General features: G+C 65.3%; 41 protein-coding genes (1 of these 41 running past the window's edge). 13 read left to right on the top strand and 28 right to left on the bottom strand.

Features of this window, described 5'->3' with window-relative positions; genetic code table 11:
• Positions 1-189, top strand: the end of a protein-coding gene (locus EMO90_RS07475) for a GTP pyrophosphokinase (RefSeq protein ID WP_150353674.1). 546 nt of this gene lie to the left of the window's left edge; 189 of the gene's 735 nt are visible here — the last part of the coding sequence; its start codon lies beyond the left edge, outside the window; its stop codon occupies positions 187-189.
• 422 nt (positions 190-611) lie between these two features.
• On the opposite strand, the gene EMO90_RS07470 is transcribed toward EMO90_RS07475, so the two are convergent.
• Positions 612-1,439, bottom strand: coding sequence for an aldo/keto reductase (locus tag EMO90_RS07470; RefSeq protein WP_150353675.1), 828 nt, complete (start codon positions 1,437-1,439; stop codon positions 612-614).
• 215 nt (positions 1,440-1,654) lie between these two features.
• Here EMO90_RS07470 and EMO90_RS07465 point away from each other — a divergent pair, with 215 nt between their 5' ends.
• A complete protein-coding gene (locus EMO90_RS07465; RefSeq protein WP_150353676.1) occupies positions 1,655-2,521 on the top strand; it encodes a Bax inhibitor-1/YccA family protein in 867 nt (288 codons plus the stop codon).
• A 222-nt stretch (positions 2,522-2,743) separates the two neighbouring features.
• Positions 2,744-3,685: a DMT family transporter gene (locus EMO90_RS07455; protein ID WP_190971970.1), complete on the top strand. Its 942-nt coding sequence runs from the start codon at positions 2,744-2,746 to the stop codon at positions 3,683-3,685.
• 458 nt (positions 3,686-4,143) lie between these two features.
• Here EMO90_RS07455 and EMO90_RS12605 read toward each other — a convergent pair whose 3' ends face one another.
• From EMO90_RS12605 to EMO90_RS07440, 3 genes are all read right to left on the bottom strand, one after another.
• Positions 4,144-6,384 carry a mannosyltransferase YkcB-related protein gene (locus EMO90_RS12605; RefSeq protein ID WP_150353678.1) on the bottom strand — a complete coding sequence of 747 codons (2,241 nt, stop codon included), beginning with the start codon at positions 6,382-6,384 and terminating at the stop codon, positions 4,144-4,146.
• 11 nt (positions 6,385-6,395) lie between these two features.
• Positions 6,396-7,394, bottom strand: a complete 999-nt coding sequence (locus EMO90_RS07445; RefSeq protein WP_150353679.1) for a dolichyl-phosphate beta-glucosyltransferase — start codon at positions 7,392-7,394, stop codon at positions 6,396-6,398.
• 233 nt (positions 7,395-7,627) lie between these two features.
• Positions 7,628-8,203 carry an Ltp family lipoprotein gene (locus EMO90_RS07440; RefSeq protein ID WP_150353680.1) on the bottom strand — a complete coding sequence of 192 codons (576 nt, stop codon included), beginning with the start codon at positions 8,201-8,203 and terminating at the stop codon, positions 7,628-7,630.
• Between the two features lie 345 nt (positions 8,204-8,548).
• On the opposite strand from EMO90_RS07440, the gene EMO90_RS07435 reads away from it, so the two are divergent.
• From EMO90_RS07435 to EMO90_RS07420, 4 genes are all read left to right on the top strand, one after another.
• Positions 8,549-9,775 carry a sensor histidine kinase gene (locus tag EMO90_RS07435; protein WP_150353750.1) on the top strand — a complete coding sequence of 409 codons (1,227 nt, stop codon included), beginning with the start codon at positions 8,549-8,551 and terminating at the stop codon, positions 9,773-9,775.
• A 10-nt stretch (positions 9,776-9,785) separates the two neighbouring features.
• Positions 9,786-10,490 carry a response regulator transcription factor gene (locus tag EMO90_RS07430; RefSeq protein ID WP_395953041.1) on the top strand — a complete coding sequence of 235 codons (705 nt, stop codon included), beginning with the start codon at positions 9,786-9,788 and terminating at the stop codon, positions 10,488-10,490.
• A gap of 238 nt (positions 10,491-10,728) precedes the next feature.
• The gene (locus EMO90_RS07425; protein ID WP_150353682.1) at positions 10,729-11,562 is read left to right on the top strand and encodes a hypothetical protein; all 834 of its coding nucleotides are present in this window, start codon (positions 10,729-10,731) and stop codon (positions 11,560-11,562) included.
• A 539-nt stretch (positions 11,563-12,101) separates the two neighbouring features.
• Positions 12,102-14,210 carry a GmrSD restriction endonuclease domain-containing protein gene (locus tag EMO90_RS07420; protein WP_150353683.1) on the top strand — a complete coding sequence of 703 codons (2,109 nt, stop codon included), beginning with the start codon at positions 12,102-12,104 and terminating at the stop codon, positions 14,208-14,210.
• A gap of 402 nt (positions 14,211-14,612) precedes the next feature.
• Here the strand turns inward: EMO90_RS07420 and acnA are convergent, their stop codons facing one another.
• The 8 genes from acnA to EMO90_RS07380 all read right to left on the bottom strand — a co-directional run bounded on the left by acnA (position 14,613) and on the right by EMO90_RS07380 (position 26,442).
• Positions 14,613-17,327 carry an aconitate hydratase AcnA gene (gene acnA / locus EMO90_RS07415; RefSeq protein ID WP_150353684.1) on the bottom strand — a complete coding sequence of 905 codons (2,715 nt, stop codon included), beginning with the start codon at positions 17,325-17,327 and terminating at the stop codon, positions 14,613-14,615.
• 86 nt (positions 17,328-17,413) lie between these two features.
• Complete coding sequence (locus EMO90_RS07410; RefSeq protein ID WP_150353685.1) at positions 17,414-19,933, bottom strand: cation-translocating P-type ATPase; 2,520 nt, start codon at positions 19,931-19,933, stop codon at positions 17,414-17,416.
• A 125-nt stretch (positions 19,934-20,058) separates the two neighbouring features.
• Positions 20,059-20,619, bottom strand: coding sequence for a sugar ABC transporter substrate-binding protein (locus EMO90_RS07405; protein WP_150353686.1), 561 nt, complete (start codon positions 20,617-20,619; stop codon positions 20,059-20,061).
• An 87-nt stretch (positions 20,620-20,706) separates the two neighbouring features.
• Positions 20,707-22,035, bottom strand: a complete 1,329-nt coding sequence (locus tag EMO90_RS07400) for a class I SAM-dependent RNA methyltransferase (protein WP_150353687.1) — start codon at positions 22,033-22,035, stop codon at positions 20,707-20,709.
• Positions 22,036-22,069: 34 nt separating this feature from the next.
• A complete protein-coding gene (locus tag EMO90_RS07395) occupies positions 22,070-22,801 on the bottom strand; it encodes a DUF3159 domain-containing protein (protein ID WP_150353688.1) in 732 nt (243 codons plus the stop codon).
• 3 nt (positions 22,802-22,804) lie between these two features.
• Positions 22,805-23,626: a DUF3710 domain-containing protein gene (locus tag EMO90_RS07390; protein ID WP_150353689.1), complete on the bottom strand. Its 822-nt coding sequence runs from the start codon at positions 23,624-23,626 to the stop codon at positions 22,805-22,807.
• Between the two features lie 81 nt (positions 23,627-23,707).
• Positions 23,708-24,565 carry an exodeoxyribonuclease III gene (locus EMO90_RS07385; RefSeq protein ID WP_150353690.1) on the bottom strand — a complete coding sequence of 286 codons (858 nt, stop codon included), beginning with the start codon at positions 24,563-24,565 and terminating at the stop codon, positions 23,708-23,710.
• Complete coding sequence (locus EMO90_RS07380; protein ID WP_150353691.1) at positions 24,562-26,442, bottom strand: CocE/NonD family hydrolase; 1,881 nt, start codon at positions 26,440-26,442, stop codon at positions 24,562-24,564. Before EMO90_RS07380 ends, EMO90_RS07385 begins: the two co-directional genes overlap by 4 nt.
• A gap of 281 nt (positions 26,443-26,723) precedes the next feature.
• Here EMO90_RS07380 and EMO90_RS07375 point away from each other — a divergent pair, with 281 nt between their 5' ends.
• The gene (locus EMO90_RS07375; RefSeq protein ID WP_190971965.1) at positions 26,724-28,181 is read left to right on the top strand and encodes a C1 family peptidase; all 1,458 of its coding nucleotides are present in this window, start codon (positions 26,724-26,726) and stop codon (positions 28,179-28,181) included.
• Positions 28,182-29,195: 1,014 nt separating this feature from the next.
• Here the strand turns inward: EMO90_RS07375 and EMO90_RS07370 are convergent.
• The 6 genes from EMO90_RS07370 to EMO90_RS07345 form a co-directional block, all read right to left on the bottom strand.
• Positions 29,196-30,983, bottom strand: coding sequence for an ABC transporter family substrate-binding protein (locus EMO90_RS07370; protein ID WP_150353692.1), 1,788 nt, complete (start codon positions 30,981-30,983; stop codon positions 29,196-29,198).
• A 304-nt stretch (positions 30,984-31,287) separates the two neighbouring features.
• Positions 31,288-33,057 (bottom strand): ABC transporter family substrate-binding protein, encoded by a 1,770-nt coding sequence (locus EMO90_RS07365; protein ID WP_223849708.1) that lies wholly within the window; start codon positions 33,055-33,057, stop codon positions 31,288-31,290.
• 570 nt (positions 33,058-33,627) lie between these two features.
• Positions 33,628-35,697 carry a dipeptide ABC transporter ATP-binding protein gene (locus EMO90_RS07360; RefSeq protein WP_223849713.1) on the bottom strand — a complete coding sequence of 690 codons (2,070 nt, stop codon included), beginning with the start codon at positions 35,695-35,697 and terminating at the stop codon, positions 33,628-33,630.
• Positions 35,698-35,840: 143 nt separating this feature from the next.
• A complete protein-coding gene (locus tag EMO90_RS07355; RefSeq protein ID WP_150353693.1) occupies positions 35,841-36,788 on the bottom strand; it encodes an ABC transporter permease in 948 nt (315 codons plus the stop codon).
• A 24-nt stretch (positions 36,789-36,812) separates the two neighbouring features.
• A complete protein-coding gene (locus tag EMO90_RS07350; protein ID WP_150353694.1) occupies positions 36,813-37,796 on the bottom strand; it encodes an ABC transporter permease in 984 nt (327 codons plus the stop codon).
• A gap of 1,313 nt (positions 37,797-39,109) precedes the next feature.
• Complete coding sequence (locus EMO90_RS07345) at positions 39,110-40,099, bottom strand: tyrosine recombinase XerC (protein WP_395953034.1); 990 nt, start codon at positions 40,097-40,099, stop codon at positions 39,110-39,112.
• A 115-nt stretch (positions 40,100-40,214) separates the two neighbouring features.
• Here EMO90_RS07345 and EMO90_RS07340 point away from each other — a divergent pair, with 115 nt between their 5' ends.
• From EMO90_RS07340 to EMO90_RS07330, 3 genes are all read left to right on the top strand, one after another.
• Positions 40,215-41,054: an ABC transporter ATP-binding protein gene (locus EMO90_RS07340; RefSeq protein WP_150353696.1), complete on the top strand. Its 840-nt coding sequence runs from the start codon at positions 40,215-40,217 to the stop codon at positions 41,052-41,054.
• Entirely contained in the window at positions 41,051-43,933 is a 2,883-nt protein-coding gene (locus EMO90_RS07335; protein WP_150353697.1) for an ABC transporter permease, read from the top strand. Before EMO90_RS07340 ends, EMO90_RS07335 begins: the two co-directional genes overlap by 4 nt.
• 68 nt (positions 43,934-44,001) lie before the next feature.
• A complete protein-coding gene (locus tag EMO90_RS07330; RefSeq protein ID WP_150353753.1) occupies positions 44,002-44,262 on the top strand; it encodes a DUF6725 family protein in 261 nt (86 codons plus the stop codon).
• 266 nt (positions 44,263-44,528) lie between these two features.
• Here EMO90_RS07330 and EMO90_RS07325 read toward each other — a convergent pair whose 3' ends face one another.
• The 10 genes from EMO90_RS07325 to xerD all read right to left on the bottom strand — a co-directional run bounded on the left by EMO90_RS07325 (position 44,529) and on the right by xerD (position 55,821).
• Entirely contained in the window at positions 44,529-45,581 is a 1,053-nt protein-coding gene (locus EMO90_RS07325) for a prephenate dehydrogenase (RefSeq protein ID WP_150353754.1), read from the bottom strand.
• A gap of 26 nt (positions 45,582-45,607) precedes the next feature.
• Positions 45,608-46,618 carry a prephenate dehydratase gene (locus EMO90_RS07320; protein WP_150353698.1) on the bottom strand — a complete coding sequence of 337 codons (1,011 nt, stop codon included), beginning with the start codon at positions 46,616-46,618 and terminating at the stop codon, positions 45,608-45,610.
• Positions 46,615-47,088, bottom strand: coding sequence for an alcohol dehydrogenase (locus EMO90_RS07315; protein ID WP_190971966.1), 474 nt, complete (start codon positions 47,086-47,088; stop codon positions 46,615-46,617). Before EMO90_RS07315 ends, EMO90_RS07320 begins: the two co-directional genes overlap by 4 nt.
• A 299-nt stretch (positions 47,089-47,387) precedes the next feature.
• Positions 47,388-49,316: a translational GTPase TypA gene (typA, locus tag EMO90_RS07310; protein ID WP_150353699.1), complete on the bottom strand. Its 1,929-nt coding sequence runs from the start codon at positions 49,314-49,316 to the stop codon at positions 47,388-47,390.
• A gap of 148 nt (positions 49,317-49,464) precedes the next feature.
• Positions 49,465-50,838, bottom strand: a complete 1,374-nt coding sequence (locus EMO90_RS07305) for an MFS transporter (RefSeq protein ID WP_150353700.1) — start codon at positions 50,836-50,838, stop codon at positions 49,465-49,467.
• 94 nt (positions 50,839-50,932) lie between these two features.
• Positions 50,933-51,751, bottom strand: a complete 819-nt coding sequence (locus EMO90_RS07300) for an NUDIX hydrolase (protein WP_150353755.1) — start codon at positions 51,749-51,751, stop codon at positions 50,933-50,935.
• A 457-nt stretch (positions 51,752-52,208) separates the two neighbouring features.
• Positions 52,209-52,790: an SMC-Scp complex subunit ScpB gene (gene scpB, locus EMO90_RS07295; RefSeq protein ID WP_150353701.1), complete on the bottom strand. Its 582-nt coding sequence runs from the start codon at positions 52,788-52,790 to the stop codon at positions 52,209-52,211.
• Entirely contained in the window at positions 52,787-53,656 is an 870-nt protein-coding gene (locus EMO90_RS07290) for a segregation and condensation protein A (RefSeq protein WP_150353756.1), read from the bottom strand. Before EMO90_RS07290 ends, scpB begins: the two co-directional genes overlap by 4 nt.
• Positions 53,657-53,690: 34 nt before the next feature.
• Positions 53,691-54,530, bottom strand: a complete 840-nt coding sequence (locus EMO90_RS07285) for a ParA family protein (RefSeq protein WP_150353702.1) — start codon at positions 54,528-54,530, stop codon at positions 53,691-53,693.
• 322 nt (positions 54,531-54,852) lie between these two features.
• Entirely contained in the window at positions 54,853-55,821 is a 969-nt protein-coding gene (xerD, locus tag EMO90_RS07280) for a site-specific tyrosine recombinase XerD (protein ID WP_150353757.1), read from the bottom strand.
• 83 nt (positions 55,822-55,904) lie between these two features.
• On the opposite strand from xerD, the gene EMO90_RS07275 reads away from it, so the two are divergent.
• Both EMO90_RS07275 and EMO90_RS07270 read left to right on the top strand, forming a co-directional pair.
• A complete protein-coding gene (locus tag EMO90_RS07275; protein ID WP_150353703.1) occupies positions 55,905-56,666 on the top strand; it encodes an ABC transporter ATP-binding protein in 762 nt (253 codons plus the stop codon).
• A gap of 11 nt (positions 56,667-56,677) precedes the next feature.
• Positions 56,678-57,457 (top strand): ABC transporter permease, encoded by a 780-nt coding sequence (locus EMO90_RS07270; RefSeq protein WP_150353704.1) that lies wholly within the window; start codon positions 56,678-56,680, stop codon positions 57,455-57,457.
• The last annotated feature ends 214 nt before the right edge of the window (positions 57,458-57,671 follow it).

Below are 57,671 nucleotides of genomic sequence, written 5' to 3'. Positions count from 1 at the left end.
TGGGCCAGCCTGGAGCATGCGCTGCGCTACAAGACCGAGCTGCCGGACGCCAAGCTCAGCGAGCATTCCCAGACGCTGCTGGACTGCGCGCGCAGCCTGCAGAACATCGAGGTGCAGATGCAGAACATCCACCGCGACATCAACGGCGCCCCGCGCATGGAGGGCCAGTCGCCGTCGGTGTCCGACTGACCGTCGTCCTGACCGTCATCCTGAGCGGAGCGTAGCGGAGTCGAAGGATCCTTAACCATCTGCACTATGACTTTGTGCGTATGTGACTATGTGCGCAGTGGCCAAGGATCCTTCAACTTCGCTCAGGATGACGGGAGCACCCCTACCGGTGTCCGGCTGCGCCGGACCGTCGTCGCCTTGGCGGCGGCTCGACCGCAATCACGGACGGCCTACGGCCGCAACATTATTTGCTCACTGTCGTTCGCCTTCGCCTACAAACGCCACTGGCGTTTGCTTAACGGCTCAGCCTGCCTACGGACAGCCCACCGGGCTGTCCGCTTCACGGCTCAGTGCTCAGGATGACGGAGGGCGTCCCCTACCGGGCTTCGCTCAGGGTCATGGGAAACGATCCCAACAGATTCTTCCCGGGATGACGGAGAGGATCAGAAGTCGAAGTTGTCCGGATCGGAGCCTTGGCGGCGGTTGATGCCGAGGTTGGACAGGGCGTCCATATCCTCGCTGGTGAGGGCGAAATCGAACACGTCGAAGTTCTGGCGGATGCGTTCGGCATGCACGGACTTGGGGATCACCACGACGCCGCGCTGCAGGTGCCAGCGGATGATCGTCTGGGCCGGTGACTTGCCGTACTTCTCGGCGATCCGAGCCACGGTGGGGTTCTCCAGCAGGCTGCCGCCGGTGCCGCCCAGCGGGCTCCATGCCTCCACGGCGATGCCCTGCGCATGGTCCCAATCGATGAGCTCCTGGTTGGGGAACTGCGGGCTGGACTCGATCTGGTCGGCCGCCGGGGTGAGGTCGGAGAAGGAGCGCAGCTCCTCGATGTGGTGCTGGTGGAAGTTGCTCACGCCGATCGCGCGGATGCGACGGTCGTTGTACAGCTCCTCCATCTGCTCCCACGCCTTCTGCCAGCCGTCCGCGGGCCAGTGGATCAGGTAGAGGTCCACGTAGTCGGTGCCCAGACGATCCAGGCTCTCGAAGAACGCCTCGCGCGCACGGCCCTGGCGAATGTCCTCGTTCCACAGCTTGGTGGTCAGGAAGATGTCGCGGCGCTTGACGCCCGATTCGCGGATGCCCCGGCCCACGGACTCCTCGTTGTTGTAGGCGCGCGCGGTGTCGATGTGGCGGTATCCCGCCTCAACCGCCCAGCGCACCGCGTCCACGGTCTCCTGACCGCCCTTGGTCCTGAAGACGCCCAGACCCAGCTGCGGGATCGAGATGCCATTGTTCAGCGTGATGGTGGGTTGATCGGACATGCTGCCTCCTTTGACGGATGTCGTGCTCGTATCGCCGTAATCGTACGGACTCCCCCAATCCTATCCGCCCACATCGCCGAGCCGTCGAAGCCACGCGCGAACCCGTGCGGAAGAACGACGCATGTGCGCCGTGGGCGTATTCATCAGCCGGCGTTCATCATTTTGTAAGGTTTGTTTTCTACGATTTCCAGTGCAATTACCGAGAAGGAGCCAACATGTCGTTCGGTCGCATTCCCGAAAACAACAATCGTAATCAGGCCCCGTACGGACAGCCGTACGCCGGGCCGCAGTTCCAGCAGAACGCCAACCAGCAGCCGCAGTACGGCCAGCCCTACGCGAACCCGCAGTACGCCCAGCCGGGCATGAACGCCGGCACCGCCACCATGGACGCGAATCTCGCCTATTCCTACGAAAAGGCGCAGCGCGTCTCCATCACCAAGGCCTACGCCGAGATGGCCGTGGGTCTGCTCGTCACCGCCGCCGTGGCCGTGTTCGCCAACGCAAGCGGCGCGCTGATCGCCTTCCTGTCCGTCGCGGGCATGTTCGGATGGATCGGCATCGCCCTGGTGCAGGTGGCCCTGGCCATCTATCTGGGCGCCCGCGTCATGTCGATGAGCCCGGGCAAGGCGCGTGCGATGTTCTACGTCTACGCCGCGCTCATGGGCTTCACGCTCAGTTCGATCTTCCTGGTGTACGATCTGGGCAGCATCGCTCTGGTCCTGCTGCTGTGCGCCGGATTCTTCTTCGCGCTGACCATGCTGGGCCTCACCACCAAGTTCGACATGCTCAAGGCCGCCCCGATCCTGTTCGTGGGCCTGATCGTGCTGATCATCGGCCAGCTGCTGGTCTCCTGGCTGTTCCCGTCCGACGGCATGATGCAGCTCATGGCCGCGATCGGCGTGGTCCTGTTCGCCGGCATGACCGTGTACGACGCCCAGTCCACGCGCGCGATCTTCCGCCAGTACCAGAACCAGGGCCCGGAGATGATCCAGCGCGTCTCCATCCTCTGCGCCCTGAGCCTGTACCTCGACTTCGTGAACATGTTCCTGTACCTGCTGCAGCTGTTCGGCGACCGCGAGTAGTCGCGCGCACTGCACCCGCCAACGCACTGCACCCGTCGACGCAAAGCGGAACGTTCGGTTCGTTTTAGGCCCCCAAATGGGCTGGAAAACGGACCGAATGTTCCGCTTTTTGTTTGGTGCGCCGAGTTTGGTGCGCCGAGTTCGCCGAGTGGCGTGCCGCGTTTGTTCGCGTCACATGAATGGGCTACGGTTGGCCGAATGAAAAGCAAGGAACTGGGCGGCATGCTGTGCCTGCTGTTGACCGCATTGATCTGGGGCTTCGCGTTCGTGTCCCAGGTGCAGGGCATGGATTCCATGACCCCTCTGTTCTTCAACGCGGTGAGATTCACGCTCGGCGCAATCTCGCTGTTGCCCGTCATCGCCATCACACGGCGTGGGAGGGAGCCGGCGAAGACGGACACAGATCCCGCGGACACCACTGCGAATGATCGCAAGGGCGCCGGCTGGCGATCCAACCCGGCCATTGTGGGCATGATCTGCGGTGCGTTCCTGTTCACGGCCAGCACGCTGCAGCAATACGGCATCCTCTACGGACGATCGGCGGGCCGCGCGGGCTTCATCACGGCGCTGTACATCGTGCTGGTGCCCATTCTGGCCTTCGTCTTCCTGCGCCGGCGCATCAACGCCATGGTGGGCGTGGCGGTGGTCATCTCGGTGGTCGGCTTCTATCTGCTGTGCATCACCGACGGATTCGGATCGCTGACCCTGGCCGATCTGCTGCTGCTGTTCACGGCGTTTCTGTTCGCCGCCCACATTCTGGTGATCGATGAATTCGGCCGGGCCGTGGATGCGCTGATGCTCTCCCTCGCCCAGTTCGCCACCACCGCGGTGCTGAGCTGGATCGGATCGGTCATCGAAGGATCCGTGGATTGGCAGGGCGCGGCGAGCGCGTGGATCCCCATCCTGTACGCGGGCATCGGTTCGGTGGGCGTTGCCTATACACTGCAGGCGGTTGGTCAGCAATGGGTGCCGCCCACCCGGGCGTCGCTGATCATGAGTCTGGAATCGTTCTTCTCCGTGGTGGGAGGCGCGCTGTTCCTGGGCGAGATGATGACGCCGCGCGGATATCTGGGATGCGCGCTGATCTTCGCGGGCACGCTGCTCGCACAGGCTCCGGCCAAGTTGCCGAACTTCCGAGAGCGCAAAGCCGGCAAGCGCCCCTAGGGCTCCGATCAGGCCGCTACGATCCGCACACCCGGTCCAGTGTCTGTGCAATCCGACTGTCCCAATTCATTTCACCCCACCTGTGTCCGAAACCGCATCCACTTCGGGATATGGTGGCGGTTCGAGACACAGGTATGCGTATCTGCGTCTCGAATCGCATCCGGTTTGGGAATTGGATGCGATTCCGGACGCAGGATGCGGATTCGTGCGGATTCGTGTCTTGAGTCGCACCCGATTTTGCAAAGGGATGCGACTTGAGACTCAGGACACATCGATTGTGTCCGAAACCGCAACCACTGTGGGAAACGGATGCGACTTCGGACACAGAGTACGGATTCATGTCCGGATTCGTGTCTCAAATCGCACCCGAAATGAAAAATGGTGGCGGTTTGGGACACGGAGGAAGGGTTCCATGTCCCAAACCGCCACCACAGTTGGTTGGGATCTGGCTGAAATAGTCAGCTCAGATCGTAGATGGTCACGCCGTCAATGGTCTGGGCCTCGAAGTTCTCGGCGACCCATTCGGCGATCTCGCTGGAGGCGCTGGAGCCGCCCAGCTGGTTGCCACCCATGCCGCCACCGCCGATGTAGTAGTGGATCCGGCCTTCAGCCACATACTGCTTGAACTCGTCGAGCGTGGGGCTGGGATCGGAGCCATTGAAGCCGCCGATCGGCATGACCGCCTGCTCGCTGGCCAGCTGGTAGCTCGCCGCGTTCTGAGAACCGGTGGTCGCGGCCGCCCAGGTGTACTGATCGGCATCCTGCTGGAGCATCTCCACGATCGTCTCGCTGGCCGAACCGCCGCCCAGCAGACCGCCGCCCATACCGCCGCGGCCGCCGCCCATGCCCTCGAACCGGGTGCTCTGGCCATCGGACTGGGACGAGCCATCGGACTGCCCCGGACCTCCGAAGCCGCCGTTCTGGCCATCCTGGCTATTCTGACCGCCCTGACCATCGGGCTGCTGACCGCCGAAGCCGCCCTGACCACCGGGTCCGCCTTGGCCGCCGGGACCGCCCTGACCGCCGCGGCCACCGCCCATGCCGGTCGAATTGGTCACATTCGGGCCGGCCGTGACGATCGACCCCTGATGGCCGGTGGACACCGTGTACGCGGTCCATGCCACCGGTCCGGTATACAGGGCGATCGCGGCGAAGACCAGCGCTGCCCCGCCGACAAGGCCCATGACCATGGCGTTGCCCGGCTGGCGCAGGAATCGCATGCCGCGCATCGGGAACGCGGCGAGCGCGAGAACGAGCAGCGCCACGGTGGCAGCCAGGCCGGCCGCAAGCACCACGACCTTCAGCCCAGGCATCCACGTGGATCGACCCAGCAGCTCCACGGACCACAGGGTGCTCACGAGCACCGTTACCGCGAGGATCGCGCGCGCCCAGCACAGTTCGCGGCGTTCCCACAACGCCCCGGCTGCGATGCCCACCAGTGCGGCGAGCGCCGGCGCGAGGGCGACCGTGTAGTACTGGTGGAAGATGCCGGCCATATGACTGAACACGATCCACGTGACCAGCAGCCAGGAGCCCCACACCACCACGGATGCGCGGCGGATGTCCGTGCGGCGCGTATGGCGGGCGATGATGAGCCCGGCGATAATGCCCAGCACGGCCATGGGGGCCAGCCATGCGATCTGACCGCCGAACTCGCCGTCGAACAGTCGCGTGATGCCTGTCTCGCCCCACATGCCGCCGGCGTTGCCGCCACGGCCGCCACCGCCCACGACGGCACCGGTCTCATTGCCGGTGAGGCGTCCGAAGCCGTTGTAGCCGAACGTGAGCTCCAGGAAGGAATCGGTCTGCGATCCGCCGATGTACGGACGGGACCCCGAAGGCACGACCACCGTGAGCAGCACCCACCATCCGGCGGCCACCACCATGGCGGCGACGGCGACCAGACCGTCCACGATGCGTCGGACCAGCTTGGTGGGCGAGGCGATCAGGAAGGCGAGCGCGAAGCCGGGCAGGACCAGGAAGACCTGCATCTGCTTGGTGAGGAAGCCGAAGCCGATCAGCACGCCCGCGAACGCCATCCACGCCGTGCGTCTGCGGTTTGCGGAGCGGTCATCCGGGTATTCGAGCGATCGCAGCACCACGTAGGCGGCGCCGGACATGAGCGTGACGAGCAGGGCGTCCGGGTTGTTGAACCGGAACATCAGGGCCGCGACCGGCGTGGTGGCGAGCGTGAATCCGGCCACCAGTCCGGCGAAATTGCCCCAGTAGCGGCGGATGCACGAGTAGACGAGCCACACCGAGATCACACCGCAGATGGCTTCCGGCAGCAGAATCGCGAAGGAGCTCAGCCCGAAGACGCGCACGGACAGGGCCATGAGCCAGATCGCTGCCGGCGGCTTGTCCACGGTGATGGAGTTGCCGGCGTCGGAGGAGCCCCACAGGAAGGCCCACCAGTCCACGGATCCGGCCTGCGCGGCGGCGGAGTAGAACTCGTTGGCGTAACCGGAGGCGGTGAGGTTGACGAACATGACGATGAGGCTGAAGCCCATAAGCGCGCCGCAGCCGAGCCATTCGGTCTTGGTGCGTTTGGCCGCGACGGGCATGCGGACCGTGCGCTCGTCGTCGGGGTTCAGGAATCGACCGCCGTCGATGCCCTGGAAGGCGGATCGCAGGAGGCGTCGCACGGAGCGGGGGCGGGAGGATGCCGTGGTGCCGGCAGCGGAATTGCAATCGGTCATGCGCGCTCCCCTCAGATGGCCGCCGGCGCGGCGACGGGCTGAGCGGACTGGGCGGACTGGGCAGAATTGGCCGATTGTGCGGGCTGCGCGGCATGCGGGCGGCTCTCCTGATCGATCCTGCCACGACGCAGGGCCTTGAGTGTGCGCCTCATGCGCCACATGCCCTTGAGGTCCTTCGCGACGGTGTCCGGGATGTTGACCGTGGTGCCGGCGTCCTCCACCCAGCGCACGGGGAATTCGTAGACGCGCATGCCCAGCGCCTGGGCGAGCAGCAGCATTTCGGTGTCGAAGAACCACTCGTTGTCCTCGATGAGCGGCAGCAGTCTCCACGCGGCGGCGGAGGTCATGGCCTTGAACCCGCACTGGGCGTCGTGGAAGTCGGCGTCGAGCATGACGCGCAGCATGGTGTTGTAGGTGCGGGAGATGACCTCGCGCTTGAGCGAACGCCGCACGTCGGACTCATCGAACAGTCGGCAGCCCAGGGACACGTCGGCGCCGCCGTAGAGCAGGGAGCCGATGAGTGTGCCGGTGAGGCGGATGTCGGTGGACAGATCCACATCCATGTAGGCGAGCGCGCGGGCCTTGGATTCGCCCCATGCGAGCTTGAGCGCGCGTCCGCGGCCCTTGGCGGGGATATGGACGGCCCGCACGCGATCGGGATACTGGGCGGACAGCTGCGCGGCGATCGACCATGTGGCATCGGTGCTCGCATTGTCCGCGATGACGATGTTCCACGTGTACGCCCAGCCTTCGCGCTGGCTCACGGCAAGATGATTCATCAGGGTGATGACCGATCCGGCGAGCTGCTCCTGCTCGTTGTACACGGGGATGACGATGTCGGCGTCCACCGGGCGCGGGGTCCCCACGCGGGCATCGATCGAATCGGGATTCGGCTGCGCCATGGCAGCCATCGGGCCCGTCTGCGTCGCAGGGGCCATCTGCGTTACGGAAGCCATCTGCGTCGCAGGGGCCTCGGCTGCGACCGGCTGATTCATTGCGTTGTTGTTCATGGCTCCCATGAAACCGTCCGATTCCTAGGAGCCACTGGGGCGATCATCCATGCCGCCGGGCAATCGCGGCAAAGCTACCCGAACGATTCCTGAACGCGGACTGAATGCGCCGGCCGCCCCGGCCCGCTCCGGCCCGCCCGAATTCGCAAACCGGAACGATTGGTACGTTTTTTGGCTGTTTTTGGGGCTCAAAACGTACCAATCGTTCCGGTTTGTGCGCAAGGCAGGGCGGCTCAGTCGTTGAGATGGTCGATCGCGTATGCGGCCTCGGATTCGGTGAACTTCTCGCCGTGCTGGCTGGTCAGCTGGTCGCGGATGGCCTCGGGGGACATCGCCATGGTCTCCTGATAGTCCTTCGCCTTGGCCAGCGCGTTCGCATTCCAGTCGGTCTTGACGTTGTCGACGGCGTACTGCGCCGCCTCGGCGGAGAATTTGCCCCCGTACTGGCTGGTGAGCTGATCGTACAGGCCCTGCTTCGACATGTGCATCGTGTTGGCGTAGGTGTCGGCCTGACGCAGCGCGGACGTGTATTCCGCCGGCACGCTCGGAGTGGATGGCTGAGGCGTGGACGGCTGGGTAGTGGACGGCGCGGCCGCGGACGGGGACGCCGCGGACGATTGGGCGCTTGATGCGGATTGCTGCGCGGCGGGGGCGGACGTGCCGGCGTTGTTCCCCTGTCCGGCCGCGATCGCGACGATGATCACGATGCAGACGAGCCAGAGCCACCATCGCTTCCACCACGGTTTCTTCGGCTTGGCGGACTGCACGGGCGGCTGGCTCTGGAGCTGCGGGGAGACGGGAGTGGTCATGGTTCCTTCTTTCTCTGACGAGCGCTCGGTGGCGGGCGCTCTGTGACGGGCAATCTTCGGCGTGTTCCGCGTAATCGGACGCCATCGGGACGGCTCGTCTCCACGCTACGGGCCGCGGCACGAGCCCGCCATTGGCCGACAGGCCCTTTCCGATTGCCCGTTCGGGCAGATCGGCGCGGCGAATGCGGCCCACGCGTCCCATGGCGGACGGGGACGCGCATCAATACAGTTGGCATCATGAGCAGAGAGGAATGGATGATGACGAGCCACACGGCCGGAGACGGCCATCCCGCGCAGGCGAGCGACGAGGTCCCGGTGCGCACGCGACGAGGGGCCACCCGAATCATGATCCCAGTGGCCATGTTCTTCTGTCTGCTGCAGACCGCATATGTGGGCAATCCGTCCTTCGACGCGCTGCCCGCCGCCACGAAGGTGTGGGTGAGCATCAGCATGATCGCGGCGTTCGCGGCCCCGTTCATCCTGCGGTGGCGGGATGCGCATCCGGAGCCGGTGTTCTGGGGCTGCGCGGCGCTGGTGGTCGCCTTCCCGTTCTCCCCGATGCTCATGCTCATGTCGCTGGCCGGCGTGATCGCCCGCCGCAGCGATTTCCGCCGCACGGTCCGCGTCTCGGCCGCAGGCGCGATCATATGTCTGGTCGCCGAGCTGCGCGACGCCCGCCGACCGGCGGAGTCGTCCGTCTGGCACCAGCTCTTCGCCGAGCCGGGCACGGGAATCGACGACGTGCCGATCGTGGTCACGGCAAGCGATGCGACGATCGCCGTGACCGCGGCCGCGGTGGCGCTGATCGAAACCGCCGTGACGATCATGATCGGCCTGCACATCCGCTCCAAGGCACGGCTGAACGAGGCCGATGCGCGCGCCCAGGCCGCGCAGCATCATGCGGCGAACCTGCAATCGGATCTGACCAGTCAGCAGCTGGCCGACGCGATCGCCGCCGAAGCGCACGACACGCTCGCCCATTCGCTGTCCCTCATCGCGCTCAATGCAAGCGCGCTGCAGACCGAAGCGGCCCGGCTGAGCGACTCCCCCGAGGCCCGGGAGCTGGCCCGGAAGGCGGAGGACATCCGCCGCCAGGCCGCGGGCGCTCTTGATGAGGCGCATTCGATCATCAACATGCTGCGCGATCCGGCGCAGGCATGGGAGCAGCTCGCCCCGTCAACGGACACATCGCTCACCCGCGAATCACTGGATGGCCTGATCGTCGACGCGCGCAATTCTGGCATGCTGCTCAACACCTGGATCGATATCAAGCAGCTGAGCGATCTGGACGAACAGATCGCCAAGATCGCATACCGGGCGGTGCAGGAGGGGCTCACGAACGCCCGCCGGCATGCCCCCGGCGAGCCGGTGTCCCTTGAGGTGGGCGTGGCACCGGAGCAGGGCGTGCACATCCACATCAGCAATCCCGCCAACGACATGGGGGAATCGGGCGGCGGATCCGGATTGCCCGGTCTCACGGCGCGCGTGAAGTCGGCCGGCGGCACCTGCCAGTACGGGCTGGACGATCGCCGCGTATTCCACGTCGATGTGACGCTGCCGTGGCGCGGTTAAGATGTCGATTGTGATTGAAGGCAATGAGCATGCGAACGATCCCGTCACACCGGCCGTGAAGGTCAGCGTCATCGACGACGATCCGATGATCTGCCAGGCGATGAGCCTGATTCTCACGGATTATTCGTCCGGGCGCATCAGCGTGGTGTCCACCTCCACGGACGGCGAATCGTGCGTGGAACGGGCCCGCGAGGAGCATCCCGATGTGGTGCTCATGGACATCGCCATGCCCGGCGTGGACGGGATCGAGGCAACGAGGCGACTGCGCGCACTCTCCCCCGCGCCCCATGTGATGATCCTCACCTCGCTGAGCCCATCCGGCACGGTGGAACGCGCGGTGGAGGCCGGGGCGGAGGGCTTCGTATCCAAAACCGATGCGCCGGGCGAGATCATCCGCCGCGTGCTGGGCGTGTGCGCCGGCGATCCCCAGTTCAATGCGGCCAGCCAGCGCCAGCTCATCAGCGATCTGAACGCCTCGAAGCCCCGCTCGCGCCGGGACGAGGCCCGGGCCATGCTGGACGCGCTGCCCGAACGGGAGCGCGAGGCCGTGCTGCTGGCCGCGGAGGGCTACACGAACGCGGAGATCGCCGCCCGCATGTTCATCTCCGAGCGTACCGCGAAAGCCCATCTGTCCTCCGCCGCGGACAAGCTCAGCATGGGCCGCGTGCAGATGGCACGGCTGGTGGAGCGGGCCGACCTGCCGATGCGCCCGTGACTCCCACGATCCGCAAACCACAAAGCGGAACAGCACAGAGCGGAACAACATAAAGCGGAAATAAAGCGGAACGTTTGGTACGTTTTTCGGCCGATTTTGGGGTTCAAAACGTACCAAACGTTCCGCTTTATGTTGTACGCCGGGCTGCGCGCCGGACTGCGTGCCGGGTTGAGCGCCGGACTGCGCGTGGACGTGCCTTATGACGTACCATGGAGACATTAGGAAATGAGGTGTGACGATGAAGTCCTCGAACCGCATGATCGCCATGCTTGTCGCGTCCCTGACCACGTTTGCCCTTGCGCTGCCGCTGACGGCATGCGGCGCGCGGCGGGGCAATCCGACCTCGCCCGAACGATCGTGGAGCACCAGCCATCTGCCGGTCCAGTACGGCGAGGAGGCTCCGGATGCACGAAACGACCTGACGCAGGAGGACCACCTGTTCGATGAGCATGGCGTGCAGTGGTTCCACTATGCGCCCACCACGGACGGCGGCCTGCGGGTGTTCTTCCCCGATGCGCAGGGTTGCTCGTACCGCCTGATCGTGCGCGAGACCATGCAGTATGTGGGCGTGGCCGTGGTGGAGGGCGGCACGGCGGATGACGGCTGCCTTGCCGGGGACAGGACGACGGAACGCTATGCCTCCATGCATGCCGATCTGACCAGTCCGCTCGCCAATCGGAAGGCCGTGGAGCTGTCCGATCTGGTGGCAACGGCGGTGGATCCGAAGTCGGTGGGCGACGGTCCGAAACTGGGCTCGCTGGCCACGGACGCCTCGGCCATTCCGGAGGTGCTGTGGGGCATGCACCCCGAACTGGACATGCTGTTTCTGGATGGGGCGGCCTATGTGGCCTCGACGGATGACGGGTCAGCCGCCATCGCCGCGCGCATTGAGGGCAAACCGTCGATCGGCAACGTGGGCCGCACGGTGGCGTCCGGCGATTTCCTGCGAGACTGGGACGCCACGCAACTGCCACCTGGGACCAAGGTGTACCAGTCCCCCGAGGATCCAACCATCCTGTACGCCATGTCGGGGTCCGGGGCGCGGCAATACCGGATGGCCATCGAGGGGTAGGGCGCGGGGCGGGCAGTGCTGGCCCTTCCCGGTCATCCTGGGCAAAGCGGAGAGCGTGTAGGCCACCCCCGTCATCCTGAGCGGCGGTTCTTTCGTCATCCTGAGCACTGAGCCGTGAAGCGGACAGCCCGGTGGGCTGTCCGTAGGCGAAGGGAGCCGCCGCCAAGGCGGCGACGGTCCGGCGCAGCCGGACACCGGTAGCGCGGAGTCGAAGGATCCTTCGTCATTTCGCATTGGTTATTCATCAGTGCGGGAGTGTTAAGGATCCTTCGCTGCGCTCAGGATGACGGGAAGGGCTACCATCACCCCCGAGTGTGTCCCGCCGTCATCCTGAGCGGAGCGCGAAGCGCGGAATCGAAGGATCCTTAATGTTCTGCATATAGTTAAGGATCCTTCGGCTCCGGCTGCGCCTCCGCTCAGGATGACGGGAAGGGCCGCTCAGAATGGCATTCGGCGGACCGAACCCCGCCACATACAGGCGCACTGCTAGTCTGAATGGGCTGGTGGTATCCGCGGAAGGAACGTCGAGGGGAGCCCGCATGTCGATCAGTGCGAAGGAATTGCCGCTGGGCAAGGTGTTCACGCCGGATTTCCGGTTCTTCATCCCCTCGTTCCAACGCGCCTACATCTGGAAGCAGGAGAACATCCTGCAGCTCGTGGACGATCTGCGCGAGGCCGCCGCCACGCCTGAAACCCCGTACTTCCTCGGCTCGCTGATCCTGGTGCGCAGGGGCGGCACCCGGTTCGACGTGATTGACGGCCAGCAGCGCCTGATCTCGCTGTCGATCATCATCGCGGTGCTGCGCGATCTGGAACGCGACCCGGAGTGGATGGGCAAACTGGACGCGCTGCTGGTGGAGCCCGGGGACAAGCTGCGCGGCATCGCGAACGAGCCGCGCCTGACCCTGCGCGAACGGGACGCCGATTTCTTCCGCGATCATGTGCAGGAGAACAACCTCGAACCCGTCTTCGACATGAGCGACGACGATCTGACCACCGGCGCCCAGCGCAACATCATGCGCAACATCAAGTGCACGTACGACGAGCTGGAGCATCTGTCCGAGGACGAGCGGCATGCGTTCGCCTCATATCTGGTCAACCAGGTCACGCTGGTGATCGTCACCACGGACGATCTGGACGGCGCCCACCGCATCTTCGACGTGATGAACATGCGCGGCCTGCCGCTCACCCCGGCGGACGTGTTCAAGGCGCGCGCCACCTCTCCCCTGTCCCCGGCGCAATCCGACGCCTACGCGGAGCGATGGGACGACATCATCGATCCGATCGGGGACGAGCGCGAGTCCGAGGAGTTCTTCGGGTACCTGCATCTGATCCTCACCCACCAGCCCGACACGAACGGCAAGCTGATCGACCGGTTCCTGGCCGACGTGCTGCAGCCGCACATCGACGGCGGCACGATCCCGGCGTTCATCGACAAGATCCTGGCCCCGTACGCCCTGGCATGGCGGATCATCGATCATCCGTCCGAGACGATCCTGCCCGCCGAGGCGACCGATCGGCTGGAATCGCTGGACGACTACCGCAATCGTGAATGGCGTGCCGTGGCCATGTGGACGCTGGTCCATTCGTTCTCCAAACTGGGCGATCCGGAGATCTCCCCGTTCATCCGCCGCGGTGCGCGATCGGCCCGCCGTCAGGTCACGGTCGCCGATCTGGGCTTCCATGACGCCGATCGGCTGGTGGCGGTGCTCGACGCGCTGGAGCGCTTCACCGGAGTGCAGACGCTGAACCGAACCAACCCCGGGGACCGCCGGGGCTTCGTCACCGCTGTGATCCGCGATCTGGACCGGGGACTGCCGCTGCAATCGGTGCGCCGCCTGTCGTTCATCCCCGCGGACGATCGTGCGGGGGCGCTGGTCCGCCTGCACGGCGACATGCAGGACGACGACGATTTGGTCCGGCTGCTGTTGCTGCGCGCGAACGATCAGAAGGCCGGCCGCCATCTGAGCCGGCCCCGCCTGTTCAGCGCGATGCCGATCATGCCGCTCAACATCGAGCGCACACACTCCTACGGGGACTGGTCGCAGGAGCAGCACGACCATTGGGTCACGCGCTTGGGCAACATGACGCTGGTGCAGGGCAAGGCCAAGGAGCTCGACGATCATCCCGAATATCCCGATCGCCGCGAACGCATCCTGATGCGCGCCAATTCCCGCCGCTTCCCGCTGACGGACGAGCTTGAGCGGTACAGCGCCTGCACCCCGCAGATGATCCAGAGCCGGCAGGAGGAGACGATCCGCTTGATCGCCGACTATTGGGGCATCCGCTACGACGAACGCAGCACGGACATGACCGCGAAGGATGTGGACGAGCTGATCCACGAGACCGCCGTGAAGCCGTCGCGCGGATCGCGACGCGTGACCATCCTCCAGGTGATGAGGGCTGGTCTGATCACGCCCGGCGAAACGCTGGTGTGGGAGCGGCCGCGCAAGGGCGAGCGATGGGTGGCCACGGTGACCGAATCGGGCAAGTTCCGCCTGCAGGACGGCTCCGAATATGCCTCCCCCACCGCGGCGGCACGCGCGGCGGCCGGCGGCAAGGGCAGCGGCGGCCTTGAAGTGTGGAAGCGGTCGTCTGATGGCCGCAAGCTCTCCGAGATCTGGAAGGAATTCCGTCAGCGGTCCTGAGCGGGTCGGTTGGCGGCCAATGCAGCAGTCCGAACCGCCCAAACCGTAACGGTTTTACAAAACATGCCGTTTACGAGGGGTTTCCCGGTTCGTTCTGTAACGGCGTTACAGAACGAACGTATTAGAACGTATTAGAGGGGTCTTCGCGGTCCGTTTTGTAAAACCGTTACAGAACGGACCGCAAGCGGTACTCCAAACCGCACTTTTTGTAAAAAAGTTACAAATTGAACCGGAACGACCCGAGTAACCCAAGTAACCCGAGCAACCCCGAATCCGGCCCCGCATACACAATGAGCGGATCCGATGCGCTGCAACCCCAAATGGGCCCGCAGGACATCGGATCCGCTCATTTTGCGTGGGCAGCTCGCATGGGCACCCGGGCACCGGGCGCTCGGAACGCGACTACTTCATCAGGTTGCGCAGCACGTACTGCAGGATGCCGCCGTTGCGGTAGTAGTCGGCCTCACCGGGGGTGTCGATGCGGACCACCGCGTCGAACTCGGTTTTGGAGCCATCCTGATGCGTGGCGGTGACGTGCACGGTCTTCGGGGTGACGCCCTCGTTCAGGGCCTCCACGCCGGAGATGTCGTACGTCTCGGTGCCGTTGAGGCCCAGGGACTCGTAGGACTCGCCCTCGGGGAACTGCAGCGGCAGCACGCCCATGCCGATCAGGTTGGAGCGATGGATGCGCTCGAAGCTCTGCGTGATCACGGCCTTGACACCCAGCATGACCGTGCCCTTGGCGGCCCAGTCGCGCGAGGAGCCGGTGCCGTATTCCTTGCCGGCGAGCACCACGAGCGGCACCTTGTTGGCGATGTAATCCTCCGACGCCTCGAAGATCGTGGTGGGCTTCTTGGACAGGAAGTCGTAGGTGAAGCCGCCGGGCGTCACCTCCTCGCCCACCGAGGCGAGCAGCTGGTTGCGCAGGCGGATGTTGCCGAACGTGCCGCGGACCATGATCTCGTGGTTGCCGCGCCTGGAACCGTAGGAGTTGAAGTTCTTCTGCTCCACGCCGCGCTCGGTCAGGTACCTGCCGGCGGGGCTGGAGGCCTTGAACGCGCCTGCCGGGGAGATGTGGTCGGTGGTCACCGAGTCCCCCAGCAGCGCGAGCACGCGGGCGCCGTGGATGTCGCTGACCGGTTCGGGCTTGGCGCTCATGCCATCGAAGAAGGTCTGGCGGCGCACGTACGTGGACTTCGGATCCCATGCAAACCGCTCGCCTTCGGGCACGTCGAGGCTCTTCCAGCGCTCATCGCCGTCGAACACGGAGGCGTAGTCCTTGACGAACATCTCGCGGCTGATCGTCTCCGAGACCACGCGGTCGATCTCCTCGTTGGACGGCCAGATGTCCCTCAGGTACACGTCCTTGCCGTCGGAGCCCACGCCGAGCGGCTGGGTTTCGAAGTCGAAGTCCATCGTGCCGGCGAGCGCGTAGGCGATCACCAGCGGCGGCGAGGCGAGGTAGTTCATCTTGACGTCCGGGCTGATGCGGCCTTCGAAGTTGCGGTTGCCGCTCAGCACGGCCGTGACAGTCAGATCGTTCTCGTTGATGGCCTTGGAGATCTCCGGCAGCAGCGGGCCGGAGTTGCCGATGCAGGTGGCGCATCCGAAGCCCACGAGCTCATAGCCCAGCGCGTCCAGATCGTCCTGCAGGCCGGCCTTGGCCAGATAGTCGGCCACGACCTGCGAGCCGGGGGCAAGGGAGGTCTTGACCCACGGCTTGGGCTTGAGGCCCTTGGCGTGCGCGTTGCGGGCGATCAGGCCGGCGGCGACCATGACGGACGGGTTGGAGGTGTTGGTGCAGGAGGTGATCGACGCGATCGCCACATCGCCGTTGTCCAGATCGAAGTCGCCACGGAAGCTGGTGGAGACCGGCACGGACTCCTGCGCGGTCTTCTCGGTCTCGTAGGCCGGCAGGGTCTTTTCGAACACGGGCTTGGCCTCGGCGAGCACGATGCGGTCCTGCGGGCGCTTCGGGCCGGCGATGGACGGCACGACGGTGCCCAGATCCAGCTCCAGATACTCGGAGTACTTGGGCTCCACATAGTCCGGCGCGGAGGCGTCCCCCCACAGCTTGTTGGCCTTCGCGTAGGCCTCCACCAGGGCGACCTGCTCGTCGGAGCGGCCGGTCAGGCGCAGGTAGTCCAGCGTGACGTCGTCGATCGGGAAGATGCCGCAGGTGGAACCGAACTCCGGGCCCATGTTGCCGATCGTGGCGCGGTTGGCCAGCGGGACGGAGGCGATGCCCTCGCCGTAGAACTCCACGAACTTGCCCACCACGCCGTGCTTGCGCAGCATGTCGGTGATCGTGAGGACCACGTCGGTGGCGGTGACGCCCTCCGGGATGGAGCCGGTGAGCTTGAAGCCCACCACGCGCGGCACCAGCATGGAAATGGGCTGGCCCAGCATGGCCGCCTCGGCCTCGATGCCGCCCACGCCCCAGCCGAGCACGCCCAGGCCGTTGACGGTGGTGGTGTGGGAGTCGGTGCCCACGCAGGAGTCGAGGTAGGCCAGATCGCGGCCGTCGTCCAGACCGGTGTCCGCCGCGGCCTTGGTCATGACCACCTTGGCCAGGTACTCGATGTTGACCTGGTGGATGATGCCGGTTCCCGGCGGCACCACGCGGAAGTTGCGGAAGGCCTGCTGGCCCCAGCGCAGGAACTGGTAGCGCTCGCCGTTGCGCTGGTACTCGATGTCCATGTTCTGCTGGAGGGCGTCCGCGGTGCCGTACTTGTCGATCTGCACGGAGTGGTCGATCACCATGTCCGACTGGACCTGCGGGTTGATGACCTCCGGGTCGCCACCGAGGTCGGCCACCGCGTCGCGCATGGTGGCGAGATCCACCACGCAGGGCACGCCGGTGAAGTCCTGCATCACCACGCGCGAAGGGGTGAACTGGATCTCGTGGCTTGGCTGCGCGTCCGGGTCCCAGTCGAGCAGCGCCTTCACGTGCTCGTCGGTGATGTTCGCGCCGTCGATGTTGCGCACCAGGTTCTCGACCAGCACCTTCAGCGAGTAAGGCAGGTGGTCGATCCCAGGCAGGTCGGCGATGCGGTAGTAGTCGAAGTCCTTCTCGCCCACCTTCAGGGTGGCGAGCTGATCATCGCGAACGGACATGCTTCCTCCGTGCTTCGAGGGTCGTATCAAAACGAATAACGGTACGATTATCCGGCCCTTGTGGGTCGAATACGTAACGGATAACTCTAGCGTGTCGCGATGGCTCGTGCGATAATCCGCCAAATCATGGGCACAATCCACAGGCATAGGAAGAACACGGCCACGGATCCGCCCATCGCGATGAGCGTGGCGGGGATCAGTCGGCCCTGCGGCACCACGAGCGCGAAGAAGCCGCGCACGAACGGGATGAACATGCCGATCACGCCCGCCGCGGCGAACACCGCCACCAGAATGCCGCGCCATCCGTTGAGCGGCTGGGCCACGCGGCCGAGCACGAACACGCCCATGACGAACAGGATGATCGCGCAGGTGGCCCGCAGATCCGCCAGATCCGCCGCGGAGTCGTCCACGTTCCAACCCATCACGCCGGGCAGGAACCATGCGGCCATGAGCACCGACGCGGCCGTGGCCACGCCGCCGGGCAAGGCGAAGTGGACCACGCGCCTGAGGAATCCCGGGATGTAGCGCCGGGTGTTGGGCGCGAGCGCGAGGATGAACGCTGGCATGCCAATGGTCAGGGCGCCGATGTACGTGATGTGCCGGGGCAGATACGGGTACGGGATGCCGGTGAGCACCACGGCCAGCGAGATGAGCGCCGAGTAAACGGTCTTGACCAGGAACAGACTCGCCACACGCTCCATGTTGGCCATGACCTGGCGTCCTCTGGCCACCACATCGGGCAGATGGGAGAACTTCGAATCGACGAGCACCACCTGCGCCACGGCCTTGGTGGCGGAGGCGGCGTTGCCCATCGCGATGCCCAGATCGGCCTCCTTGAGCGCCAGGGCATCGTTCACGCCGTCGCCGGTCATGGCCACCACATGGCCCTGGGTGTGCAGGGCCTCAACGATCGCCTTCTTCTGATCGGGCAGCACGCGGCCCAGCACGTCCACGCCTTCCAGCACGCGGGCCAGCTCGTTGACGTCGCTCGGCAGATCGCGCGCGTCCATGGCCACGGGCCTCTCGTCGCCGGTCAGGCGCACCTTGCGGGCGATCGCGCCCACGGTGACCGGGTTGTCGCCTGAGATCACGCGGCAGCGCACGCCCTGCTCGCGGAACCACGCCAGCGTCTCCTCGGCATCGGGACGGATGCGCTCGGAGCAGAGCACCAGAGCGACAGGGCGGGCGCCGTGGATGATGCGCGGACTCGCGGCGAAGTCTTTGGGATCGGCGGCGAGGCCGGCATCAGCCTTGGCGATGAGCAGCACGCGATTGCCATCGGCGGCGTACCCGTTGACCTGATCCAGCACCCCGGACCAATCGCCGCTGAACGCGGAGACAAGCACCTCGGGGGCTCCCATGTACCACAAGGATCCATGCTCCACCACGGCGCTCCACTTGCGGGCGGAGGAGAACGGCACGCGGGCGTCCACCGCTCCGGCGGAGAAGCCCTCGTCGCGCAATCCGGCAAGCACGGCCTGACCGGTGCCGTTGGGCTGTTCCTCGTTGGCCAGATCGTACAGCGCCTGCTTGGCCGCACGCGCGCTCCCCGCTCCGCCGTTGCCCGCGGATGCTCCCGGCCCTCCCTGCTCCACTGGCTCCTCCAGCAGCACGATCCGGCTGAACGCGATGCCGCCGTCGGTGATCGTGCCGGTCTTGTCCAGATTCAGGCAATCCACGCGGGCCAGCGTCTCCACCGACTCCAGCTCCTGCACCAGCGTGTTCTTGCGCGCGAGCCTCATGGCCGCAAGCGCGAAGTTCACCGAAGTGAGCAGCACCAGGCCTTCGGGGATCATGCCCACCACGCCGGCCACCGCGGAGACCACGGCCGCACGCCACTCACCCGTGGCGATCGCATGGTCCCAGCCGCCCACCGCGCGGATCTGCGACCAGATGAGCAGCACGCACAGCGGCACCACCAGGAACGTCATGGCCTTGAGGATCGTGTTGATGCCGCGCGTCAGATCGGAAATCGTCTTCTTGTAGACCTTCGCCTGCGCGGTGAGCGTGGCCGCGTAGCTGTGCTCGCCCACCGCCTCCACGCGCGTCAGGGCCATGCCGGAGACGGCCGTGGAGCCCGAATAGACCTGATCGCCCTCCTTCTTGCGCACGGTGCGCGATTCGCCGGTGAGCATCGACTCGTCCAGCTCCAGACCCCATGTGGCGACGATCCGCGCGTCGGCCGGCACCTGGTCGCCCGATCGGATCCACAGCAGGTCGTCAAGGACGATCTGGTCGTGCTGGACCTCCACATCTTCGCCGTCGCGCCGGACCACATAGTTCGAGGCGACGAGGATGGACAGCTTGTCCAGCGTGCGCTTGGCCTTCAGCTCGGTGACGATGCCGATGCCTGTGTTGATGATGATCACGAAGCCGAAGACCGAATCCCTCCACGACCCGGTGAGCAGCACCATGACCATGGCCGCGAGGATGATGCCGTTGAACAGCGTGAACACGTTGGCGCGCACGATCTGCCCGATCGAACGCGACGACTGGGTCTTCACCTTGTTGGTCTGGCCGTTCTGCTCGCGCTGGACCACCTCCCTCGCGGTGAGTCCACGTTCGTCGGTCTGCGGCATGCTGATTGCGCCCGTCGTATTCGTCATGCCTTCAAGCCTAGCGTGGACCGATCCCCCGCACCCGCAAATGCGGCATTCGGTACACGCCCGTTGACCCGGCGGGCCTCGATCCGTCCAATCTCAGTCCGTTGAGCCCTCAGCTTGTTGAGCCCTCAGCCCAGCCGCACGGGCATGGTCTTGGGATGGGCGTGGTCGTCGATGACCTGGATGGAGGCGTCGAGGATAGTGGAGGCGGAGGCGTCGTCGGTCACGGTGAAGATGGCCGCGTAGAGGGTCTCGTCAAGGGTGACGGGAGCCGTGGGGTCCACCAGAATGACCGGGTAGCCGGCCTCGCGGGCCACCTTGAGGCCTTCGGCCCACTGGTTCACGTCGTTCGGCCCGATCATCACGGCGGACAAGTTGCGGTTGGTGGCGTCGATGATCGCGCGGTTGCCGGATGCGGCGTCCACGCCCTGCATCGACATGTACGCGGTGTTCAGTCCGGCGGCCTGCAGCGCGTCCACGATCGGACGGTCAGCGGACGAATCGGACGCGCCGATGTAGATCACGACCGCGTCGGACACGTCCACGCCATCATGCTGGATGGCCGGTTCGGTGGCCTGCGTGTCGCCCACGGCCACGCCCTTCGGCACGCATCCGGCCGTCAGCGAGACGAGCGCCGTGGCGCATGCGATCGCGGCCAGCACGCGCCGGGTACGGATGAATGATGCCATCGTCCTCCTTGCCATCGTCATGGTATGCGATTGTATCCGGCCGGCCGTATCGGAGCCGGCCAAGCCATCCAGATCGATCCGCCCGCGTCAGGCCTTGCGGGTCCTGCTAAACAGGGCGATCGTCTCGACGTGGTGGGTCATCGGGTAGATGTCGAACGCGCGGATGAAGGCCACCTCATACCCCAGCGAGGCGAAAGTGGCGGTGTCGCGCGCCAAGCTGGTCGGATCGCAGGCGATGTAGGCCACGGCCGGCGCACCCGATTCGGCGATCTGCCGGCACACCTTCGCGCGGGCTCCGGCGCGCGGCGGATCGAGCACCACCATGTCCGGACGGGACAGGTCGTGCGGGACGTTGCGCAGCGTGGCCGCGACGTCGCCGCAGCGGGCGTCCACGTTGTCCAAACCGGCCTCGCGCAGATTGCGGCGCGCATGATGAACGGCCTCGGGCGCGCCCTCCACGGTGAGCATGCGGGTGCGCGGCGCGGCCAGCGCGGCCATGGGCAGGGAGAACAGGCCGGAGCCGGAGTACAGGTCCCACAGCACGGCCGATTCGCGACTGCCCAGCACCTCATGCACCAGCGACATCACATGGGCGGGCAGACGCATGGGGGCCATGCGATGGATCTGCCAGAAGCCGGAGGAGGCCACGGAGTACGCGAAATCATGGCCCTCCACGCTCATGCGCTCGGTGAGGTCCGCGACGCCGGAGACGATCTCGCCGCCCACCAGCACGGCGAAGTTGCCGTCGTCGGCCGCGTTCGCGTCATCGGCACCGGTGCGTCCGGCACCGGAATCGCCGTCGCCCAAGCGGGGCTCGGGAGCCGCGATGCGGATCTGCGCGCCGGGCGTGAACCCGCCGTCCCACACATGCTCGCGATCGGCCACGTCCAGCAGGCGATTGGTGGCCAGCGGCATGCCATCCAGACGCACGCGGGTGTGTGATCCGCGCCGGCGCATGGAGGCATAGCCCTCCTCGTCTGCGATCAGCTCGATGCGCGTGCGCCAATGGAGACCACCCAGACCATTCGGTTCGGCCTCGTCGCCGGGCATGCGCTCCACGGTCACCTCGCCCACATCGACATGTCCGAGTCGGCGCATCTGCTCGCCGATCGTCGTGGCCTTCCACTTGAGCTGGCCTTCGAGCGAGACATGCACCAGATCGGCGCCGCCCACCCCGCCGTCCATGGCGAGCGGCCCGGCCAGCGGCCACGCGGGTTCCACGCGGTCGGGACTGGGTTCCAGCACCTCGGTGACCTCGGCGGTCCAGAAACGGTCGTCCCGGTCGTGCGGCTCGTCAAGCTCGATGCGCACGAGCTCGCCGGGCAGCGCGAAGCGGACGAACACCACGCGCCCGTCGATATGCGCCACGCAGCGGCCCTGATCGGCGTACCGTTCGATGCGGACCTCGGCCTCCATGTCTGTGCGGATTCCTTTCGTTGTGTTGTTGGCTCTACTCGTTCGTGTCGCTATGCTCGTTCACGTTGCTTTGCGCGGCCGCCGCCCTGGCTTTGTGCCGCATGAGCGGCGTGGCGATGATCAGATAGGACACCCAGATGGCCAGCGCCCAGAACGGGATGCCCATGATGAGCCTCGCGACGCCCAGCGCGGCCACGTTGTTGGTCAGGTACAGCGGTACCTGCACCACCAGACGCAGTCCGAACAGGCCGGCCCACATCGCGGTGGTGATCATGTACGCCTTCCACAGCGCCTTGTCCCCGCGCCAGTCAGCCAGCCAGCCCTTCAAATCCGATGTGGGCAGCGTGCGGATGAATTCCACCATGAGACCGAGTCCCGGCACGCGCACGATCATGGACAGGGACAGCAACACCAGATACACGGCGTTCGTGATGAAGCCGAAGGTGTAGTAGTTGCGGGCCTCATGGCTCTTCCACGCCCAGACAAGGCAGATGCCCACGGCGATGAGACCGCTCAGCGCGCCGATCAGCGACTGCCGCTGGGCAAGCCGGACAAGCACCTGCACGCCGGCCAGCACCGCCGAGACGATCACCGTGAGCTGGAGGTTCGAGGTGACGATGAACATCACCACGAACACCAGACCCGGCAGCATCGATTCGATGACGCCGCGCGGGCCTCCGATCGCGTCGATGACGGAGAAGTCCCCGTCATCGCCCGCGGTGGCGAGCGATGCGAGTCCGGTGCGCTTGTTCGTTTGGCCGGACAACGGTCAGCGGACCTCCGAGAACATGGGGCCGCGGGACAGCGTGGTCTTGACCTCGGTCTGGTGGTCGGAGTTGAACGGGCCCTTGGGCTGGCCGGGGATCTCGGCCGCGCCTTCGCCGTTCTCGCCGGCCTCGGCCTGCTCGGCCATCGCGCGGCGCTGGGCCGGGGTGATGGGCGGGTGCATGGGGATCATGTCGCGCGGGGCGAGCGGTTCCTCGCCGCGGGCCACCACGATCTTGGTGAAGTACTCGTCGAGCACGTCCTTCTGCTCCTCGCCGTCGACCGCGGCCTTGCCGGCGAAGATGCCGCGCAGCATCCAGCGAGGGCCGTCCACGCCCACGATGCGGGTGAGCACGGTGCCGTTCTGCAGGTGCACGGGCAGCAGCAGCTCCTTGCCGAAGGTGCCGTCGATCTCCTGGGCCTCCTTGTTTGCCTCGAGCAGGTCGGCGCGCACGTCATCCCACAGTCCCATGGTCTTGGGGGCCGCGTAGGCCTCAAGCTCCAGGCTGGAGTTGCCCACGGTGATCACGGCGCCCACCACGGCGTTCGATGCGCGGTCGGCCTTGAGGCGCAGGGCGGCGTTCTCGTACTGCATGGGGATCATGGGCAGGAAGAGGGAGCCGATGTCCAGGTACTCGTCGTAGTCCGGGATGTTCTCGTCGTCCACATCCCACGGACCGGTGGTGTCCCCGCGGCCGGCGAACACGCCCGGCTGGGCCTCCTCGGCGTCATCCGAGGCCTCCACGGCGGTCTCGGCCGCCTTGTCCTCGGGCTCGGCGACGTCCTCGTCCTTGTGCTTCTTCTTGCCGAAACCAAACAGTCCCATAATTCCTCGTTTCGTACCGTCTGTCGTGCGGGTAACCCTGAACAGCCTAGCACCCCGCGCTGATTGAATCGGACGCCCCGATCACACGTCGTAGGTGATGGTCAGGGGTGCATGATCGGACCATCGGGCGTCGTAGGTGGGCGCCTTGTCGATCACGAAGCCACGGGCCGTCTCAGCCAGCTCCGGCGTGGCGAACTGGTAGTCGATGCGCCAGCCCACGTTGTTGTCGAACGCACGGCCCCGCTGGCTCCACCAGGTGTAGGGGCCCTGGATGTCGCCGGCCAGATCGCGCATCACGTCCACGAACTCGTACTCGCCGAGCCACCTGTCCACATAGGCGCGCTCGGCGGGCAGGAATCCGGCGTGGTTCACGTTGGCCTTGGCGTTCTTGATGTCCAGCGGGGTGTGGGCGATGTTGAAGTCGCCGCACAGCACGGCCTGCCTGCCGCCGCGGGCCGCCTCGTCGCGCAGATCGGCGAGCCGGGATCCCATGGCGTCGAGAAAGCGGAACTTCTGGGACATCTTGACCTCGTCGTCGGCGTTGCCGGCGTGCACGTACACGCAGACGACGGTGACCGTGTAGCCCTGGGGCGTGACCACATCGGTCTCCACCCAGCGGCCGGAGTCCACGTCCTCCGAAAGTCCGGGCAGTCCGATGCGGCGATCGACCACCTGGAGGTCGGTCAGCAGGGCCACGCCGGCGCGGCCCTTGACGCGGCACACCTCGTTGACGCGCGCAAGGCCCTCCGGCCCCGCGGTTTTGCCGGTGGCCGCATAGGCGTCCGCGAAATAGTCGAGGATCGGGTCGAGCTCGTTCTGCGGGGCGCGGACCTCCTGCATGCACCAGACGTCGGGCGTGTTGGCGCGCGCCCACGCGTCGATGCCCTTGCGCTTGGCCGCGCGGATGCCGTTGACGTTGGAGGTGGTGACGGTGATCATGCGGCGGCCCCCGCGGGCTGCACGGCCTGCGCGGACGTCGGAACCGTCGCGATCGGCAACGTAAGGCGCAGGGCCTTGATGTCCACGTCGAAGTCGGACTCGGGGACCTTGGCCAGGCGCGTGGTGTTGTTGGCGATCTGCAGGGCCAGCCGGTGGCCGGCGCGCACGGTCCAGTCGGTGGCGAGCAGATCGATGTCCACATCGAACCACTCCCCCGTGGGCGTGGGGGTGAAGGCGCTGAATCCGGCGGCGTGCGCGGTGGCGATCCAGCCGCGCGTGACCACATGCTCCACCTCGTTGGAGCGGCGGGGCACGCACACCGGGTAGGTGGGCTTGTCCTCCGGGGACGACTGGCCGCAGGTGCGGGTCTCCTTGAGCGGGACGAGCGCCTGAAGGTCCGGGTTGATCTGCACGTAATTGCCTTCGCCGTATTCGATCAGCTGCACGGTGAGGTTGGTGTCCGGCGCGGTGGCCTTCACCCTCAGATGGACGTGCGGGGTGCCGGAAAGGTGCGCGTCCGCGGGGAGCGGCTCGCCCACGGCCAGCAGACGGTCCTCGTGGGGCTTGAAGGCCTCGACGAGCGGAGTGAGCTCCTTGATGCGGCCGGCGGAGAAGTGGGCGGTCGCGGCGGGTTCGGCGGCGGATTGCTCCAAGGAATCGGCCGGAACCAGCGCGCCGGAGGCCGTGATGCCCCACGCCTGATCGCGGGTGCCCGGCACCGGCCAGCTGGCGTAGTCGCGCCACACGCCGTCCGCATCCTCCACGGAGGCGACCGGCTCGTCCATGATCCCGTTGTCCACGCCGAGCAGCCAGTGGTCGAACCAGCGGTTGAGCGTGCGCACCCATTCGTGGTGGCGCACGTCGAACGGATCGTCATGGCCGTACTGGTGCAGCCAGATCTTGCGCGGCACGCCCGCCTCGCCCAGCGCCTGCCAGTAGCGGTCCACCTGGTTCATCATCACGTTGAGGTCGTTGACGCCGTGCACCAGAAACACGCTGGCCTTGAAGTCGGCCGCGTGGGCGCGGTAGTTGCGCTCGCCCCAGAACGGCTCGTTGTAGGATCGGTGCTCCTTGTCGCCGCCCTCCTTCATGCCCTTGTAGCCGTCCGGCGCGGTGGTGAAGCGCTGGAGCTTGCCGTTGGCGGTGGACTGGAGGTACTCGGCGAAGTTGTAGGGCTCGTACCAGCCGCCGTCGGCGTCGTCGCCGTCCAGCAGGCAGCCGTTCGGGTGGTACCAGTCGTACTGGCTGGAGATGGCGGAGATCGGCACGATCGTCTTCAGGCCCTCGATGCCGGTGGCGGCCATGCCGTTGGCCAGCGAGCCGTCGTACGACTTGCCGATCGCCGCCACGGAGCCGGTGCACCAATCGGCGTAGGCGCGGTTGGCGTCGCTGCGGTCGTCGCGCGTCCAATAGGCCTTGGCCCGTCCGTTGACCCAATCAACCACGGCGTTGCAGGAGGCGATGTCCTTGCGGCCGCCGATGTCGCAGAAGCCGTCGGACAGGGCGGTGCCGGATGTGTCCGGCATCACGACCGCGTAGCCGCGCGGCACGAAGTAGTTGTCGTAGAAGAACGGGTACTGCACCAGCGGGCTGTTCCACTTGTCGTCCTCATGCAGGTATTTCTTCTGGTCGTTGTGGCGATCGAGGCGCTCGTAATACGGGCTCGGATCCATGATGACCGGCACCTTGGCCACGCCGTCGAGCTCACGCGGGCGGATGATGTCCGCGCGGACCAGATCGTTCCGCCCATCGCCATCGCCGTCGAAGGGCAGCTCGATGTACACGAACTGGCGGATCGCCTCCTCGTAATTGAACAGCTCCTCGGTGACGCCGTCCCCGCCGACGCGGAATGGTTCGATTCTGGTCTCCTCGCTCATATGCGCTCCTTGTTTCCGATCGTCCGATCGTTCATGACCGTCAACGCTGCCATCGTAGCCGCACCGAGTTACGCAGGCCGGGATTGACGGCACGATCGGGCCACTGTGCGGGCCATAGTGCGGGCCACGCTGCGATCCGCATTGCGATCACATTGCGATCCGCCTTACGGACGGGGACGCGGACACCGAAGCCGCGCGTTCACACGCCGCGGGTAGACTGCTGGGGTTGTATGGGCCGCGAAGGCCCGAAAGCCAATGCATCCGAAGAAAGGAAGCACCCTATGTCCCAGGCCCAGCCTGAAGCCCTGGCCATCACGCCGGAGCAGCTCAAGCAGTACTCCGAGGCGTTCAACGCGGACCGCGCCAACCTGGTGGCCGCCAACGCCACGGTCTCCAACGGCATCCTCGAGGCCGCCACCGCCTATCAGGGCGTGCGTGCGCTGCCCCGCACGTTCTCCGTGGAGCTCAAGCAGGGGTCGATCACCAACCAGGAGCGCTCCGGCCGCTGCTGGATGTTCGCCTCGCTGAACACGCTGCGCTACGAGCTGATGCACAAGTGGAACCTCGAGGACTTCGAGTTCTCGGAGAGCTACCTGTTCTTCTACGACAAGCTGGAGAAGGCGAACTACTACCTGGAGAACATCCTCAAGACCCTGGACGAGCCGACCGACAGCCGTCTGTTCCAGGAGGTCAACGGCTACCCGGTGGGCGACGGCGGCTGGTGGCAGATGTTCGTCAACCTTGTGAAGAAGTACGGTCTGGTGCCCAAGGACGCCTACCCGGAGTCCGCGAACTCGCGCAATTCCGAGGCGTTCGAACAGTATCTCAAGACCAAGCTGCGCGAATTCGCCATCACGCTGCGCGAAGGTCACAAGGCTGGCAAGTCCGTGGAGGATCTGCGCACCGAGAAGACCGAAATGATGGCCACCGTGTACCGCATCTGCGCGATCGCGATGGGCGAGCCGCCGGCGGCCTTCGACGTGCTGCTGCGCACGAAGGACGATGACAAGGACGGCAAGGACGGCAAGGCCAAGGACAGCGCCAAGGACGCCGCCAAGAAGGACGATGACGCCAAGAAGTCCGGCAAGTCCGGCATCGACGACCGCAAGCAGATCGTGGAGCACGGCATCACGCCGCAGGAGTTCTACGCCAAGTACGTGGGCGAGGATCTGGACGACTTCGTCTCCCTGACCAACGCCCCGCTCGCCAACCGCCCGTACTACCAGCGCTATGAGCTGGCGTGGGACGGCAACGTGGCCGAAGCCGGCGGCATGGAGTTCGTCAACGTGCCGCTCGAGGTGTTCCGCAAGGCCGCCGTGGACCAGCTCAAGGCCGGCCACCCGATCTGGTTCGCCTGCGATTGCACCCAGTTCTCGCTGCGCAAGGCCGGCATCTTCGACAAGTCCACCGTGCGCGTGGACACGCTGTTCGGCACCGATTTCGATCTCGACAAGGCGCAGGGTCTGGAGTACCAGGACAGCCCGTCGAACCACGCCATGACCCTCACGGGCGTGAACCTGAACGAGGCCGGCGAGCCCGACCGCTGGAAGGTTGAGAACTCCTGGGGCAAGGACAACGGCGTGGACGGCTACTACGTGGCGTCCGGCGAGTGGTTTGACCGCTTCGTGCAGGAGCTGATCATCCGCAAGGAGTATCTGGACGAGGCCACCACCAAGGCGCTGGAGACCGAGCCTGTGGTGCTCCAGCCGTGGGAGCCCATCTCCCGCATGTGCCGCTGAGCGAAGTCAGCCTAGGCCGGAAGGACGGGTAGCCCGTCATCCTGAGCGAAGGCGAAGCCGGAGTCGAAGGATCCTTAACCTTGTGCGCACGAAGTTAAGGATCCTTCGACTTCGCCCTTCGGGCTTTGCTCAGGATGACGTGGGGCCGGGCTCAGCGTTCAGGATGAGAGAACCGAATCTCTCACCGAACAGTGACCGGGCGTGCGCTGTGACCGGGCGTGTGACCGGTGTGCGTTGTGACCGGGCGTGTGACATGGTGTGCCCATTCCCGGTCACAGGGACTTCAAAATGGCTTCATTTCAACGTTTCTGACACCCCGTGACCGGGCGTGTCCACACCTTGTCACGCTCCCGGTCACAACGCACACCGGGTCACACTCCCAGTCACACACCGGGTCACACCCCGGCCATGTCGAGTCCCGGAACCGGCCTGATCTGACCAGTTCTGCCCAGTTCGTGCCCGGTACGCGCCCGCTTGGTCCCAGCTCTTACCCGCTTGCCTCGCAAACTGGGCAGATCGGGCTTCCCGCCGCGCAAACTGGGCGAATCTTGCCGTCTAAGGGCCGAAAATCGGTCGCAGAATACCGGATCTGCCCAGTTTGCGAATCCAACGTCCGGATCTGCCCAGTTTGTGAGTGGAGCGGTGTGGTGGAGTACTGCAGGGGCCTCGCCGCCGTCATCCTGAGCGTAGCGAAGGATCCTTGGCCATTACTCACAAAGTCCATTACGCACAAAGTCATAGTGCAGAAGGTAAAGGATCCTTCGACTCCGCTGCGCTTCGCTCAGGATGACGGGGCAAACCACCGTTTCACTCAGGATGACGGGCAAACCACCGTTTCGCTCAGGATGACAGCGGGACCGGCTTACGCTCCACTCAGGATGGCTGAGGGCCGACTCGTGCGGCTCTCATGACGGCGGACCGACAATACGAAAGGGCCCCGCGGAATCCTCAATGGATTTCGCGGGGCCCTTGTCAATGCTGCCGAAACGTCAGCGGGCGCTCAAGCCGTCAGGCTCAGGCCTCCCAACCGATGTTCTCGGTGTGGTTGCCCAGACCCATGGACAGGATGGAGGCGTAGCCAGCGGGGCCGTAGTTGGCCAGGCCCTTCTTGCACGCGAACATCACGACGCCGTTCTCGAACGGAATCTGGGTGTAGAGCTGCATGAACTCCTTCTCGGCCTTGTTGAACAGGTCGATGGCGGTCTTGGAGTCCTCGGTCTGGACGATCTGCTTGAGCTGGTCGTCAACCTCCTTGGAGCCGACGTAGCCGTAGTTGGACTCGCTATCGGAGCCGTACAGCTGGTAGGCGGAGGAGGAGTAACCGAACGGATCGGAGGCGGACCAGCCAAGGCCGATCATGTCCCAGTTGCCGGAGGTCACGGTCTTGGAGAACTCGTTGGAGGCCTTGATGTCGATGTCGATCTTGATGCCGGCGTCCTTGGCCATCTTCTGAATGGCCTGGGCGAGGGCCTTGGTCGTCGCGGAGTCGGAGAAGGTGGTGTAGGTGAAGCCGGCGGTCTTGCCGTCCTTGGCGTAGTAGCCATCGGAGCCCATGGTGTAGCCGGCGGCCTCAAGGGTCTTCTTCGCGTTGTCGGTGGAGAAGGCGGAGTCGGAGGGCATGTTGTCCTCATAGCCGGACTGGAACTGCGGCATGATCACGGAGCCCGGGACCTTTTCCTCCCAGGACAGGCCGTTGAAGCTGATCTTCTGCAGCTGGGAACGATCCACAGCCTGGACGAAGGCCTTGCGCAGGTTCACATCGGAGGTGTTCGCGCCCTTGCCGTTGATGGTCAGGGTGGAGACGCCGGAATCGTAAGCGCGACGCAGGTAGGCGCCCTCAACGGTCTTGGCGGTGGCCAGACGATCGGCGGTGCCGACGCCGGTGCCGTCGATCTCGCCGTTCTTGAAGGCGTTGATGGAGGCGGAGGGCTCCATCTGCTTGTAGGTCACGGAATCCAGCAGCGGCTTGTCGCCCCACCACTTCTCGTTCGGCACGAAGGTGATGTGGTTGTCGTCGAACTCCTTGATGGTGTACGGGCCGGCGCCCCACTCATCGGCGTGCGGGTTCTTGGACCAGCCGGTGGTGTAGGTGTCAGCGGACTTGTCCAGATCGGACTCGTCGTACGCCATGGACGGGTACAGCTGCTGGAAGACGGCCTGATACGGGTAGAACTTGTTCTTGAAGGTGACGACGGCTTCCTTGTCATTGTCGCCGGCCTTCACGGACTCGATGGAGTCGTAGCCGGTGGTGATGGCCGGGGAGAACTTGTTGGACTCGCCGTTGGAGACCTTCCACGTGGAGTAGAAGTCCTTCCAGGTGATCGGGGTGCCGTTGTTCCAGGTCGCCTTGTCGTTGATGGTGAACTTGATGGTCTCAGGATCGGAGGAGGTCTCCTCGACCTTGGTCACGAAGTTCGTGTTCGGGGTGGCCTCGGAGCCGTCCACGGAGTAGTCCCAGATGGTGGGCATGTAGTACTTCCAGATGGCGGACATGTACGTGGTGTTGCCGTTGACGGACAGCGCGTTGAAGTCCGGGCCGATCTCGGTGATGGCCAGGGTCAGGGTGCCACCCTGCTTCAGGGCGGAGCGGTCCTTCGGGTTGTTGTACGCCTTGGTGGCGTCGGGCATCGGGTAGGACTCCTGGTTGATCGGGGTGCCTTCCTGAGGCTCGGTGGTGGTCGTGTCGTTCTTCACGGTGGCGTTGGTGTTGGCGCCGTTGCCGCCGCAGGCAGCCAGGGAGACCAGAGCCGCCACGGAGGCGAGCAGGGCCGTGGCCTTGCGCATAGTGGGTGCAAACTTCATAAGTGTTGCATTCCTCTCATCCGAACGGCATGAGTTGCGCATGCCGTCCTCTCCATTTCCATTTCACGCAACTGAACCGTGAGCATACACCATGTTTTATGTCTTGTATATTTCAGGTTGGTGTGGTATAAGGGCGATCCATCGTTGTACTTCCGCGGCATCCGCGTACGGCACACTGTAAAAAAGGGCGGATTCCTCACAGAGAAGGAATCCGCCCAAATTGTCCATTATGTGAACATTGCCGGTGTTTGATTCAAGTTCACCGCCTGTTCACGCTCGGCTTACCTGCAATCGTCACCCGATCTCACTCGGTCCAGCCGATGTCCTCGGTGTGGAAGAGCGGGGTGCCGTAGGAGCTGGTGGCGAATCCGGCGGGGCCGAAGTTGGCCAGACCCTTCTTCACGGCCATGGTGATGGGCGGCGCGGAGTACGGGATCTGGGCGTAGAGCTTCTGCGCCTCCTTCTCGGCCTCGTTGAAGGTCTTGATCGCCGTGGCCTTGTCCTTGGTGGAGGTGATGGACTGCATCTTCTGGTCGATCTCCTCACTGCCCGCGAACGAGTAGTTGGAATCGGAGGTGGAGCAGTAGATCTGGCAACCGTACACGTAGTTGAACGGGTCGCCGGAGCCCCAGCCGAGTCCCAGGATCTCGAAGTTGCCGGAGGACAGCGTGGTCGTGAAGTCGTTGGACGCCTTGATGTCGCCCTCGATCTTGATGCCCGCGTCCTTGCCCATCTTGATGATGGCGTTCGTGATGGCCTTGGTGGTGGGCGAATCGGAGAACGTGGTGTACTTCAGCTCCAGCGTCTGGCCATCCTTGGCATAGTAGCCATCGGAGCCCAGCGTGTAGCCGGCTGCCTCCAGCGTCTTCTTGGCGTTATCCGTGGAGAAGGCCGCGTCGGCGGGGACGTTGTCCTCATAGCCGGACTGGAAGGTGGGCAGCAGCACGGAACCGGGCATGGCGTCCGGGGTCCACTCGGTGCCGGAGTAGCCAATGTTGGCGAGGCTCTGGCGGTCGATCGCCTGAACCAGCGCCTTGCGCACGTTAATGTCCGGGACGGTCTTGGTGTTGATGGTGTAGGTGCTCACCGAAGTGCCGTAGGCGCGGCGGATCTGCACGTTGTCCATGGACTTGACGGTCTTGAGCTTGTCCGCGGAGCCGGCGCCGGCGGCGTCGATCTCGCCGTTCTTGAAGGCGTTGATCTCGGCAGAGTCCTCCATCTGACGGAAGGTGACCTTCTCCAGCTTCGGCTTGTTGCCCCACCACTTCTCATTGGGCACGAACACCACTTCGGTGTCGGAGGAGGATTCGACCTTGAACGGACCGGCGGCCCACTCGGAGTGCGGGTTCTTCTGCCAGCCGCTGGTGAATACATCAGCCGAGGCGGACTGCGGGGGCAGCAGGCTGGAGAACAGCGTTTCGACCGGGTAGAACTTGGTCTTGAACGTGACCTTGACTTCCTTGTCCGTGGAACCGCGCTCCACGGAGGCGATGTCGCGGTAGCCGTCGGTGGAGGCCGGCGAATAGTTGGAGTCCTCGCCGTTCATGGCCTTCCAGGTGGCCACGAATGCCGTGTAGTCGATCGGCGTGCCGTCGTTCCAGGTGGCCTTGTCGTTCAGGGTGTAGGTGACGACCTCGGGGTCCTCGCTGGTGACCTCGTACTTGGTCAGGTAATCGGTGTTCGGCTCCACCGTGCCGCCGTCGGGCGAGTAGGTGAACAGCTGAGGCATGTAGAACGCCCACAGATCGCCCATGTCCACGGAGTTGCCGGATGCGGAGAACTTGTTCCAATCGGGGCCGATCTCACCGATCGCCAGCGTCAGGGTGCCGCCGTCCTTGACCTTGTCCCGGTCGGTGGGGTTGTTGTAGGCCTTGCCCTGCGCCGGCTTCGGGAAGGTGCCGGAGTAGTTCGACGGCACGCCTTCCTGCGGCTCCTCGGTGATCGCGGTGCCCGTGCCCGAGCCCGTGGCCGACGTATTGCCGCTGCCTCCGCACGCGGCAAGCGAGACCAGCGTGGCGATGGACGCGACGAGCGCCATGGCCTTGGTGGCCTTCGATCCGAATCCCATACCCATAAGAGATGTCCTTTCTCTGTGGACCCGCGGCGGTGAGATGTTTCATCTCACCGTGTGATCGCGGAATTGGTTTGGAGTATGGGCCCCGATCGTTATGGTTGCGTTACGGGACGATGAACTGGGCGGTTTTCCCTTGGATGTTGCCGGCGTTTCCCTTGGAATTTCAAGAGAATTGCGCTAGTCCACATCTATGTCCACATATTGGGCCATCGCTGCTCATTTTGCGGTGAACAATGCCCAGAATGAGCGGATCCGATGGCTGACTGGGACGGAACCGGCTTCATCACATCAGATTTGCTCATTCTGCGCCCGCCGGATCACAGAATGAGCAGATCGGATGACTGACAGCACTCCAAGAGGTCCCGCCACATCAGATTTGCTCATTCTGCCGCAATCGGAACACAGAATGAGCAAATCCGATGGGCAACAGCGCTCCAAGCCAAGGGCAAACCACAAGGGCACACCACAGGCGGGCCGCAACAAGCCGCAAGACAGCAAAAGGGCTCCCCTCCGAGGAAGGGAGCCCAGTATGCGCGCAACCATCAGGGAACGCGCGGAGAGCCTGGTCGATCAGAACGCGGATTCCGCGGTCACCGCCAGCGGGAAGTGGCAGGCGAACTCGGACTGGTTCTGGTCATCGCCACGCAGCGTGGGGCGCTGGCCGTCGCACATCTGCTGCTGCGCGGGGCTCAGCGTGAGCTTCACGGGGCAGCGGGAGGCGAAGCGGCAGCCCGGATGATGCTCGGCCGGGCTGGGCAGATCGCCCTTAAGGATGATGCGGCTGCGGGTGCGCTCCACCACCGGATCCGGCACCGGGATGGCGCTCAGCAGCGCCTGGGTGTACGGATGGCGCGGGTGGGTGAACACGTCCTCGGTCTCGCCGAGCTCCACCACCTGGCCGAGGTACATCACGGCCACGCGGTCGGAGATTTGGCGGATGACCGCCAGATCGTGCGCCACGAACAGGTAGGAGATCTTGAGCTTGGCCTGCAGGTCCTCCAGCAGGTTGATCACACCGGCCTGAATGGACACGTCCAGCGAGGCGATCGGCTCGTCCAGCAGCAGGACCTTCGGGTCCGTGGCCAGAGCGCGCGCGATCGAGATGCGCTGGCGCTGACCGCCGGAGAACTGGGTCGGGAAACGATCCACGTAGTCCGGGTTGAGGCCCACCAGCTCCATCAGCTCGCCAATGCGGTGGTTGATCTTCTCCTTGTCCCACTTGTGGACCTTGAGCGGCTCGGCCAGCACGTCGTAGACGGTCATGCGCGGGTCGAGGGAGCTCATCGGGTCCTGGAAGATGATCTGCAGGTCCTTGCGCAGGGCCTTGCGGTCGCCGCGGCCCTTGAGCGTCGCCAGATCATGGCCGAGCACGACGATCCTGCCGTCCTCCGGCTTCATGAGGTTCATGATCTCCATCAGCGTGGTGGACTTGCCGGAGCCGGACTCGCCCACGAGGGCCAGCGTCTCGCCCTGGCGGATCTTGAACGTCACGTCGTCCACGGCGGACACGCGGCCGATCGTACGGCGGAACATGCCGCCGCCGGTGAGCGGGAAGGTCTTGACGAGGTGCTCCACCTCGAGGGTGACCGGACGCTGGTCGCGCGGCACCTCGGCCCACTTGGCGGGCAGCATCTCCGGAACCGGGAACACATCCGTGTACTTCATGTTCTTGGAGACGATCTCGTTGAGCCTGCGGCAGGAGGCGAGGTGGCCGTTGGTCGCGTCCACCACCTCCAGGTTCGGCTCGGCCTGCGAGCACTCCGGGGTGGCCAGCGGGCAACGCGGGGAGAACGGGCATCCGGCGGGGATGTCCACCAGCGACGGCGGGTTGCCCTGGATCGGCACGAGCCGCTGGGAGGCGGCCACGTGCGGCTTCGGCACGGCGCCCAGCAGACCCATGGTGTAGGGCATGGAGGGCTTGGCGAAGATGTCGTCGATGCTCGCGCGCTCCACCGGACGGCCCGCGTACATCACCAGGATGTCGTCGGCGGCGCCGGCCACCACGCCAAGGTCATGGGTGATGAGCACAACGGCGGCGCCGGTCTCCTTCTGGGCTTTGGCGAGGACGTCGAGGATCTGCGCCTGGATGGTCACGTCGAGGGCCGTTGTGGGCTCGTCGGCAATGATCACATCCGGGTTGTTGGCGATCGCGATGGCGATCATCACGCGCTGGCGCATACCGCCCGAGAACTGGTGCGGGAAGCTGTTGAGGCGCTCCTCCGGCTGCGGGATGCCCACTAGGTCGAGCAGTTCGATGCAGCGGTCGTGGACGGCCTGCTTGCTCATGTCCGGATGATGGGTGATGAGGCCCTCGGCGATCTGATCGCCGATCGTGAACATCGGGGTCAGGGCGGACAGCGGGTCCTGGAACACCATGGCGATGTGCTCGCCGCGGATGACGCTCATCTCCTCGTCGGTCTTGCCCACGAGCTCGACGCCGTTCATCTTGATGGAGCCGGTGACCTTGGCGTTGTCGTCCAACAGGCCGATCAGGCTCAGGGCCGTCACGGACTTGCCGGAGCCGGACTCGCCCACGATGCCCAGCGTGCGACCGCGCCACAGGTCGAAGTTCACGCCGCGCACGGCACGGCAGACGCCGGCCTCGGTGGCGAAGGACACGTGCAGGTCGCGCACCTGCATGATCGGGTCGCCCTTCGGGGCGCCCTTGGGACCGTTGCCCTCCAGCAGCTCGTACTGCAGGATCTCGTCGCGGGTCACCTCGCCGTTGCCGGCCTTGAGGATGTCCGCGAGCGGGCTCGCGTTCTTCTTCGTCTTACGGAACATCACGCACCAACCTTTCCACCGGCGGCCGAATTCGGATCAAGGGCATCGCGCAGGCCATCGCCAATCAGCTGCATGCTGAAGCACAGCAGGATCAGCACCACGGACGGGGCGAGCAGAATCCACGGCGCGGTCTGGATGGTGGACTGGCCGGTCTGCAGGATGGAACCCAGCGAGGTGTCCGGCGGCTTGATGCCGACGCCCAGGAAGGACAGGGCGGTTTCGGAGTTGACCGCGCCGACGACGCCGAGCACGGTGTTGATGATGATCAGCGACGCCAGATTCGGCACGAGGTGGCGCAGGATGATCTTGAAGGAGCCCACACCCATGAAGTGCGCGGCCTTGACGTAGTCGCGCTCGCGCAGGGACAGGGTCATGGTGCGGATGATTCGGGCGTAGCCGACCCAGCCAAAGGCGGTCAGGCCAATGACCAGCCAGATCCAGCCGGCGGTCGCGTTGGCCGCGCGCACCAGCATGGCGATCAGCAGGAAGGACGGGACGACCAGCAGGCAGTCGAGGATCCACATGCCGATGCGCTCCACCCAGCCGCCGAAGAAGGCGATGGCCGTACCGTAGATGGCGGCGATGGCCATGGTGGCCACGGAGGTGATCACGCCGATGAGCAGGGACTTGCCCAGACCATGCACCACAAGGGCGTACAGATCGGAACCACCCGGATCGGTGCCCAGCCAGTGCGAGCTGCTCGGAGCGCCGGACAGGGACAGGAAGTCCGGCTCATCGTAGCCCCACTGGGCAATGGACGATCCGAACAGGGCGAACAACACCAGGATGGCCAGCAGCACCACGCCGACGACGGCGGAGGGCTGACGGAAGAAACGGCGGGCGATCAGCGCACCGTAGCTCAGGTGCTTGACCTCCTTCTTTCCTTCCTTTGACTCCGGCGCGGCTTTGGGCGCGGAGGCGTTCGCGGAAACGCTTGCTTCACTCATTGGTTTTCTCTTCCCTTCCTCACGTCAGCTCATCTTGATGCGCGGATCGAGCCACGCGGAGAAGATGTCCGCCAGCAGGGCACCGGTCAGCGTGCACACGCCACCGAAGGCGGCGATGGCCACGGAGGCGTTGATATCGCTCTGGTTGATGGCGGTGATGAAGTAGCGGCCCAGACCGTTGATGGCGAAGATCGACTCGGTGATGACGGCGCCGGTGAACACGGAGGCGATGGAGAACGCCACGTTCACGCCGGTGGGGATCAGGGAGGCGCGCAGGGCGTGACGGCGCACGGCCTGGCGACGGGTGAGGCCCTTCATGCGGGCGGTGCGCACGTAGTCCGCGTGCAGCTCGTCCAGCAGGTAGGTGCGCTGGGTCAGGTGGTATCCGACCATGCCGAGCAGGGTCAGCGAGATGGTGGGCAGGATGATGTGCTGCAGGAAATCAAGCAATCGCAGGCCGATGTCATCGCCCGTGTAGCTGGACAGGCCGGTGACGTAGAACATGCGGAAGCCGACCGTGTCATTGACGGCGATGGCCATGAGCACGATCAGCAGGGCGAGCACGGCGGAGGGGATGACCATGAACAGGGTGCCCGTCACCATGAACATGCGGTCCTGCCACTTGTACTGGCGCTGGGCGGTGTAGATGCCCAGGGCCACGCCGAGCACGATGGAGAGCACCGTGGAGAGGGTGACCAGCTCGGTGGAGGCGAGGACGCGGGGGGCGATAGCGCTGTTGACCGACTCCAGCGTCGGGGACTTGCCCCAATCCCAACGGGTGACGATCGCGGTCAGCCAGTTCCAATAACGCTCCAGAACCGGGGTGCGATCGTTCAGGTTCGCCAGATCGAGCGTGCGCTCGATCGAATCCTGCGGCGGACGGGGTGTACGCGATTCATATACGGACCGCGGATGCATGAAGGCGGACGCCATAAAATACGTAAAAGACACCGCCACGAACAGCATGACGACGTAATTGGCGAGGCGCTTGGCGATGAATTTCAGCATGACGCTGGTGCCATCCTTCCTCCTTTATAGAAACCTTACTGCTACGACTCTCGTTTTCAAGCCGTTCACATAATAGCCACTTAATGTAAACGCCCTCGACCGAACTACGGTAAAACGTCAAGGTTACGAAGATATATCTTCACATTTCTATCACATATTGTCCATTATTCGGACAGCATATGGCCCGATTGTCCGACCATGCAACAGACTGCACCGTCATCCTGAGCACTGAGCCGTTAAGCGGACAGTTCCCTCGTCATCCTGAGCGAAGCGGAGTCCCCCACCGTCATCCTGAGCGAAGCGGAGCGAAGTCGAAGGATCCTTACACCTGTTCACCGGATCAAGACCCCCTTCGACTTCGCCCTTCGGCGCCCGGTACCGTGCCAAATTGCCTGATCTGCCAGCAAGTCGTTCGTCTTTCCTGTTTGCTGGCAAATCCTGTAGCTTGGCGGTCTGCTGGGGGCTCTCAGGTGCAAGTTCTACCAGAAAACAGGAAAGCGGGGAAAGTTGCTGGCAGATCCTGCGAGTCGGCAAGGCAGTCAAGAAAGCCTGTGCGAGAGACGTCAAGCATCCTTCGACCCCGCAAAGGATGACGGCGGAAGTCGTCCTGCGGTGATCCACCCACAAACTGGGCAAATCGGGACATTCGATTTGCAAACTGGGCAGATCCGGTATTCTGCGACCGGTTTTCGGCCTCCAGACGGCATGATCTGCCCAGTTTGCGCGGCGAGAGGCCCGATCTGCCCGATCTGCCCAGTTTGCGGCGCAATCGGGCGAGAACTGGGCAGATCGGGCGCGAACCGGGCATGAACTGGGCAGATCGGGCCGGTTCCCGGATTCGACGTGACCGGGCGTGTGACCGGGAGAGTGACACGGCGTGCGGTGTGACCGGGGGCGTGACACGGTGTGGGCACACCCGGTCACGGGGTGCCGGAATCGTTGAAATAGAGCCATTTTGAAATACCTGTGACCGGGAATGGGCACGCCATGTCACACGCCCGGTCACAACGCACGCCCAGTCACGCACACCCGGTCACGCGCCCGGTCAAGCGTTCGACATGAAGGGCCAACGTCATCCTGAGCGGAGCGAAGCGAAGTCGAAGGATCCTTAACATCGTGCACATAGTTAAGGATCCTTCGCTACGCTCAGGATGACAGGACAGGCGCACCTCCGCCCAGGATGACCAGCGCTCAGGACCGGGGACAGACCAAGTGCTCAGGATGCCGGTCCCGCGCCCAGAATGAAGACGGACCCAGTGTCCAGAATGACGATGCCGGTCTCCGTGCACAGGATGACGACCACCCCACCCGCATCACGCCCGGGGGAACGCCTGATCGTAGCGCCTCCTCAGCTGTTCGATCGACACATGCGTGTATCGCTGCGTGGTGGACAGCGAGGAATGCCCCAGCATCTCCTGCACCTCGCGCAGATCGGCCCCTCCGTTGAGCATGTGCGTGGCAGCCGAATGCCTCAGGGCATGGGGGCTGATGTCCGGCACGCCGGCCCGTCTTGCCGCGGCATGCACCGCCTCGCGCACGACCCGCTGGTTGATCCGCCCGCCGCGCGCGCCCAGAAACAAGGCTTGCATGGAACCAGCGGTCCCATCCCCCACTCCTCCCCCCGCCAGCAGTTTCGGCCGTCCGTCCTCGATCCACCGGCGCAGCGAGGACTCGGCCGGGGCACCGAAGGGTACCACACGCTGCTTGTTGCCCTTGCCGGTCACTCTGGCCGTGCGCTGGGAGAAATCGACGTCGCCCATGTCCAGCCCCACCAGCTCGGCCACGCGGATCCCGGTGGCGTACAGCAGCTCCACGATCGCCGCATCCCGCAGCCGGATCGGCTCGTCGACAGACTTGGCGGCCGCCCGTTTCCCCCGATCCGCATCCCGATCGGACGGTCCACCGCCCCCTTCCCCCGCGGCCCTGTCCGCGTCATCCATCATCCGCTCGGCCTGCGCTTCGGTGAGCACGGCCGGCAGAGTGTCCGGGATCTTCGGGGTCATCAGGGGCGCGGCCGGATCGACGCCGATCATCCCCCGTTCATGGCAGAACCGGAAGAAGCCGCGGACGGCCACGATTTTGCGGGCCATGCTGCTGCGGGCATGCGTATGCGATTCATGGGCCATCCATCGGCGCAGATCGTCCGTGCCAACGGCGTTCAGGTCCTCCGCCCCCATCAGTCCAAGCAGATGCAGGCATTCGGCCACATCGGACCCGTACGCCTTGAGCGTATTCGCGCTCAGCCCGCGGTTGGCCGCCAGAAAGCCCAGATACGCCGCAATCGGCTCCTCATACCATGTCATGCCATCCATTGTCCCCCATCCCGGCATGTGGGGCCGGCTCGGTAAACTGCGCAAGTAGCGAAACGGGCCGACCACGGGCCCGCGCAACACCCACGACAGGCGAAGCGAGGCAGATATGGGCAGGCATTCGGCGAAACACGTTCGGCAACTGCGGTCATCGGAGACGCAGACGGGCCAGCCGGATCGGACGCCCGGAACCGCACAGCCGGATCCGGTGGTGGCCCGAGCGGTGGACCTCACCAAGACCTACGGCGGCGGCGATTCGCAGGTGGTGGCCCTCGACCACGTCAACGTGGAGTTCGCCCGCGGCGCCATGACCGCGATCATGGGCCCATCCGGCTCCGGCAAATCCACACTCATGCACTGCATGGCCGGTCTGGACACGCCCACCTCCGGACAGGTGTTCGTGGAAGGCCTGGAGGTCTCCGCGATGGGCCAGAAACAGCTCACCAACCTGCGCCGCCAGCAGATCGGCTTCATCTTCCAGTCCTTCAACCTTGTGCCCACGCTGAGCGCCGAGGAGAACATCCTGCTGCCGCTGCAGATCGCCGGCAAACCGATCGATCGCGCATGGTTCAACCAGGTGGTCCATGTGGTCGGTCTGGAACAGCGCCTGACCCACCGCCCCAGCCAGCTGTCCGGCGGCCAGCAGCAGCGCGTCGCCTGCGCCCGTGCGATGATGGCCCGGCCGTCGGTGATCTTCGCCGACGAACCCACCGGCAACCTCGATTCCCGCTCCAGCCGCGAGGTGCTGGGGTTCCTCAAGCAGTCGGTGCGCGAGTACGGCCAGTCGATCGTCATGGTCACGCATGATCCGCGCGCGGCCTCCTATGCCGACCGCGTGCTCGTGCTGGCCGACGGCCGGATCACACGCGATCTCAACCACCCCTCCTACGACGACATCCTGGAGGTGTTCGCCGGCGAGGGCGACGAGGACGGGGACTACGCAGCATGATCCGCATCGGCTTGAGGGACGCGCGCAGCCATTTCCGCCGCTTCGCCATGTCGATCATCGCGATCGCGCTCGGCGTGGCGTTCGTGGTCGGATCGTTCTGCTTCCGCGAGATGATGAACAACCAGGTCTCCGAGATGATGGCCACGAACTCCGACCACGACGTGTACGTGCGCGGATCGGACGAGGTGACGGACGACGACTCTTCGGACGGCGGCTCTTCCGACACAGGGCAGTCGGACTCCGGGGCGACCGAATACAACACGATCAGCATCGATTTGACGGACGCGATCTCGAAGGTCGATGGCGTGGAGGACGCCTCGGTCACCTATTCGGTCAGCGGCGTGGTGCTGGTGGACGCGAACGGCGACGCGGTGGCCACCATGGGATCGCCCACCATGGCCACCGGATTCAGCGCCGATCATCCATGGCGATCGGCCACCTTCACCTCCGGCACGTATCCGACCGCGGACGATGAGATCGCCCTGCACTCCTTCGCCGCCGAGAAATCCGGTCTCAAGGTGGGAGACAAGGCCAAGGTCGTCTACTCCGACGGCCCGAAGGACGTGACTGTGACCGGCATCTTCGCCACGGATGCCACGCAGGCCGGCGCGATCGTGATCGGCGTCACCCCAAGCGTGGCCAAGCACTACAGCGATCTGACCAATGACGAACCGGACAAGACCGGCAGGATCGGCGTATACGGATCCGCGAACGGCGGCAAACCCCTCACGGACGCGCAGCAGACCGAACTGGCCGATCGGATCAACGCGGCTCTGCCGGCGGACGCGCACGCCCATGCGATCACCGGCGATGCGTACCGCGACGAGGCCACCAAGTCCACGCAGGACGCGCTCGGCTTCGTCCAGCCGCTCATTCTGATCTTCGCGGTGATCGCCCTGTTCGTGGGCTCGTTCATCATCGCCAACACGTTCTCCATGATCGTGCGCGAATCGATGCGCGGATACGCGCTGCTGCGTTCGATCGGCGCTTCCCCCATGCAGGTGTTCTCCACGGTGATCGTGCAGGCGGTGTTGCTGGGGCTCGTGGGCTCCGGGCTGGGCATCGGACTCGGCTGGGGCATGGTGGAGCTGATCGTGGCCGTCATGGCGTACATGGGCACGCCGTTGTCCGGGGCCATCGCGCCCTCCGCGACGGACATGATCGCCGGTCTGATCGTCGGTCTGGTGGTCACGCTCGTGGGCGCCTCGCTGCCGGCGCGCAGGGCCGCCTTCGCCCCGCCCATCCAGGCGATGAACGAGACCGTGAACCCGGAGAAACCGGTTGCGCCGCGTGGCGTGGCCGGAGCGGTGCTGTGCGTGCTCGGCGCGGCGACCTGGCTGTGGACCGCGCGCATCGCACTGGCCGACGGCGACCCGACGTCCATCGACGCGCTCAACCGGTTCGCCGCATGGACCGGCACCGGCTGGCCGCTCGGCGTGGGCGCGGGACTGCTGGTGATTGGCGTGATCATGCTCGGCCCGGCGCTGGTGGGTCCGGCCGGCGTGGTGCTGGGATGGATCCCGTCGCATGTGTTCCCGGTCACCGGCCGCCTCGCCTCGCGCAATCTGGCCCGGTCGAAGCGCCGCACGGCCAACACGGCGGCCGCGCTGTTCGTGGGGATCGCGATCGTGAGCTGTCTGGGCGTGGTGGCGTCGTCTGCGAAGGCCTCGGTGGCGAGCATTGTGGACACCGGTCTCAAGGCCGACTTCGCGGTGTTCTCCGCATCGTCCGGGCAGATCCCGGAGGGCGCTGAGCAGGCGATCCGCGATGTGGATGGGCTGAAATCGGTTTCCGCCAACCGCTTCATCCTGGGTGCGAAGTTCGACGGTGAGCGCGTGCAGGGCATGACGTTCGCCGCGCAGGACACGCTGTTCACCGACGTATTCGCGCCGGAGGCCAAAGCCGGCAACGCGGATGAGGCGCTGCGCGGCGGGCAATTGGTGGTGGGCCAGACCATCGCCGAGGACCGCGGGTGGAACGTGGGGGACAAAGTCCGCGTGACCACCGAGAACACCGTGGTGGACGAGGATGCGACGGCCAAGGCGCAGGCGGATTACCAGGCGTCCATCCAAGCACAGATCGCCACGCTGCAGACGCAACTGCAGCGGCAGACCGCAGCCCGTGACATCGCCGGAGCGCAGGACACGGCCGCGAAGATCCAGCAGGTCACCGACGACGCGAAGAACGTGGATCCCGCCAGCTTCGTGAAGACCAAGACCGTCAAGGTGGACAAGGAACTCACCGTGGGCGCGATCATCTCCAACAACGTGTACCGCACCTGTGTGATCATGAACGACGAGCTCGGCGACGAGCTGGGCACCAAGCAGACCATGTTCACGACGATGATGTATCTGGTGGCCGAGCCGGGGCAGGATGTGAACGACTTGCAGGAGCGGCTCAAGGATGCGGTGAAGTCATACTACGTAGTCAGTGTGATGAACCGCGACGAGTACAAGTCCACCATGAGTTCGATGGTGGATCAGATCCTGCTCATTCTGTACGCACTGCTGGCGCTGTCGATCGTGATCGCGATCTTCGGCATCGTCAACACGCTGGCGCTGAGCGTGTCCGAACGCACGCGCGAGATCGGCCTGCTGCGCGCGATCGGCACCTCGCGCGGTCAGGTGCGCGGCATGCTGGGCATCGAGGCGGCGATCATCTCCGTGTTCGGCACCTTACTCGGCCTCGCGGTGGGCGTGGCGGCCGGTGTGGTGATCCGGGCCGTATACGCCTCGCAGGGTCTGGAGGTGCTGTCGATCCCGTGGGATCAAATCGGCGCGTTCCTGATCCTGTCCATTCTGGTGGGCCTGATCGCATCGGTGTCGCCGGCCTCGCGCGCGTTGAAGCAGCCGGTGCTCGACGCGGTGAGCAGCGAGTGAGCATGAGATTGGAGACGACGATGACAGACCAGATTCCGGCTGCACCGGTCACGGCGGGCGCGCATGGCATGGGGGCCCGTGGCGTTCCGGCCATTCCAGCCGGTGCGCGCGTGGTGGTGCGCACGGCGATCGGCGTGGATCCGGCCGACGGCCGCATGAAATTCCGCGACTTCGTGGGTCATGTGCGCTCATGGGACGGGACGGTTCTGGAACTCACGCGCGACGCCGCCGCCAATGGCTCGCGCCCCGCCGAGGACGTGCGGATCGACGCCCATACGATCGTCCGCCTCAAGCCCGTCCCGGAGCGCCCCCACTTCGGCGGGCGGTGAGTGATTCCGTCATCCTGAGCACCCTTACGTCATCCTGAGCGAAGCGAAGGATCCTTCGTCATTTCGCATTAGGCCAATAGTGCGTAAAGTTAAGGATCCTTCGACTCCGGCTGCGCCTTCGCTCAGGATGACGATGTGCTGTGTTGTCATCCTGAGCACCCTTGTGTCATCCTGAGCGAAGCGAAGGATCCTTGACTTTGTGCACAAGATTAAGGATCCTTCGCTTCGCTCAGGATGACAAAACCAGTCAGGGCAACGAATCAACCTCACAGCGCGGAGCGGACTTCGGCGGTGAAGCGGCGTGGACCGTCTAGGCGGATCACATGCTCGCCGCGGCGGGCGGATTCCAGCAGCTCGCCACGCCAGCCATCATCGGTCAACTCGATCGTCCGCTGCTCCGGCGTGACTCCCCCGGCCCGTTCGGCGGCCTTGTAGGCGCGGAACGGATCGGCATCGGCGAAGAAGTCCAGCATCGCGGCGGGGGTATGCGGGACGGAAGCCCCCGGATCGGAATCCGATCTGGCTTCCGAGGCCTCATCGCGCAGCAGATCGGCCACGGCGGTGAGCTTCGCGGCCATCGAGCGCAGCAGGGCCTCCACATTGGCAGCATCCTCCTCCACCATCGCACGCGTGCGGTCCGGATCGGTGAGGGCGACGCGGGTCATGTCCCGCCAGCAACCGGCGGCGAGGGCGGCGGCCACATTGCGGTTCGGATCGTCGGTCAGCTGGTTGGCCAGCGCGGTGGCGACGACATGAGGCATATGCGAAATGAGCGCGGCGGCCTGATCGTGCACCGTGTCATCGAGCACGATGATCCGGTTGCCCACGCCGGCCGTAATGAGTTCCGCCACCGCGAGGAACCGGTGGTAATCGGTGGAATCGTCCACGGTCACGGCCCACAATGCCCCGTCGTACAGCGTCGGATCGGCGGCGGCCCAGCCGGAACGCTCATTGCCCGCCATGGGATGGGCTCCCACATACTGCGCATCCAGACCGGCGGCCTTCACCTGATCGCGCACCATGCCCTTGACGCTGCCCACATCGGTCAGCGTGGTCTCGGGCACAAGCGATCCGGCCAACTCCCCCAGCACGTCCGGCATGGCCTTGAGCGGATTGCACAGCACGATCACGTCAGGCGCGGCGGCGGCCAGATCGGCCAGCGTGTCCACGCAGCGCACGCCGGCCGCACGGGCCGACTCGTACGGCCGCGCGGTATGATTCCACGCGATCACCGTACGATCCCGATCCACCAGACGCAAGGCGAGCGATCCGCCGATCAGGCCAAGGCCCACAATTCCGACGGTCTGGGCCTTCGGCATGGCATTTCCATCGTTTACCACAGCGTTCACCACAACAGCTCCTTCCTTACGATCTCGTCCGCCTGCCAGTCGTCCGGCAGCGCATCGGCGTCCAGATGCACGCCGCCTTCGGGCAGCATCCACGCATCCACCGGCGGATTCGGCCTCTCGCGGCGCGGATAGACCGCCAGCGTCTTGGCCCAGTCGCCATGCTCGGCCACCTCGCTCAAAGCCGCTCGGAACCGGTCCTCCCAGGGGGCTGCGTCGAAGGTGGCGATGAAGCTGTATGTGCCGTCGTGCCCCTTGATGGGTCGTGAGATGAAGCTGGTCATGTTGAGGCCGGCGTCGCGCAGCACGTCAAGCAGGTCCGCGAGCACGCCCGGGCCGGTGTGCAGCGGAATGAACGTCAGGATCGACTCGAATTCGGCCACGCCGTTGGCGCGCGCCTTCGCCAGCAGTCCCGGCACCTCCCGCCGCGGGGCGACCACCAGAAACTCGGTGCGTGCGCCCTGATAGTCCTGCACATTGCTGGCCACGGTGTCCAGCCAATAGAGTTTGCCGCAGATGGCCGGGCCGAACGCCATTTCGTCGCGTTCCAGATCACGGCAGGCGGCGGCGTTGGACGATGCGGGCACCGGGGTCAGGCGATGCTCGGCGATGAACCGCTTGCACTGGGCGAGTCCGTGCGGATGGGCAGAGACCGTATGCACCTTGGACATGTCCGTTCCGGGTTTGACGAAGGCGTCGAAGGCGACGTTCACGCCCACGCGCACGAATCCGGCCACATCCTCGGCGTCGATCATCGCATCAAGATTAGGAACTACGTAGCCTTCTACGTTGTTTTCCCATGCCACTACTCCCCAACCGTCGCCGGACCGCGTGGCTGCCATGATCGCGGGCACATCTGGTTCGGGAACGAGCGTGAATTCGGCGCCGGCGGGCGCAAGCGGGCGCAAGGCCTCGGCGGCTGAGATGGCCGCCTGATGGGTGAAGGTGCCTTCGGGGCCCAGATAATGCAGTCTGATGGCGTTCTCAGCGTTCGCACTGTTTTCGCTCATGCGCGGCGCTCCTTTGCTACTGCTACGGCGGCCGATTCGGATGCTTCGGGCCGTTCCTTAAGCCCGTCGAACAGTCTGGCGGGCAGACACAGAATGGCGGTCTGGATCACGATCGAGCCAAGCTCCCAGATCACGCTTGCGCGCAGACTGAAGAAAGTCACCAGCGACGATCCGCCGGTGGGCATGAGGATGTCGCCGCCGGGTCCATAGCCGCCCATCTGCCAGATGACCAGCGATGCGACGATCAGATGAATGGCCAGACCGGAGGCGCCAGCGAGGGCTCGCGCAAGAACCGTGGACGCGGCGAGCAGCGCGAAGGCCAACAGCAGGCCGTACGGGATGTTCATCGAGGCGCCCATGCGATGCGCGCCGGTGCCCACGACCGCGGAAACAACGCCGAGCAGCGCGCACAGGGCCACGCGCGCGGGCAGAGGAATCGGATCTGTTCTGGGAATGTGCCGGACTGTCATAGTCCCTTAGTGTAGCGCCCGCCGATTCACTGGCCGGTGCGCAAACGGCCCGATCGTTCCGCTCTGCGAACGTTGGAATACAAAGCGGAACGATCGGTCCGTTTTCAGCCCTCAAAACGCCCCAAAAACGACACGATCGTTCCGGTCTGCGAATTCCAAGGTCGCAGAATGCGAACGATCGTGTCATTTACACTCAGGCGTTCGCCTGATTGTTCTGCCGAGCCGTCAAGCGGGCAGTCCAGTGGACTGCCCGTAGGCGAGGGGAGCCGCCGCCAAGGCGGCGACGGCCGTCTGAACAATCAGGCGTTCGCCTGATTGTTCTGACGGCGCTGCTTGGCGCGCCACTTGTACCAATCCTCACGGCCGAGGATGATCTTGCGCACGCGGATGGACTCCGGGGTGACCTCCACGCACTCGTCCTCGTTGGCGAAGTCCAGGGACTCCTCGAGGCTCATCTTGATCGGCGGAGTCAGGGTCTCCAGCACGTCGGCGGTGGAGGAGCGCATGTTGGTCATGTGCTTGGCGAGCGTGATGTTCACATCGAGCTCGTCGGGCTTGTTGTTCACGCCCACGACCTGGCCCTCGTACACCGGGGACTGCGGCTCAACGAAGAAGTTGCCGCGCGCCTGCAGACGCTGCATGGCGTACGGGGTGGCCACACCCTGACGGTCGGAGACCATCGAGCCGTTCTGGCGGGTGACGATCTGGCCGGTCCACGGGGCGTATCCGGCGGAGATGGAGGACGCGATGCCGGTGCCGCGGGTGGCGGACAGCAGGGCGGTGCGGAAGCCGATCAGGCCGCGGGACGGCACGGTGAACTGCAGGCGCACCCAACCGGAGCCGTGGTTGGACATGTTGTCCATGCGACCCTTGCGGTCGGCGAGCAGCTGCGTGACGGCGCCCATGTACTCCTCCGGCACGTCGATGGTGGTGTTCTCCATCGGCTCGTTGATCACGCCGTCGATCTTCTTGGTGACCACCTGCGGGCGGCCGACGGTCAGCTCGTAGCCCTCACGGCGCATCTGCTCGGCCAGCACGGCCAGCGCGAGCTCGCCACGGCCCTGGACCTCCCAAGCATCCGGACGCTCGGTGGGCAGGACCTTGATGGACACGTTGCCGATCAGCTCGCGGTCCAGACGGTCCTTGATCATGCGGGCGGTGAGCTTGTGGTCCTTGCCCTCGGTACCGGCCAGCGGGGAGTCGTTGACGCCGAAAGTCATGGAGATGGCCGGGTCGTCCACGTGGATCAGCGGCAGGGGCTTGGGATCGTTGGGATCGACGATGGTCTCGCCGATCATGATGTCGTTCACGCCGGCGACGGCCACGATGTCGCCGGGACCCGCGGACGCCACCGGGGTGCGCTCGAGGCCCTGGGTGCGCAGCAGCTCGGCCACGCGGAAGTTCTCGATGGAGCCGTCCACGCGGGACAGGCCGTAGGTCTTGCCCTTCTCCAGAGTGCCGTTGTAAATGCGCACCAGACCCAGACGGCCGAGGAAGTCGGACGAGTCGATGTTGGCGACGTGGGCCTGCAGCGGGGCGCCCTCCTCGTACTCCGGGGCGGGGATGTACTTGATGATGTCCTCGAACAGCGGCTCGAGGTTGTCGTTGTCCGGCAGGGCGCCGTCGGCCGGCTGGTTGGCGGAGGCGTAGCCCACCTTGGCGGCGCAGTAGACCACCGGAAGCTCGAGCAGGTGGTCGAGGTCGATGTCGACGCCCTCCTCCATCACGTCCTGGGCGAGGCCCAGCAGCAGATCGGTGGACTCGGAGACGACCTCGGAGATGCGGGCGTCCGGACGATCGACCTTGTTGACGCACAGGATCACCGGCAGCTTGGCCTCAAGGGCCTTGCGCAGCACGAAGCGGGTCTGCGGCAGCGGGCCCTCGGAGGCGTCCACGAGCAGCACGACGCCGTCGACCATGGAGATGCCGCGCTCCACCTCGCCGCCGAAGTCGGCGTGGCCGGGGGTGTCGATGATGTTGAGCGTGATGCCCTCCGGGTGGCCGTACTTGGCGGCCAGCGGACCGGTGTACTCAACGGCCGTGTTCTTGGCGAGGATGGTGATGCCCTTCTCGCGCTCCAGATCGTTGGAGTCCATCACGCGATCCGGCACTTCCTCGCGCTCGTTGAACACGTGCGACTGCTGGAGCATCGCGTTCACGAGCGTGGTCTTGCCGTGATCGACGTGCGCCACAATAGCCACATTACGAATATCACCACGAACCGCCATCGAAACCTCTCTTTATGGACTGTTGCTGGTTCTACCTGTTGTTACTTACACACAAACCGAGCCAATCCTAGCGATACGCTTTGACCATCCATGCCGGCCAACCGGCCCGATCATCCGGCTCGTTCATCCGGGCCCGCCGCCCGGGGCGCTAGTCTTCCAGTTCGAGGCCCTTGCGCTCGGGCAGGCAGAAGGCGGCCACGCAGGCGAGCACGAAGGCGACGGCGAACACCACGAAGGCGATCGACTTGTTGCCTCCCGCCAGGCCCAGGAACCAGGGCATGAGCAGCGGGGCGATGATCGCCGCCACACGGCCGCACGCCGCCGCGGCACCGGAGGCCGCACCGCGCAGACGGGTCGGGTAGATCTCCGGGGTGACCGCGTACAGCACGCCCCACGCGCCCAAGTTGGAGGCGGACAGCAGCATGCCGATGCACAGCACTGCGGCCACCGATCCGGCCTGGGAGAAGGCGAACGCGGCCACGGCGGACACGGCCAGGAAGACGCTCAGCGTCCAGCGGCGGCCCCAGATCTCCACCAGCCAGGCGGCCAGGAAGTAGCCGGGCAGCTGGGCGAGGGAGATGATCAGCGTATAGCCGAACGACTTGGTCAGGGAGCCGAACTGGTCGGCGAGCAGGGACGGCATCCAGGTGAAGGCGCCGTAGTAGGAGAAGTTGACGAAGAACCAGGTGGCCCAGATCGCCACGGTGCGCGCGATGTACTTGGAACCGAACAGCTCATGGGTCTTGATCCTGGGCAGCGGCTTGCCCTTGGGCGAGGGGACGGCGGCCACGCCACCGGCCTGCTCGAAGTAGCGCACGGCCCGCTCGGCCTCGTCCTCCCGGCCCTGGGCCTCCAGGAAGCGCACGGATTCGGGGATGTGGATGCGGGTGACGATGGCGTAGAGCAGCGGCAGCGCGCCGATCACCAACGCCCAGCGCCAGCCCCAGTCGCCGGTGTTCGGGATGACGAAGGTGCCGATGCACGCGGCGATGATCCAGCCCACGGCCCAGAAGGACTCGAGCAGTACGGTCATGCGGCCGCGATGCTTGGTGGGCGAGAACTCGGAGACCAGCGTGGAGGCGACCGGCAGTTCGGCGCCCAGGCCCAGGCCGATCACAAAGCGGGCCACGAGCAGCGCAGCGAGCGACCAGGCGAGGGCCATGCCGCCGTTGGCCAGACCGAAGATGACCAGCGTGGCGGTGAACACGGTCTTGCGGCCCACATGATCGGCCACGTAACCGCCGAGCGCGGCGCCGATCGCCATGCCGATGAAGCCGATGGACAGCACCCAGGACTTCTCCGTGGCCGTGAGGTTGAAGTGCGGGTCGGCGGCGATGGCGGCGACCACGAAGGACACCAGACCCACGTCCATGGCGTCGAACGCCCAGCCGATGCCCGAGGCGACGAGCAGCTTGCGGTGGGCCTTGTTGAAGGGCAGCCGGTCAAGGCGCTCATTGCGCGTGAGCTGCGCCGGCTGCGCTGCGGCCGCGGCAGTTCCCGTCGCGGATTGCGTTGTTGTCATGATTCCTTCTCTCTGTTGATGTACGGAAATCCGTATGTGATAGCGGGAGTCTGCGCGGGCATTCGCCCGGCGGTCCGTTCACTCGGTGGTTCATTCACTCGGTGGTCAGCGCGGACAGATCGTCGGCGCCGCGTTCGGCGTCGGCCGTATCCCGCTGCGCGATGGCCCTTACGCGGGCGTCCAGCTCGGCGAGCCGGCTGCCGGAGATCGCGTAGGCGTACGGGTGGGCGGGGGCGTCCTTGCGCGGCACGTACCGGTAGACGGCGGCCGGACGATGACGGCCCTCACGCAGCACATCGCCGGTCTCCTCAAGCTCGCCGGAGCCCAGCATCTTGCGCCGGAAGTTCGGCAGATCGAGCACGGTCCCGGTGATCGCCTCGTACACGCCGTGCAGTTGGCGCAGCGTGAAGGTGGGACCCACGAGTTTGGCGGCGATGTCCGGGTATTCGATGCGCGTGCGCAGGCGGTCGAGCGCGTAGGCGATGATCTCACGATGATCGAAGGCGATGTCCAGCGAGGCGAGCTCGTCCTCCGGGAACCACCGCACGTTGTCCGCCTCCGCGAAATCACCGGCCTCCGCCTGACCCACCAGCGCCCAGTAGACGATGGAGACCATGGGCAGTCCGCCGTGCGACCGGTCGGGCCCGCCGAAGGCGTGGAGCTGCTCAAGGTAGCTCGGATGCAGATCGGTGGTCGATTCCAGGGCTTCGTACGCCGATTGGGCCAATGTCCGATCGGCGCGGATGTCGCCACCGGGCAGGGCCCAGCAACCCAGGAACGGCTGACGGACGCGGCGGACCAGCGGCAGCCACAGACGGCCGTGCTCGCTGTCCGGATCCAGCGCCAGAATCACCACCGAAACGCCCACCTGAGGCGGCTGCTTCAATCGTTCGCTGACGTTGCCGTAGCCCATCGCCGATCCTCCCATGCAGACCCTTCGTGTATGCCGGGGCCGAGCGTACTACTAATGGTCAAATCGACTAATAGTCATGTGTGTCGCATGCAGTCGTCGCACGCCGACCATCACTCCTCCAAACTGGGCAGATCCGAACATCGCATTTGCAAACTGGGCAGATCCTGCCATCTGAAGGCCGATTTTGGGCTCCAGATAACCGGATCCGCCCAGTTTGTTGAGCCGGTGGCCTGATCTGCCCAGTTTGCGGCTCCGGCGTGACGCGGGGCGTGACCAGGCGTGTGACGTGGCGTGCATTGTGACGCGGCGTGTGACATGGTGTGCCCACTCCCGGTCACAGGAGTTACAGAATGGCTTTATTCCAACGATTTCAGCACCCCGTGACCCGGCATGCACACACCGGGTCACACCCCATGTCGCAATGCACGCCGTGTCACGCCCCGCGTCACACGCCGGGTCACGCTTCGGCGGCGGCCACGGACGGCGGCAGGAACGGCGCCAACGAGGGCAACTGATCGAGCGAATCGATCCCCATCTTCTCCAGAAACAGGCCGGAGGTGACCAGCAGCGCGGCGCGAGAATCGGGATCCACGCCCTCCTCGCGCACCAGACCGCGCACGGCGAGCGAGCGGATCACGCCGTCGGAGTTGACGCCGCGGATCGCCGCAACCTGGGCGCGCGTCACCGGCTGCTTGTACGCGATGATCGCGAGCGCCTCCAAAGCCGCCTGGCTCAGCCGCGCGGTCTGGCCGTCGGTCACGAACGCGGCCACCACCGGCTCGAATTCGGCGCGATTGGCGAACTGCCAGCCGCGGGCGGTCCGGCGCAGCTCGAACCCGCGCAGTTCCTCGTCGTACCGCGCGGCCATCGACGCCAGCGCGGACTCCACGTCGGACTCCCCCACGCCGAACACACGGGCCAAATCGTCCGCGGTCTGCGGACGGTCGGCCACCATCAGCACCGCCTCAAGGCAGGCGTTCAGGCCGCCCGGATAATCATCGACGTTGACAATAACTCCCGACTGCGCGGCATCCGTCATGCGAAATCCTCCTCATCGATCTCCCCGGCCGCATCGTGCGCGGGGCCCCCGGCCCGATCCGCCCCGGCCGTTTCCTCCCCTGCCGCGACCCACCGCAGCCACAGCGGCTCGTATGGCCCGTCCTGCTTGAATTGCACCACGTCCTGCTTGAAGAACACGAGCAGGGACAGGAACCGTCCCACCACCTCGATGCGCGACGACGCATCGGCCGTCAGATCGGCGAAGGACACCGCCCCGCCGGCCGCGGCCCTGAGCCGGTCGCGCACGATCGCCGCCTGCAGCTTCAGATCCACCAACGGCACATGCAGCTGATGCACGCTCACCTCATCGGCCGGGGCGTTGGCGATCACACGGGCCGCCAGACGGGCCAGATCAAGCGGTTCCACCGTCCATGCGAGTTCGGGCAGCATGGCCGCCACCGCATCGTCCACGGTGGCAGGGTGGGGAAAACGGCCGGCGTTGTTCGCCATGCGCGCGCGGAAATCGGCACCCGCCTGCTTGAACGCCTTGTACTGCAGCAGCCGCGCGAACAGCAGGTCCCGTTCGCGCAGGGCCTCCATGCTCTGCTCGTCGCGGTTGCCCTCCTCATCGGATGGCAGCAGGGCCGCGCTTTTGGCCTCCACGAGCACCGAGGCCACATCCAGGAACGCGCTCGCCTCGTCCATCGACCGTTCGAAATCTAGGGTCTTCACATAGGCCGCGAACTCCTCGGTGATCTGCGCGAGGGAGACCTCCGTCAGTTCCAGACGCCTGTTGGCGAGCAGGCCGAGCAGCGCGTCGAACGGCCCCGAATAGACCTCGAGGTCCACCAGGAAGCCGGAGTCCACAGCGGATTCGACGGCCGCATCGACCTCACCGAACGCCAGCGAACGATCAGCCGGCGAACGTCCCGCCAGCGGATCAGGCGATGATGCCACGTGCGATCAATTCCCGCGCGATCTCGCGGTATTCCTTGGCGGTCTTGTGCTCCGGCGCGTACATGGTGATGGGCGCGGCGGCCACGGTGGCGTCCGGCAGCTTGATGGAGCGGGTGATGACGCTGTGGAACACCTTGTCCTTGAACGCCTCGTAGATGCGCTGCAGCACCTCCTCGGAGTGCAGCGTGCGCGTGTACATGGTCACCAGCACGCCGTAGATCTCCAGCGACGGGTTGATGCGCGCCTGCACCTTCTCGATGGACTGCATGAGCAGGGCCACGCCGCGCAGGGCGAAGAACTCGGCCGCCACGGGGATGATCACGCCATCCGCCGCGGTCAGGGCGTTCACGGTGAGCAGGCCCAGCGAAGGCTGGCAGTCGATGATGATGACGTCGTATTCGTCCTTGAGGGCGCGCAGCGTGCCGGCCAGCACCTGCTCGCGGCCCACTTCGGTGACCAGCTGGATCTCGGCGGCGGACAGGTCGATGTTCGCCGGGATGATGTCCAGATCGGGGAAGCGGGTGTGCTGGACCACGTCGTGCACATCCATGTGGGGGTTGAACAGCGCGGTGTAGATGGTGTTGTCCACGCTGTTGGCGTTGATGCCAAGGCCCACGGTGGCCGCGCCCTGCGGGTCGAAGTCGACGATGAGCACGCGACGGCCGTACAGGCTCAACGCACCGCCGATGTTGATCGAACTGGTGGTCTTGCCCACGCCGCCCTTCTGGTTGCACATGGCGATCACACGGGCCGGTCCGTGCTGGTTCAGTGCGGGGGGTGCGGCGAAGGTCTCATAATCGCGTCCAAGCAAATCCGTAGGCATACAGCCCACCATACCAATATCCGTGCATGATGGCCGGTGCGACGCGAGCCGATCGCCGTCAACGTCATCCTGAGCGCAGCGGAGTGAAGGCCAGCGTCACCCTGAGCGGGCCACCCGCGTCATCCTGAGCGCAGCGGAGTGAAGGCCAGCGTCACCCTGAGCGGGCCACCCGCGTCATCCTGAGCGAAGCGAAGGATCCTTAACTACCTGCATTATGACTCTGTGCGAAATGACGAAGGATCCTTCGCTTCGCTCAGGATGACGCGGGGGCATCGCGTTGCGGCGCTCAGGATGACGTTGGCAAAGTCCCCGGAGAATCGCCTCACCGCGCCCTGGGATGGCTGGTCAGATACGTCTCGATCAGGTTCTCCGGACTCACATGCGTGTAGATCTGCGTGGTGGTCACGCTCGCATGGCCCAGCAGCTCCTGCACGGACCGCACATCGGCGCCGCCCTGTATCAGGTGCGTGGCGAAGGAGTGCCGCAGCGTGTGCGGGTGCAGCGGCTTCATGATGTGCGCGCGTCTGCCGGCCTCCTTGATGATCTCCCACACCGACTGACGGGACAGCCGCCGGCCCCGCTTGTTGAGGAACACGGCCCGGCGCTCGGGGGTTTTGGCCGTGCTGCGGCGTTCCAACTCCGGGCGGCCGGCGTTGAGATACCGCCGCATGGACTCGCAGGCGTAGGAGCCGAGCGGGACGAGCCGCTGCTTGGAGCCCTTGCCCATGAGCCGGGCCACCTTGGCATCCAGATCAACGTCGTCCAGATTCGCGCCCACCGCTTCGGAGACGCGCGATCCGGTGGCGTACATGAACTCGAGCAGTGCCCGGTCGCGCAACTGGACCGGATCCATGCACGGCTGGCCGCCGGGGCCGTCCGGAGCCGTGGCGTTGAGCAGGGCGGACACCTCGTCGATCGTGAGCACATCGGGCAGCACACCCGGGGCCTTGGGCGCCTTGACCGAGGCGGCAACGTCCTCCGCGATCGCCCCCTCACGCACCGCGTACTTATGGAACTCATGGACCGAGGCCAGCCTGCGGGCCTTGGACCGTGCCGACGCCCCCTCGGCGGACAGGGCGGCCACATAGTCCTCCACGTCGCGCCGCGTCACCGCACCCAAACCGGTGATCCCGCGCGATCGCAGCCATTCAACGTACTTTCTCAGATCGGCCTCGTATGCCTTGACGGTCGCCCGCGCGAGCCCCCGCTCCACGTCGATGTGCCCCAGGAACCGCTCCAGGAGGCCATCGAACCCATCGCCCCTAGCCTGTGCGTTCGCATCGTCCTTCATCATGGGAGTCGATTCTAGCGGGATTGTCGTAAATGCCTAGTACTTAATAGAATCAATTGCAGAGAGGGGAAGAGGGGGGAAGAATGCTTGACGTGCGGCACATCACCAAGGCGTTCGGGGGAACGGCGGTGTCCGACGACGTCTCGTTCGCCGTAGACCGGGGGCGCATCCTGGCGATCGTCGGTCCGAATGGCGCGGGCAAGTCCACGCTTCTGAGGCAGGTCTGCGGACTCATCACGCCCGATTCGGGACGGATCCTGTTCGAGGGGCGACCGTTGGAAGACTTCGGGCCCGACCTGTACCGCCATCTGTCCGCCGTGCTCGAGGACAGCTCACTGGCGTACACGTTCCTCAAGGGCTGGGACAACCTGTACTACCAAGGCGCCCTGTACGGGCTCAACCGCCGGCAGACCGAGGAGCGTGCGGCACTGCTGCTGGACGCGCTCGACCTGCGCCGGCATATGGGCAAGCGTGTGGGCGACTGGTCGCGCGGCACGCAGCAGAAGCTGGCGCTGGTGGTGGGCCTGCTCGCGCGCCCGCAACTCATGCTGCTGGACGAGCCGACGCTGGGACTGGACGTGGTCTCCAAGCGTGACTTCATGGCCGTGGTGCGGCAGTGCGCGGACGAGGGCATGTCGGTCATCATCACATCTCACCAGTCCGAGGTCATCGACGGCATGGCGGACGACATGCTGTTGCTCGAATCCGGCCGGGTGCGGTGGAAGGGTGGGTCCGCCGACTTCATGCGACAATTCCAGCGGCCCGGCGAAGCGCTGGAGGACACCTTGCTGAGGCTATTCCGCCAGACGGAACACGACGCGAACGAAACGACCGAAGCGGACTGAGGGGACCAACGATGCACGCTATCCAATCCACGATCCGTTCCTTCCTCCTGCTGTGGCGCGCGGAGATCGTCCGCTACTGCAAGGAGACCCGGATGTACGTCGCCAGCTACATCTCCTCGCTCATCGTCACCGGCATCATCGTCGCGTCCTTCGTACTCTCGCTTGGCAACGGGTCGGACCCCACCGCGTGGGTCGGATTCTTCCTGTGGAACGCCTCGGCCACGCTGATCGGCGAAGCGTGCGTGAGCATCTCCGCGGACAAGCAGTCCGGCACGTTCACGCAGCTCATGCTCAGGCCCGCGTCCATGGTCGTGCAGATCACGGCCAAGACCTGCGCGTGGGTGCTGGTGAACGTCAGCATCGACGTGGTCTACATCGTCGCACTGTTCATGCTCATCGGCAGCCCGATCGGCTTTTCATGGCAGGTCGTGCCGATCATGCTCGTGGTGTTCGCGGGCCTGTTCGGCTTCACGATGATCATGGCGTCGCTCACCGTGTTGTACACCAAAACCGCCTCGCTGTGCGACGTCGTGGGCTACGTGATGATGTTCCTAGGCGGCGTGGTCGTGCCGATCGACGCCATGCCCGCACTCCTGGCAGCGCTGAGCCGGTTCATGCCCATCACGCAGGGCATCGCCATGTCCCGCAAGGCCATATTGGGCCAGACCCTCACCGCGGGCGATTGGACGTGGCTTGCGGCACAGGCGGCGTTGTTCGTGGCGATCGGATACCTCACGTTCCGGCTCATCATGCGCTACGGCCGCAAGCGCGGCATCAACATGCGGTATTAGCGAAGCGATGTCATCCTGAGCACTGAGCCGTTAAGCGGACAGCCCGGTGGGCTGTCCGTAGGTAGGCCGAGCCGTGAAGCGAACGCCGGCGGCGTTCGCAGGCGAGGGCGAACGACAGTGAGCAAATACAACCGCGGCCGCAGGCCGTCCGCAGTTGCGGTCGAGCCGCCGCCAAGGTGGCGACGGTCCGGCGCAGCCGGACACAGCGGAGTCG

Source organism: Bifidobacterium vespertilionis, assembly GCF_008698145.1.
GTDB lineage: Bacteria > Actinomycetota > Actinomycetes > Actinomycetales > Bifidobacteriaceae > Bifidobacterium > Bifidobacterium vespertilionis.
This window is presented reverse-complemented; position numbering and strand designations above follow the sequence as displayed.

Bases quoted from the DNA above. Each gene is read 5' to 3' on its own strand.
- EMO90_RS07470 (WP_150353675.1), bottom strand. From the start codon at position 1,439: ATGTCCGATCAACCCACCATCACGCTGAACAATGGCATCTCGATCCCG.
- EMO90_RS07465 (WP_150353676.1), top strand. From the start codon at position 1,655: ATGTCGTTCGGTCGCATTCCCGAAAACAACAATCGTAATCAGGCCCCG.
- EMO90_RS07455 (WP_190971970.1), top strand. From the start codon at position 2,744: ATGCTGTGCCTGCTGTTGACCGCATTGATCTGGGGCTTCGCGTTCGTG.
- EMO90_RS12605 (WP_150353678.1), bottom strand. From the start codon at position 6,384: ATGACCGATTGCAATTCCGCTGCCGGCACCACGGCATCCTCCCGCCCC.
- EMO90_RS07445 (WP_150353679.1), bottom strand. From the start codon at position 7,394: ATGAACAACAACGCAATGAATCAGCCGGTCGCAGCCGAGGCCCCTGCG.
- EMO90_RS07440 (WP_150353680.1), bottom strand. From the start codon at position 8,203: ATGACCACTCCCGTCTCCCCGCAGCTCCAGAGCCAGCCGCCCGTGCAG.
- EMO90_RS07435 (WP_150353750.1), top strand. From the start codon at position 8,549: ATGATCCCAGTGGCCATGTTCTTCTGTCTGCTGCAGACCGCATATGTG.
- EMO90_RS07425 (WP_150353682.1), top strand. From the start codon at position 10,729: ATGAAGTCCTCGAACCGCATGATCGCCATGCTTGTCGCGTCCCTGACC.
- EMO90_RS07420 (WP_150353683.1), top strand. From the start codon at position 12,102: ATGTCGATCAGTGCGAAGGAATTGCCGCTGGGCAAGGTGTTCACGCCG.
- acnA (WP_150353684.1), bottom strand. From the start codon at position 17,327: ATGTCCGTTCGCGATGATCAGCTCGCCACCCTGAAGGTGGGCGAGAAG.
- EMO90_RS07410 (WP_150353685.1), bottom strand. From the start codon at position 19,933: ATGACGAATACGACGGGCGCAATCAGCATGCCGCAGACCGACGAACGT.
- EMO90_RS07405 (WP_150353686.1), bottom strand. From the start codon at position 20,619: ATGGCATCATTCATCCGTACCCGGCGCGTGCTGGCCGCGATCGCATGC.
- EMO90_RS07400 (WP_150353687.1), bottom strand. From the start codon at position 22,035: ATGGAGGCCGAGGTCCGCATCGAACGGTACGCCGATCAGGGCCGCTGC.
- EMO90_RS07390 (WP_150353689.1), bottom strand. From the start codon at position 23,626: ATGGGACTGTTTGGTTTCGGCAAGAAGAAGCACAAGGACGAGGACGTC.
- EMO90_RS07385 (WP_150353690.1), bottom strand. From the start codon at position 24,565: ATGATCACCGTCACCACCTCCAACGTCAACGGCATCCGCGCGGCCAAG.
- EMO90_RS07380 (WP_150353691.1), bottom strand. From the start codon at position 26,442: ATGAGCGAGGAGACCAGAATCGAACCATTCCGCGTCGGCGGGGACGGC.
- EMO90_RS07375 (WP_190971965.1), top strand. From the start codon at position 26,724: ATGTCCCAGGCCCAGCCTGAAGCCCTGGCCATCACGCCGGAGCAGCTC.
- EMO90_RS07370 (WP_150353692.1), bottom strand. From the start codon at position 30,983: ATGAAGTTTGCACCCACTATGCGCAAGGCCACGGCCCTGCTCGCCTCC.
- EMO90_RS07365 (WP_223849708.1), bottom strand. From the start codon at position 33,057: ATGGGTATGGGATTCGGATCGAAGGCCACCAAGGCCATGGCGCTCGTC.
- EMO90_RS07360 (WP_223849713.1), bottom strand. From the start codon at position 35,697: ATGCAGGTGCGCGACCTGCACGTGTCCTTCGCCACCGAGGCCGGCGTC.
- EMO90_RS07355 (WP_150353693.1), bottom strand. From the start codon at position 36,788: ATGAGTGAAGCAAGCGTTTCCGCGAACGCCTCCGCGCCCAAAGCCGCG.
- EMO90_RS07350 (WP_150353694.1), bottom strand. From the start codon at position 37,796: ATGCTGAAATTCATCGCCAAGCGCCTCGCCAATTACGTCGTCATGCTG.
- EMO90_RS07345 (WP_395953034.1), bottom strand. From the start codon at position 40,099: ATGACATGGTATGAGGAGCCGATTGCGGCGTATCTGGGCTTTCTGGCG.
- EMO90_RS07340 (WP_150353696.1), top strand. From the start codon at position 40,215: ATGGGCAGGCATTCGGCGAAACACGTTCGGCAACTGCGGTCATCGGAG.
- EMO90_RS07335 (WP_150353697.1), top strand. From the start codon at position 41,051: ATGATCCGCATCGGCTTGAGGGACGCGCGCAGCCATTTCCGCCGCTTC.
- EMO90_RS07330 (WP_150353753.1), top strand. From the start codon at position 44,002: ATGGGGGCCCGTGGCGTTCCGGCCATTCCAGCCGGTGCGCGCGTGGTG.
- EMO90_RS07325 (WP_150353754.1), bottom strand. From the start codon at position 45,581: ATGCCGAAGGCCCAGACCGTCGGAATTGTGGGCCTTGGCCTGATCGGC.
- EMO90_RS07320 (WP_150353698.1), bottom strand. From the start codon at position 46,618: ATGAGCGAAAACAGTGCGAACGCTGAGAACGCCATCAGACTGCATTAT.
- EMO90_RS07315 (WP_190971966.1), bottom strand. From the start codon at position 47,088: ATGACAGTCCGGCACATTCCCAGAACAGATCCGATTCCTCTGCCCGCG.
- typA (WP_150353699.1), bottom strand. From the start codon at position 49,316: ATGGCGGTTCGTGGTGATATTCGTAATGTGGCTATTGTGGCGCACGTC.
- EMO90_RS07305 (WP_150353700.1), bottom strand. From the start codon at position 50,838: ATGACAACAACGCAATCCGCGACGGGAACTGCCGCGGCCGCAGCGCAG.
- EMO90_RS07300 (WP_150353755.1), bottom strand. From the start codon at position 51,751: ATGGGCTACGGCAACGTCAGCGAACGATTGAAGCAGCCGCCTCAGGTG.
- scpB (WP_150353701.1), bottom strand. From the start codon at position 52,790: ATGACGGATGCCGCGCAGTCGGGAGTTATTGTCAACGTCGATGATTAT.
- EMO90_RS07285 (WP_150353702.1), bottom strand. From the start codon at position 54,530: ATGCCTACGGATTTGCTTGGACGCGATTATGAGACCTTCGCCGCACCC.
- xerD (WP_150353757.1), bottom strand. From the start codon at position 55,821: ATGAAGGACGATGCGAACGCACAGGCTAGGGGCGATGGGTTCGATGGC.
- EMO90_RS07275 (WP_150353703.1), top strand. From the start codon at position 55,905: ATGCTTGACGTGCGGCACATCACCAAGGCGTTCGGGGGAACGGCGGTG.
- EMO90_RS07270 (WP_150353704.1), top strand. From the start codon at position 56,678: ATGCACGCTATCCAATCCACGATCCGTTCCTTCCTCCTGCTGTGGCGC.